This window comes from Pseudomonas sp. IT-P44 (assembly GCF_949768225.1).
GTDB classification, from domain to species: Bacteria; Pseudomonadota; Gammaproteobacteria; order Pseudomonadales; family Pseudomonadaceae; genus Aquipseudomonas; species Aquipseudomonas migulae.
The window spans coordinates 1-57,671 of sequence record NZ_CATKQM010000025.1 but is presented as its reverse complement, the minus strand read 5'-3'; the positions used below and the strand labels follow the sequence as shown (position 1 = coordinate 57,671).

At 59.7% G+C, this 57,671-nt stretch carries 48 protein-coding genes (1 of these 48 running past the window's edge); 24 read left to right on the top strand and 24 right to left on the bottom strand.

Annotated features, from left to right (window positions below):
* Positions 1-562, top strand: the 3' portion of a protein-coding gene (locus tag ACM6IO_RS15490) for a metallophosphoesterase family protein (protein WP_414911795.1). It extends 425 nt beyond the left edge of the window; 562 of the gene's 987 nt are visible here — the last part of the coding sequence; its start codon lies off the left edge, out of view; the stop codon is at positions 560-562.
* Positions 563-638: 76 nt separating this feature from the next.
* Here ACM6IO_RS15490 and ccoP (ACM6IO_RS15485) read toward each other — a convergent pair whose 3' ends face one another.
* From ccoP (ACM6IO_RS15485) to ccoN (ACM6IO_RS15450), 8 genes are all read right to left on the bottom strand, one after another.
* Entirely contained in the window at positions 639-1,622 is a 984-nt protein-coding gene (ccoP, locus tag ACM6IO_RS15485; protein ID WP_008028532.1) for a cytochrome-c oxidase, cbb3-type subunit III, read from the bottom strand.
* On the bottom strand, positions 1,619-1,804 hold the full coding sequence (locus ACM6IO_RS15480; RefSeq protein WP_003175465.1) for a CcoQ/FixQ family Cbb3-type cytochrome c oxidase assembly chaperone: 186 nt from the start codon (positions 1,802-1,804) through the stop codon (positions 1,619-1,621). Before ACM6IO_RS15480 ends, ccoP (ACM6IO_RS15485) begins: the two co-directional genes overlap by 4 nt.
* A 5-nt stretch (positions 1,805-1,809) precedes the next feature.
* A complete protein-coding gene (gene ccoO, locus ACM6IO_RS15475) occupies positions 1,810-2,418 on the bottom strand; it encodes a cytochrome-c oxidase, cbb3-type subunit II (protein WP_008028530.1) in 609 nt (202 codons plus the stop codon).
* A complete protein-coding gene (gene ccoN, locus ACM6IO_RS15470; protein WP_008028528.1) occupies positions 2,418-3,860 on the bottom strand; it encodes a cytochrome-c oxidase, cbb3-type subunit I in 1,443 nt (480 codons plus the stop codon). Before ccoN (ACM6IO_RS15470) ends, ccoO (ACM6IO_RS15475) begins: the two co-directional genes overlap by 1 nt.
* A 484-nt stretch (positions 3,861-4,344) precedes the next feature.
* Entirely contained in the window at positions 4,345-5,298 is a 954-nt protein-coding gene (ccoP, locus tag ACM6IO_RS15465) for a cytochrome-c oxidase, cbb3-type subunit III (protein ID WP_008037736.1), read from the bottom strand.
* Positions 5,295-5,504, bottom strand: a complete 210-nt coding sequence (locus ACM6IO_RS15460) for a cbb3-type cytochrome oxidase subunit 3 (RefSeq protein WP_008028524.1) — start codon at positions 5,502-5,504, stop codon at positions 5,295-5,297. The genes ccoP (ACM6IO_RS15465) and ACM6IO_RS15460 overlap by 4 nt, the downstream gene beginning before the upstream one ends.
* Positions 5,505-5,507: 3 nt before the next feature.
* Positions 5,508-6,116, bottom strand: coding sequence for a cytochrome-c oxidase, cbb3-type subunit II (gene ccoO / locus ACM6IO_RS15455; protein ID WP_008028522.1), 609 nt, complete (start codon positions 6,114-6,116; stop codon positions 5,508-5,510).
* 10 nt (positions 6,117-6,126) lie between these two features.
* On the bottom strand, positions 6,127-7,551 hold the full coding sequence (gene ccoN, locus ACM6IO_RS15450) for a cytochrome-c oxidase, cbb3-type subunit I (protein WP_008028521.1): 1,425 nt from the start codon (positions 7,549-7,551) through the stop codon (positions 6,127-6,129).
* Positions 7,552-7,644: 93 nt separating this feature from the next.
* Here ccoN (ACM6IO_RS15450) and ACM6IO_RS15445 point away from each other — a divergent pair, with 93 nt between their 5' ends.
* Positions 7,645-8,352: an alpha/beta family hydrolase gene (locus ACM6IO_RS15445; protein WP_414911794.1), complete on the top strand. Its 708-nt coding sequence runs from the start codon at positions 7,645-7,647 to the stop codon at positions 8,350-8,352.
* 134 nt (positions 8,353-8,486) lie between these two features.
* Here the strand turns inward: ACM6IO_RS15445 and ACM6IO_RS15440 are convergent, their stop codons facing one another.
* From ACM6IO_RS15440 to acnA, 4 genes are all read right to left on the bottom strand, one after another.
* Positions 8,487-8,960, bottom strand: a complete 474-nt coding sequence (locus ACM6IO_RS15440; protein WP_414911793.1) for a hypothetical protein — start codon at positions 8,958-8,960, stop codon at positions 8,487-8,489.
* A gap of 232 nt (positions 8,961-9,192) precedes the next feature.
* Positions 9,193-10,758 (bottom strand): methyl-accepting chemotaxis protein, encoded by a 1,566-nt coding sequence (locus ACM6IO_RS15435; RefSeq protein WP_008028517.1) that lies wholly within the window; start codon positions 10,756-10,758, stop codon positions 9,193-9,195.
* Between the two features lie 105 nt (positions 10,759-10,863).
* The gene (locus ACM6IO_RS15430) at positions 10,864-11,655 is read right to left on the bottom strand and encodes a lysostaphin resistance A-like protein (RefSeq protein WP_414911792.1); all 792 of its coding nucleotides are present in this window, start codon (positions 11,653-11,655) and stop codon (positions 10,864-10,866) included.
* Positions 11,656-11,884: 229 nt separating this feature from the next.
* A complete protein-coding gene (gene acnA / locus ACM6IO_RS15425; RefSeq protein ID WP_192226277.1) occupies positions 11,885-14,626 on the bottom strand; it encodes an aconitate hydratase AcnA in 2,742 nt (913 codons plus the stop codon).
* Positions 14,627-14,848: 222 nt separating this feature from the next.
* On the opposite strand from acnA, the gene rlmM reads away from it, so the two are divergent.
* Both rlmM and tusA read left to right on the top strand, forming a co-directional pair.
* A complete protein-coding gene (rlmM, locus tag ACM6IO_RS15420; protein ID WP_008028511.1) occupies positions 14,849-15,922 on the top strand; it encodes a 23S rRNA (cytidine(2498)-2'-O)-methyltransferase RlmM in 1,074 nt (357 codons plus the stop codon).
* 161 nt (positions 15,923-16,083) lie between these two features.
* Positions 16,084-16,335 (top strand): sulfurtransferase TusA, encoded by a 252-nt coding sequence (gene tusA / locus ACM6IO_RS15415; RefSeq protein WP_008037724.1) that lies wholly within the window; start codon positions 16,084-16,086, stop codon positions 16,333-16,335.
* A gap of 45 nt (positions 16,336-16,380) precedes the next feature.
* Here the strand turns inward: tusA and ACM6IO_RS15410 are convergent, their stop codons facing one another.
* Positions 16,381-17,790, bottom strand: a complete 1,410-nt coding sequence (locus ACM6IO_RS15410) for an MATE family efflux transporter (protein ID WP_008037723.1) — start codon at positions 17,788-17,790, stop codon at positions 16,381-16,383.
* Between the two features lie 272 nt (positions 17,791-18,062).
* On the opposite strand from ACM6IO_RS15410, the gene pdxB reads away from it, so the two are divergent.
* On the top strand, positions 18,063-19,205 hold the full coding sequence (pdxB, locus tag ACM6IO_RS15405) for a 4-phosphoerythronate dehydrogenase PdxB (protein ID WP_414911791.1): 1,143 nt from the start codon (positions 18,063-18,065) through the stop codon (positions 19,203-19,205).
* Between the two features lie 175 nt (positions 19,206-19,380).
* On the opposite strand, the gene ACM6IO_RS15400 is transcribed toward pdxB, so the two are convergent.
* Positions 19,381-19,560: a PA1571 family protein gene (locus tag ACM6IO_RS15400; protein ID WP_008037721.1), complete on the bottom strand. Its 180-nt coding sequence runs from the start codon at positions 19,558-19,560 to the stop codon at positions 19,381-19,383.
* 246 nt (positions 19,561-19,806) lie between these two features.
* Between ACM6IO_RS15400 and ACM6IO_RS15395 the strand changes: the two genes are divergently transcribed.
* Positions 19,807-21,582 carry an ABC transporter transmembrane domain-containing protein gene (locus tag ACM6IO_RS15395; RefSeq protein ID WP_412548034.1) on the top strand — a complete coding sequence of 592 codons (1,776 nt, stop codon included), beginning with the start codon at positions 19,807-19,809 and terminating at the stop codon, positions 21,580-21,582.
* Positions 21,583-21,649: 67 nt separating this feature from the next.
* Positions 21,650-22,684 carry a Fic family protein gene (locus ACM6IO_RS15390; RefSeq protein ID WP_414911790.1) on the top strand — a complete coding sequence of 345 codons (1,035 nt, stop codon included), beginning with the start codon at positions 21,650-21,652 and terminating at the stop codon, positions 22,682-22,684.
* 63 nt (positions 22,685-22,747) lie between these two features.
* Here ACM6IO_RS15390 and ACM6IO_RS15385 read toward each other — a convergent pair whose 3' ends face one another.
* Entirely contained in the window at positions 22,748-24,676 is a 1,929-nt protein-coding gene (locus ACM6IO_RS15385) for a transglycosylase SLT domain-containing protein (protein WP_192226285.1), read from the bottom strand.
* A gap of 213 nt (positions 24,677-24,889) precedes the next feature.
* Here ACM6IO_RS15385 and ACM6IO_RS15380 point away from each other — a divergent pair, with 213 nt between their 5' ends.
* Complete coding sequence (locus ACM6IO_RS15380; protein WP_414911789.1) at positions 24,890-26,809, top strand: ATP-binding cassette domain-containing protein; 1,920 nt, start codon at positions 24,890-24,892, stop codon at positions 26,807-26,809.
* Between the two features lie 166 nt (positions 26,810-26,975).
* On the opposite strand, the gene ACM6IO_RS15375 is transcribed toward ACM6IO_RS15380, so the two are convergent.
* Positions 26,976-27,416, bottom strand: coding sequence for a universal stress protein (locus tag ACM6IO_RS15375; protein WP_008028495.1), 441 nt, complete (start codon positions 27,414-27,416; stop codon positions 26,976-26,978).
* Positions 27,417-27,520: 104 nt separating this feature from the next.
* Between ACM6IO_RS15375 and ACM6IO_RS15370 the strand changes: the two genes are divergently transcribed.
* From ACM6IO_RS15370 to ACM6IO_RS15340, 7 genes are all read left to right on the top strand, one after another.
* A complete protein-coding gene (locus tag ACM6IO_RS15370; protein ID WP_008028493.1) occupies positions 27,521-27,958 on the top strand; it encodes a hypothetical protein in 438 nt (145 codons plus the stop codon).
* 602 nt (positions 27,959-28,560) lie between these two features.
* A complete protein-coding gene (gene fadB, locus ACM6IO_RS15365) occupies positions 28,561-30,708 on the top strand; it encodes a fatty acid oxidation complex subunit alpha FadB (protein WP_207285084.1) in 2,148 nt (715 codons plus the stop codon).
* 32 nt (positions 30,709-30,740) lie between these two features.
* Positions 30,741-31,916, top strand: coding sequence for an acetyl-CoA C-acyltransferase FadA (gene fadA, locus ACM6IO_RS15360; RefSeq protein ID WP_008028488.1), 1,176 nt, complete (start codon positions 30,741-30,743; stop codon positions 31,914-31,916).
* A gap of 98 nt (positions 31,917-32,014) precedes the next feature.
* Complete coding sequence (locus tag ACM6IO_RS15355; protein WP_008028485.1) at positions 32,015-32,251, top strand: DUF1653 domain-containing protein; 237 nt, start codon at positions 32,015-32,017, stop codon at positions 32,249-32,251.
* A 114-nt stretch (positions 32,252-32,365) separates the two neighbouring features.
* Positions 32,366-34,993: a type I DNA topoisomerase gene (topA, locus tag ACM6IO_RS15350; RefSeq protein ID WP_008037710.1), complete on the top strand. Its 2,628-nt coding sequence runs from the start codon at positions 32,366-32,368 to the stop codon at positions 34,991-34,993.
* Between the two features lie 141 nt (positions 34,994-35,134).
* On the top strand, positions 35,135-35,659 hold the full coding sequence (locus ACM6IO_RS15345; RefSeq protein ID WP_414911788.1) for a DUF6586 family protein: 525 nt from the start codon (positions 35,135-35,137) through the stop codon (positions 35,657-35,659).
* Between the two features lie 154 nt (positions 35,660-35,813).
* Positions 35,814-36,047, top strand: a complete 234-nt coding sequence (locus ACM6IO_RS15340) for a hypothetical protein (protein WP_008028479.1) — start codon at positions 35,814-35,816, stop codon at positions 36,045-36,047.
* A gap of 86 nt (positions 36,048-36,133) precedes the next feature.
* Here ACM6IO_RS15340 and sulA read toward each other — a convergent pair whose 3' ends face one another.
* The gene (sulA, locus tag ACM6IO_RS15335; RefSeq protein WP_008028477.1) at positions 36,134-36,607 is read right to left on the bottom strand and encodes an SOS-induced cell division inhibitor SulA; all 474 of its coding nucleotides are present in this window, start codon (positions 36,605-36,607) and stop codon (positions 36,134-36,136) included.
* 10 nt (positions 36,608-36,617) lie between these two features.
* Positions 36,618-37,226 carry a transcriptional repressor LexA gene (lexA, locus tag ACM6IO_RS15330; RefSeq protein WP_007944149.1) on the bottom strand — a complete coding sequence of 203 codons (609 nt, stop codon included), beginning with the start codon at positions 37,224-37,226 and terminating at the stop codon, positions 36,618-36,620.
* Between the two features lie 229 nt (positions 37,227-37,455).
* On the opposite strand from lexA, the gene ACM6IO_RS15325 reads away from it, so the two are divergent.
* From ACM6IO_RS15325 to ACM6IO_RS15315, 3 genes are all read left to right on the top strand, one after another.
* Positions 37,456-38,163, top strand: a complete 708-nt coding sequence (locus ACM6IO_RS15325) for a TetR/AcrR family transcriptional regulator (protein ID WP_008037709.1) — start codon at positions 37,456-37,458, stop codon at positions 38,161-38,163.
* A 158-nt stretch (positions 38,164-38,321) separates the two neighbouring features.
* Positions 38,322-39,332, top strand: a complete 1,011-nt coding sequence (gene nagZ, locus ACM6IO_RS15320; RefSeq protein WP_223413922.1) for a beta-N-acetylhexosaminidase — start codon at positions 38,322-38,324, stop codon at positions 39,330-39,332.
* A gap of 12 nt (positions 39,333-39,344) precedes the next feature.
* Positions 39,345-40,082, top strand: a complete 738-nt coding sequence (locus tag ACM6IO_RS15315; RefSeq protein ID WP_008028469.1) for an S-methyl-5'-thioinosine phosphorylase — start codon at positions 39,345-39,347, stop codon at positions 40,080-40,082.
* Positions 40,083-40,208: 126 nt separating this feature from the next.
* Here ACM6IO_RS15315 and ACM6IO_RS15310 read toward each other — a convergent pair whose 3' ends face one another.
* The 3 genes from ACM6IO_RS15310 to mfd are packed head-to-tail and all read right to left on the bottom strand — an operon-like array spanning position 40,209 to position 46,937.
* Complete coding sequence (locus tag ACM6IO_RS15310) at positions 40,209-42,899, bottom strand: SNF2-related protein (RefSeq protein ID WP_414911787.1); 2,691 nt, start codon at positions 42,897-42,899, stop codon at positions 40,209-40,211.
* Between the two features lie 11 nt (positions 42,900-42,910).
* Positions 42,911-43,477 carry a CsiV family protein gene (locus ACM6IO_RS15305; protein ID WP_008028464.1) on the bottom strand — a complete coding sequence of 189 codons (567 nt, stop codon included), beginning with the start codon at positions 43,475-43,477 and terminating at the stop codon, positions 42,911-42,913.
* Positions 43,478-43,487: 10 nt separating this feature from the next.
* Complete coding sequence (gene mfd / locus ACM6IO_RS15300; protein WP_192226295.1) at positions 43,488-46,937, bottom strand: transcription-repair coupling factor; 3,450 nt, start codon at positions 46,935-46,937, stop codon at positions 43,488-43,490.
* A 363-nt stretch (positions 46,938-47,300) separates the two neighbouring features.
* On the opposite strand from mfd, the gene ACM6IO_RS15295 reads away from it, so the two are divergent.
* Positions 47,301-48,764 carry a glyceraldehyde-3-phosphate dehydrogenase gene (locus tag ACM6IO_RS15295; protein ID WP_008028461.1) on the top strand — a complete coding sequence of 488 codons (1,464 nt, stop codon included), beginning with the start codon at positions 47,301-47,303 and terminating at the stop codon, positions 48,762-48,764.
* Positions 48,765-48,937: 173 nt separating this feature from the next.
* On the opposite strand, the gene ACM6IO_RS15290 is transcribed toward ACM6IO_RS15295, so the two are convergent.
* Positions 48,938-50,236, bottom strand: a complete 1,299-nt coding sequence (locus ACM6IO_RS15290; protein WP_223556248.1) for an MFS transporter — start codon at positions 50,234-50,236, stop codon at positions 48,938-48,940.
* A 118-nt stretch (positions 50,237-50,354) separates the two neighbouring features.
* Here ACM6IO_RS15290 and ACM6IO_RS15285 point away from each other — a divergent pair, with 118 nt between their 5' ends.
* On the top strand, positions 50,355-51,341 hold the full coding sequence (locus ACM6IO_RS15285) for an FAD:protein FMN transferase (protein WP_008037702.1): 987 nt from the start codon (positions 50,355-50,357) through the stop codon (positions 51,339-51,341).
* A 207-nt stretch (positions 51,342-51,548) separates the two neighbouring features.
* Positions 51,549-52,943 (top strand): Si-specific NAD(P)(+) transhydrogenase, encoded by a 1,395-nt coding sequence (sthA, locus tag ACM6IO_RS15280; RefSeq protein WP_008028455.1) that lies wholly within the window; start codon positions 51,549-51,551, stop codon positions 52,941-52,943.
* Between the two features lie 42 nt (positions 52,944-52,985).
* On the opposite strand, the gene ACM6IO_RS15275 is transcribed toward sthA, so the two are convergent.
* Together ACM6IO_RS15275 and ACM6IO_RS15270 are read right to left on the bottom strand one after the other, a co-directional pair.
* Entirely contained in the window at positions 52,986-53,708 is a 723-nt protein-coding gene (locus tag ACM6IO_RS15275; RefSeq protein ID WP_008028453.1) for a glycerophosphodiester phosphodiesterase, read from the bottom strand.
* Between the two features lie 14 nt (positions 53,709-53,722).
* Entirely contained in the window at positions 53,723-54,301 is a 579-nt protein-coding gene (locus tag ACM6IO_RS15270; RefSeq protein ID WP_414911786.1) for a PilZ domain-containing protein, read from the bottom strand.
* A gap of 94 nt (positions 54,302-54,395) precedes the next feature.
* On the opposite strand from ACM6IO_RS15270, the gene ACM6IO_RS15265 reads away from it, so the two are divergent.
* From ACM6IO_RS15265 to ACM6IO_RS15255, 3 genes are all read left to right on the top strand, one after another.
* On the top strand, positions 54,396-55,646 hold the full coding sequence (locus tag ACM6IO_RS15265) for a lipoprotein-releasing ABC transporter permease subunit (protein ID WP_008028449.1): 1,251 nt from the start codon (positions 54,396-54,398) through the stop codon (positions 55,644-55,646).
* 7 nt (positions 55,647-55,653) lie between these two features.
* Positions 55,654-56,337 (top strand): lipoprotein-releasing ABC transporter ATP-binding protein LolD, encoded by a 684-nt coding sequence (lolD, locus tag ACM6IO_RS15260; RefSeq protein WP_167362922.1) that lies wholly within the window; start codon positions 55,654-55,656, stop codon positions 56,335-56,337.
* A gap of 64 nt (positions 56,338-56,401) precedes the next feature.
* Positions 56,402-57,646: a lipoprotein-releasing ABC transporter permease subunit gene (locus ACM6IO_RS15255; RefSeq protein WP_008037700.1), complete on the top strand. Its 1,245-nt coding sequence runs from the start codon at positions 56,402-56,404 to the stop codon at positions 57,644-57,646.
* The last annotated feature ends 25 nt before the right edge of the window (positions 57,647-57,671 follow it).

Below are 57,671 nucleotides of genomic sequence, written 5' to 3'. Positions count from 1 at the left end.
TGAGGATCTGAAGGAACGCTATTGGGGAAAGGTCGGTAATATGGATCTGGCGGCGCGGGCTTCAGGGTCGAGCACCATTTATTACGGCAGCCTCGCGTACTCCAGGGATTATGGCGATGTGCACCTGGTGCAGTTACATAATGAGCCGACTTATTCGGTGACCTTCTCTTCAGGCACTATTTTCAGTTCGAAGGATTTTGAAATTACCCCGGCACTCGATTGGCTTGAGCGTGATCTTCAGCAGGCACGCGCACAGGGGAAAATCATTCTGCTGAACATGCATAAACCCAATGATTTTATGGGTGACTGGAGTCAGGAAAAGCGGTTCAGGGACATGATCGATAAGTATGAAGTGACTGCAATATTCGCCGGTCATCTCCATGGGAGTAGCGGCTCCATGTGGTACACGAGCAGTGTGCCCGGCTTCATCAGCGGCAGTGCATCCCAGCAGACCTATCTGATCGCCAGTTTTTCCGAGGATCGCAAAAGCCTGTACGTCTATGCGGTCGACAACAACCGGTGGCAAAAACGTGAGCTGATAGCGACAGTGCCGGTGATATGAATTCAGGCTCGTCGCCCATAAAAAAGGCCCCGCCAGATCACTGGCGGGGCCTTTTTTTTTGCATCAGGCGTTTGCCTTACTGGGCATCCGCCGCCGGAGCTTTCTCACCGTGAGACAAGCTGTAGACGTAAGCGGCCAGCAGGTGAACCTTGTCGTTGCCTTGCAGCTGTTCTTGCGCAGGCATCTGGCCCTGACGGCCGTAACGGATGGTCTGCTGCAGTTGAGCGAAGCTCGAACCGTAGATGAACGCGCCCGGGTGGGTCAGGTCAGGTGCGCCCATCGCTGGCGTCCCTTTGCCGGCCGGACCGTGGCACGCCACGCAGTTGGCGGCGAACAGTTTCTGCCCGGCAGCCGGGTCAGCCTTGGTGCCTTCCGGCAGCTTGCGGCCATCGAGGCTGGTCAGGACGAACGCAGCAACGTCCGCAACACCTTGCTCGCCGATCACTTCAGCCCACGCCGGCATGACCGCGTGGCGGCCGCCCATGATGGTGGCCTTGATGGTTTCCGCTTCGCCACCCCAGCGCCAGTCGGCGTCGGTCAGGTTCGGGAAGCCATAAGCGCCTTTGGCGTCGGAGCCGTGGCAAACCGAGCAGTTGGAGGCGAACAAACGGCCACCCATCTTCAGGGCTTGCGGGTCCTTGGCGACTTCTTCGATCGGCATGGAAGCGAATTTGGCGAAGATCGGACCGAACTTGGCGTCCGACTTGGCCATTTCCTTTTCCCACTCGTGAACGCCGGTCCAGCCGCTCTGGCCGTTGGCGAACGCGGTCTGCTTCTCGTTATCCAGGTAGTTGTAACCTGGAAGCAGGCCTTTCCAGTTGCCCAGGCCCGGGTACAGCACCAGGTAACCCAGGGCGAAAATGATGGTGCCCACGAACAGCATGAACCACCATTTCGGCAGCGGGTTGTCGTACTCCTCGATCCCGTCGAAGGAGTGGCCAACCGTTTCTTCGGTGGCTTCGCTGCGCTGGCCCTTGCGGGTGGACAGCAACAGCCAGGTCAGGGCGAAGATGGTGCCGAGACTGAGGACTGTGACGTACAGACTCCAGAACGTAGTCATTCTTTGTTACTCCTAGAAGCTTGCTCGACGTGCTTGATGGCTTCGGGATCATCCGCGAAAGGCAGCAAGGTCGCGTCTTCAAACTCCGACTTGCGCTTGGGGCTGAACACCCACAGCGCCAGACCGATGAAGGCCACCATCACAACAACGGTGCCCAGGCCACGAATCATCCCGATATCCATCTAAATCACCGTTTGCTTTTGATGATGGTGCCCAGGCCTTGCAGATAGGCCACCAGCGCGTCCATTTCGGTTTTGCCCTTCACAGCATCCTTGGCGCCGGCGATGTCTTCGTCGGTGTAAGGGACGCCGAGCGTGCGCAAGACTTCCATTTTCTTGGCGGTGTCTTTGCCGTCGAGCTTGTTTTCCACGAGGAACGGGTAGGCCGGCATTTTCGACTCGGGCACTACGTTGCGCGGGTTGTACAAATGCGCACGTTGCCAGTCATCGGAGTAACGACCGCCGACACGGGCCAGGTCCGGACCGGTACGCTTGGAACCCCACAGGAACGGGTGGTCCCAGACGCTTTCACCGGCAACCGAGTAGTGGCCGTAGCGTTCGGTTTCAGCACGGAACGGGCGGATCATCTGCGAGTGGCAGCTGACACAACCGTTGGCGATGTAGATGTCGCGGCCTTCCAGTTCAAGGGCGGTACGAGGCTTCATGCCTTCGACCGGCTTGTTGGTGACGTCCTGGAAAAACAGCGGAACGATCTGGGTCAGGCCGCCGATGCTGACGGCGATGACCATGAAGAAGGCCAGCAGGCCAATATTCTTCTCGACTGCTTCATGCTTCATCAGTGAGCTCCAACTACAGCAATCTGTTCGGCGGCTTCAGCTTCTGCCGGGTTCGAGGCACGTACGGTACGCCATACGTTGTAGGCCATGAGCAGCATGCCGGTGGCGAAGAATGCGCCGCCCAATGCGCGAACGATGAAGCCCGGGTGGCTGGCTTGCAGCGCTTCGACGAACGAGTAGGTGAGGGTGCCGTCGTCGTTGATTGCACGCCACATCAGACCCTGGGTGATGCCGTTGACCCACATCGAAGCGATGTACAGCACGGTACCGATGGTCGCGAGCCAGAAGTGTGCGTTGATCAGGCCGATGCTGTGCATCTGCGCGCGACCGAACAGTTTCGGGATCATGTGGTAGATCGCGCCGATCGAGATCATTGCTACCCAGCCAAGAGCGCCGGCGTGTACGTGGCCGATGGTCCAGTCGGTGTAGTGCGACAGCGAGTTGACGGTCTTGATCGCCATCATCGGACCTTCGAAGGTCGACATGCCGTAGAACGCCAGGGAGACCACGAGGAAGCGCAGGATCGGGTCGGTGCGCAGCTTATGCCAGGCGCCCGACAGGGTCATCATGCCGTTGATCATGCCGCCCCAGCTTGGTGCCAGCAGGATGATCGACATGGCCATGCCCAGCGACTGCGCCCAATCCGGCAGCGCGGTGTAGTGCAGGTGGTGCGGACCGGCCCAGATGTACAGGGTGATCAGCGCCCAGAAGTGCACGATGGACAGGCGATAGGAGTAGATCGGACGCTCGGCCTGCTTCGGAACGAAGTAGTACATCATCCCGAGGAAGCCGGTGGTCAGGAAGAAACCTACGGCGTTGTGGCCGTACCACCACTGGATCATCGCATCCGTCGCACCGGCGTAGGCCGAGTAGGACTTGAAGAAACTGACCGGCAGCGAGGCGTGGTTGACGATGTGCAGCATCGCCGTCACGACGATGAAGGCACCGTAGAACCAGTTGCCCACATAGATGTGCTTGGTCTTGCGCTTGGTGATGGTGCCGAAGAACACCAGACCGTAGGTGACCCAGACGATGGCCAGCAGAATAGCCAGGGGCCATTCCAGCTCAGCGTATTCCTTGGTGGTGGTGTAACCCAGCGGCAAGGTAACGATGGCGCCGACGATCACCGCTTGCCAACCCCAGAAGGTGAAGGCCGCGAGGCTGTCGGAAATCAGTCGCGTTTGGCAGGTTCGCTGCACGACGTAATAAGAAGTGGCAAACAGTGCACAACCACCAAAGGCGAAAATCACCAGGTTAGTGTGCAACGGGCGCAGGCGTCCAAAGCTCGTCCACGGCAGACCGAAGTTCAACTCCGGCCAGACCAGTTGCGAGGCGATGAAGACACCGAGCCCCATGCCAAGGATCCCCCAGACCACCGTCATGATGGCGAACTGGCGGACTACCTTATAGTTATAAGCAGTCGGACTGATTGCTGTGCTCATTCTAAGGTTCCACGGTTTGGGTGTTTTATTAGGAGTAAAAATCGGCCGCAAGTATGGAGAAAGCAGGGGGTCATTGCAACGCGCCATGACCTGGGTCAATGCTTTCAAAAGCTGATTCTGCGGCCTTTCCATGCGCCGCGTAAGGACAAAATCGCCCTCGGACAAAATGTCGCAGCGAACGAAAATGATGAGAGGGTCAGGTCAGTTGTAACGGGGTGTGTTCAAACGCAACGATCGAGTGACCGATGGCAATTGGCACGACAGCCGGTATCTACCAGCCTTTGCGGCTTGTCATCGAGCTGATTCGTCGAACACATCGGGTCGGGTCGACCTGGAACCGGCTCAAGCCAGTCCGCATCGGGGCAAGCTTAGACCCGAATCTGGTGAACCGAAAGGCGGACTAACGGAGGGGTGCGACAATGGGTCGCAAAGGGGCAGGGAACTGCCGCATCCCAGAAGAATGCGGCAGCAGAGCGGTCAAGAATTATTCGCTTTTGCCTTCGGCCTGCAAACGCTCTGTATTCAGACCGTGGGACAGGCTGTACACATAAGCGGCCAGCAGTTGCACTTTGTCGTTGCCGAGCAGTTCGTTCTGCGCCGGCATATGGCCCTGGCGGCCATGGCGGATCGTTTGTTGCAGTTGCGCCAGGCTTGTACCGTAGATAAAACCGGCCGGTTGCGTCAGGTTCGGCGCACCCATGGCTTCAGTGCCCTGGCCGTTTGCCCCATGACAGGCTACGCAGGTGGTGCTGAACGCTTGCTGTCCGGCTTGCAGGTCGGCGGTGTCGCCAGCCGGCAATGGCAGGCCGGCCAGTTCATGACGCACATACGCGGCAACGTTTTTCACGCCGGCTTCACCGAGGATTTCACCCCAGGCCGGCATCGCCGCCATGCGTCCACCCATGATCGTGGTCTTGATCATCTCGGCGTCGCCGCCCCAGCGCCAGTTGCTGTCGGCCAGGTTCGGGAAACCGAAAGCGCCCTTGGCATCCGAGCCGTGGCACACCGAGCAGTTCGAGGCGAACAGGCGACCGCCCATTTTCAGCGCTTGCGGGTCCTTGGCCACTTCTTCCACCGGCATGGCGGCGAATTTGGCGAAGATCGGTCCGAACTTCGCGTCGGCCTTGTTCATCTCCTTTTCCCATTCGTGAACGCCGGTCCAGCCGTTCTCGTAACCCGGCAGGATGCCTTTCCAGTTGCCCAGGCCCGGGTAAAGAATCAGGTAGCCCACGGCGAACACCAGCGTGCCGGCGAACAGCATGAACCACCATTGCGGCAGCGGATTGTCATACTCCTCGATGCCGTCGAAGCTGTGGCCCATGGTCTGGTCGACGCTGCCCTTGGTTTCGCCCTTGCGGGTGCCGATCAGCAGCCAGGTCAGGCCGATCAGGCTGCCGATGGTCAGTACGCAGATCCACGTACTCCAGAAAGTGGTCATGACCGGGTACTCCTTGCTTCAGGTTCTTGGGTGCTATCAGCTTGTGGCTCATCGGCGAACGGCAGCAAACGTGCTTCGGCGAACTCCGGATTGCGCTTGCTGTTGAACACCCACAACGTCAGGCCGACGAAGGCCACGAACACCACGACCGTGCCCAGGCCGCGAATCAATCCACTGCTCATTACGCTCATTATTTCAAAGGGCATGGCTCACCTCTTGCTCTTGATGGCAGTGCCGAGCACTTGCAGGTAGGCGACCAGTGCGTCCATTTCGGTCTTGCCCTTGAGCGATTCGACCGAGCCTGCGATGTCGGCATCGGTGTACGGCACGCCGAGGGTGCGCATCGCCTTGATCTTGGTTTCGGTGTGGCTGCTGTCGAGCTGATTGGCCACCAGCCATGGATAGGCCGGCATCTTCGATTCCGGCACCACGTTGCGCGGGTTGTACAAGTGCGCGCGGTGCCAGTCTTCGGAGTAGCGGCCGCCGACACGGGCCAAGTCCGGACCAGTACGCTTGGAACCCCACAGGAACGGGTGATCCCAGACGCTTTCCCCGGCCACCGAGTAGTGACCGTAGCGCTCGGTCTCGGCACGGAACGGCCGGATCATCTGCGAGTGGCAACCGACACAGCCTTCGCGGATGTAAATGTCGCGACCTTCCAGTTGCAGCGCGGTATAGGGCTTCATGCCTTCCACCGGTTTATTGGTCACGTCCTGGAAGAACAGCGGGACGATCTGCGTCAGACCGCCGATGCTCACGGCCAGGACCATCAGCAGCATCAGCAGGCCGACGTTTTTTTCGATTGTTTCGTGTTTCATCTCGGACTCCTCAGGCCATCTGCGCGGCAGCGGCGACTTCGGCAGGCTGCGAGGCCCGCACGGTGCGCCAGGTGTTGTAAGCCATCAGGAACATGCCGCTGAGGAAGATCGCACCGCCCACCAGTCGCACGATGAAGCCTGGGTGGCTGGCCACCAGGGTTTCGACGAAGGAGTAGGTCAGCGTGCCGTCTTCGTTGACTGCGCGCCACATCAGGCCCTGGGCGATGCCGTTGACCCACATCGAGGCGATGTACAGCACGGTGCCGATAGTGGCCAGCCAGAAGTGCGCGTTGATCAGGCCGATGCTGTGCATCTGCGGGCGACCGAAGATTTTCGGGATCATGTGGTACAGCGCGCCGATGGAAATCATCGCCACCCAGCCGAGTGCGCCGGCGTGTACGTGGCCGATGGTCCAGTCGGTGTAGTGGGAGAGGGCGTTCACGGTCTTGATCGCCATCATCGGTCCTTCGAAGGTCGACATGCCGTAGAACGCCAGGGAGACCACGAGGAAGCGCAGGATCGGGTCGCTGCGCAACTTATGCCAGGCGCCCGAGAGCGTCATCATGCCGTTGATCATGCCGCCCCAGCTTGGCGCCAGCAGAATCAGCGACATCACCATGCCCAGCGACTGCGCCCAGTCCGGCAGCGCGGTGTAGTGCAAGTGGTGCGGACCGGCCCAGATGTACAGGGTGATCAGCGCCCAGAAGTGCACGATCGACAGGCGATAGGAATACACCGGACGCTCGGCCTGTTTCGGCACGAAGTAGTACATCATCCCGAGGAAACCGGCGGTGAGGAAAAAGCCTACGGCGTTGTGGCCGTACCACCACTGCACCATGGCATCGGTCGCACCGGCGTACAGCGAGTAGGACTTGGTGAAACTCACCGGCAGCTCAAGGTTGTTGACGATGTGCAAAATCGCCACGGTGATGATGAAACCACCGAAGAACCAGTTGCCCACATAGATGTGCTTGGTCTTGCGCTTGGCCAGCGTGCCGAAAAACACGATGGCGTAGGCGACCCAGACGATGGTGATCAGGATGTCGATCGGCCATTCCAGCTCGGCGTATTCCTTGGAACTGGTGTAACCCAGCGGCAGGCTGATCGCCGCCAGCAGGATCACCAGTTGCCAGCCCCAGAAGCAGAACGCGGCGATTTTCGGTGCAAACAGTTGCGTCTGGCAGGTGCGTTGCACCGAATAGAACGAACTGGCGAACAGGGCGCAGCCGCCGAACGCGAAGATCACCGCGTTGGTGTGCAGCGGGCGCAAGCGGCCGAAACTGGTCCACGGCAAATTGAAGTTGAGTTCGGGCCAGACCAATTGAGCCGCGAGAAAAACCCCGAGCCCCATGCCGACGATGCCCCACACCACCGTCATAATGGCGAATTGGCGGACCACCTTGTAGTTGTAGGCGGTACTGATAGAAGTGTTCATGGTTCCCCATCCACGGTTCAGCCGAAAGGGCGTTCGCGCAAGGCAGACGCTCCCTTCGCCTGGAGTTATAGGCAGACTAAAAGCGAGGCAAGCATGGACAAAGAGCACAAGGCCAGTATTGACGGGGATCAATGGGCGCAGTGTGTGCGGGAGCATGGATGGCTGTGGAATGAAGCCGCTTCAACGGTTTCGGTTGAGCCTGTGACGCTGATTCTTGCGCATGGCGCCGGGGCACCGATGGACAGCGCCTGGATGAACGACATGGCCGCGCGCCTTGCTGCGCAGGGCGTCAACGTGTTGCGCTTCGAGTTCCCCTACATGGCGCAACGGCGTGTCGATGGCGGCAAGCGCCCCCCGAACCCGGCGCCGAAACTGCTGGAGTGCTGGCGTGAGGTGTATGCCGTGGTGCGACGCCATGTCACTGGCCGCCTGGCCATTGGCGGCAAGTCCATGGGCGGGCGGATGGCCAGTCTTTTGGCCGATGAGCTCGAAGCCGATGCGTTGGTGTGCCTCGGCTATCCGTTCTATGCCGTAGGCAAGCCGGAGAAGCCACGGGTCGAGCATCTGGCTGCGCTGAAGACCCGGACGCTGATTGTCCAGGGTGAGCGCGATGCGTTGGGGAATCGTGAGGCGGTAGAGGCTTATGCGTTGGCGCCGAGTATCGAGGTGTTCTGGCTGGTGGCGGGGGATCATGATTTGAAGCCGTTGAAGGTTTCGGGGTTTACGCATGAGCAGCATTTGGCGGCTGCGGTGGGGAGGGTGGCTGAGCTTCTTCAGCGAGGTCATTCCTTACAGAAATGACCTCATCGCGAGCAGGTGCTCCGAAGTTTTGCCTCGCACACACACACACATGTGCGCTCAACAAAAACGTGCGAGGAGCCTGATCACGAAGAGGTCATGAGAGCCATCGTTCTTGGATCGGCACTTTTGCCTTCCTACTTCATGTGTAATTGGTCGGCTCTTTTCAAATCGAATGTGCCTATCGGATTCATTCGATAGCCCTCTCTATCAAAATTTGCATTGAAATCGCCATGCACTGTCCCCTTGACTGGATCGAGCCTGATAGTAAGTTCCGCCTTGTCTGCCAGGATGGATGTGAAGTTAGGTGCGGGGGGAACTGAATGGAAATGGAATACGGTAAGCTGCTGCCCATCCCCAATCTTGTAGGTTTTCTCTAGCAGGTCTTCACCCTCATAAGGCACTAAGAATTGAAGCGCGAAGAACGTACCGTGATCAGTCGAGCCGGTAGAGCCGTAGAAAACCCAATTGTCGATACCAGTCCCGCCAAGAAACGCCCTAAATAAAGTAAATTCAGCGTAGATCGGTGCCCCTGTGAATCTCCAGTGAAAATCGTCACCAGCTGCCTGACTTTTATGGTCGACCGGGAAAAAAATAGGAAAAGCGCTCATCGAAAAATCCTTTTCTGTTTAAAGTCGAAGGAAGTAAATGCCGGCTGTAACGGCATTTAAATGCTACCCCACCGTACTGGCGTGTCTACTGTCATAACTGACAGTTGGGTGCGTACTTTTAGTTGGATTTCGCGCAGTGGCGGCCAAATGCGCGCTGTCGATTTTTGACTTTCATCAGGCAATAAAAAACCCGGAGGCTTTCACCGTCCGGGTTTTGTTTTTCCCGCATCAATCAGCGGTTAAACCGCTCCACCAACGAATACTGGGTATTCGCCGTTTTCGTCAGCTCTTCACTCAACAACGCCGAGTGCTGCGCCTGTTCCGACGTCTGGTCGGCCAGTTGCGAGATGTTGCTGATGTTGCGGCTGATTTCTTCGGCCACCGAGCTTTGCTCTTCGGTCGCGGCCGCAATCTGGGTGGTCATGTCGGTGATGTGTGCCACCGCTTCGCTGATGCCGACCAGTGCCTGATCCGCTTCGAGCACCCGTGCCACACCTTCTTCCGCCTGGCGATGCCCGGATTCCATGGTTTGCACGGCGGTGCTGGCGGTTTGCTGGAGCTTGGCGATCAGGGCGTGAATCTGCCCGGTGGATTCGCTGGTGCGCTGCGCCAATTGGCGAACTTCGTCGGCAACCACCGCAAAGCCGCGACCCATCTCGCCGGCACGCGCCGCTTCGATGGCGGCGTTCAGCGCCAGCAGGTTGGTCTGGTCGGCGATGCCTTTGATCACGTCGACCACGCCGCCGATTTCATCGCTGTCCTTGGCCAGTTGCGTCACGGTCAGGCCGGTTTCGCCGACCACCTCGGACAGGCGCTGAATGGCTTCGCGGGTTTCCCCGGCGATGTCACGGCCGCGCCCGGTCAGGCGATTGGCTTCTTGAGTCGCGTCCGCCGTGCGTTGCACGTGGCTGGCGACTTCCTGTGTGGTGGCGGCCATCTGGTTGACGGCGGTGGCCACTTGTTCGGTTTCGACGCGCTGACGTTCCAGGCCGGTGGAGCTGCTGTGAGCCAGGGTGTCGGACTGTTTCGCCTGGTCGCTCAGGTGCTCGGCGGTGTCCTGCAGACGGGTCAGGCAGGTTTTCAGGCGGGCTTCCTGGCTGAGGATCGACATCTCCAGACGCGCCTGGGCACCACGGCTGTCGGTGTACATCTGCGCGATCAGCGGGTCGGAGGTGGTCTGCTCGGCCAAGCGCAGCAAGCGCTTGAGGCCGCGCTGTTGCCAGCTCAACCCCAGCAGGCCCAATGGCACCGAAAGACCGGCGGCCAGGGCAAAACCCCATTGGGAGTTGAGCGTGGCACCGATCATGAAGCTCAGCTGGCTGACCAGAATGAACGGCAACCAGTCCTGCAGGACCGGCAGCCATTTATCGGTGGAAGGAATCGCTGACTTGCCCTGGTTGATGCGTTGGTAGAGCGCTTCGGCACGCTGGATCTGCTCGGCGGTGGGTTTGACCCGCACCGACTCGTAACCGATCACCTGGTTGCCATCGAACACCGGTGTGACGTAGGCGTTAACCCAGTAGTGGTCACCGGTCTTGCAGCGATTCTTGACAATGCCCATCCATGGCAAGCCTTGTTTCAATGTGCCCCACATGTGCGCGAACACCGCGGCCGGTACGTCGGGGTGACGAACCAGGTTATGCGGTGCACGGATCAGTTCCTCGCGGGAATACCCACTGATTTCGACGAAAGCGTCGTTGCAGTAGGTGATCACGCCCTTGGCATCGGTGGTGGAGATCAACCGTTGCTGAGCCGGGAAGGTCCGTTCGCGTTGTGTAATGGGCTGGTTGTTACGCATGGCTTTTTTCAATCCGCAAGGCTTTGAGAGGTTGTCGGCACCGTCAGGGATTTATTGAAGAATATTTTTCAATAATCAGCGGCGCGTCGCAAAACGACCGTTGCGTCAGTCCGCCAGCATCGGATAGGTGAACAGGCTGAAATGCAGCAGGTTCAAACCGAAATGCGTGGCAATGGCCGCACCTAACCCGCCGAAACGGTAGGCCAGACCATAGCCGACACCTGCCAGACTCGCCAGCAACACCCATTGCCAGCCAGCGCCCGCATGCACCAGGCCAAACAACAGCGAGGCGAGCAGCAGCGCCAGGTTTTCACCATAAGGCAGGTGTTTAAAGTGCCGGCTGAGGCCGCCCTGAAGGTAGCCGCGAAACAGCGCCTCTTCCACCAGCGTCACCAGCAACAGGTTGTTGAACAGCCACAGCCAGGCCTGATCAGGCCATTTGGGGGCCCAACTGATCACACCCAACAACAGCGCGCCACCCAATGCCAGCACGCTGCTCAGTGTCAGCCCCAGCAGCGCGGCGGGAATGGAAAGCCGCAGCGAATGCCGACCGACAATCCACGGGCAGACCAGCAACAGCCAGAAACCAATCAGCGGTTTGTCCAGATTCAGGTACAGCGCAAACGGTACGGCATCGTCGGTAATACGATGCGGATTGATGCCTCGACCGTTGTAGAAGCCGGGGAGCCAGTGCATCGCCAGTGCCAGCGCCATGAAAATAAACAGGCCGTGACCGAGGTAATGGCCGATCCGGACCTGTTGCTGACGCACGGCGAAACCGGCGATCAGTAGCAATGCGACCGAGATAAGCGCCAGCCAGCCGAGATGGCCGTAGGACAGCGCCATGGCATAACCGAGGGAGAGCAGGGCCAGGAAGGTCCATGGCAAAGCAAACATCTGAAGTCCTTGTGTTCGAAATTCTGCGGGTCGCCTCGGTCCACTGTAGGAGCAAGCTTGCTCGCGATGGCGGAGTGTCAGGCGGCACTGATATTGGATGTTACGGCCCCATCGCGAGCAGGCTCGCTCCCACAGTGGTCTTGTGTGGGGCTATAAAAGCGCGGCGATTATAGAGGCGTGTCCACAAACAAAAACACCGCCCGAAGGCGGTGTCTTTTTCTGCAAATACTTACGACGCAATCAACTGCCGCAACACGTAATGCAAAATTCCCCCAGACTTGAAGTACTCGACTTCATTCAGCGTATCGATCCGGCACAACACCTCGATCTTCTCGCGGCTGCCGTTTTCACGGGTGATGATCAGCGTCAGGTTCATTCGCGGCGTCAGCTCGACACCGCTCAGGCCCTGAATGTCCAGGGTCTCTTTGCCAGTCAGATTGAGGCTCTTGCGGTTCTGATCCAGCTTGAACTGCAGGGGCAGCACGCCCATGCCGACCAGATTGGAGCGGTGAATCCGCTCGAAGCTTTCAGCGATGACCGCTTTCACGCCCAACAGATTGGTGCCCTTGGCCGCCCAGTCGCGGCTCGAACCTGTGCCGTATTCTTGCCCGGCAATCACCACCAGCGGCGTGCCCGAGGCTTGGTAACGCATGGCCGCGTCGTAGATCGCCAGTTTTTCCCCGGTAGGAATGTAAATCGTATTGCCGCCTTCCTCGCCGCCGAGCATCTCGTTGCGAATGCGGATGTTGGCAAAGGTGCCGCGCATCATCACTTCATGGTTGCCGCGACGGGAGCCGTAGGAGTTGAAGTCCCGTGGCTCCACACCTTTCTCGCGCAGGTAATGGCCGGCGGGGCTCTCGGTCTTGATGTTGCCGGCGGGGGAGATGTGGTCGGTGGTCACCGAGTCGCCGAGCAGCGCAAGGACCCGTGCGCCCGCGACGTCCTTGACCACGGGCGGCGGTCCGCCGATGTCGTCGAAAAACGGTGGGTGCTGGATGTAAGTCGAATCTTCCTGCCAGACATAGGTCGCCGCTTGAGGCACTTCAATCGCCTGCCATTGCTCATCGCCGGCAAACACTTCGGCGTATTCCTTGTGGAACATCGCGGTGTTGACCTGATTCACCGCGTCGGCGATTTCTTGGGTGCTTGGCCAGATGTCCCGCAAGTAAACCGGGTTGCCGTCCTTGTCGTCACCCAATGGCTCACTGCTGATATCAATGCGCACCGTGCCGGCCAGCGCAAACGCGACGACCAGCGGCGGCGAGGCCAGCCAGTTGGTTTTCACCAGCGGATGCACGCGGCCTTCGAAGTTGCGGTTGCCCGACAGCACCGAAGCGACAGTCAGGTCGGCTTTCTGGATGGCTTTTTCGATCGGCTCCGGCAGCGGCCCGGAGTTGCCGATGCAGGTGGTGCAGCCATAACCGACCAGGTCGAAACCGAGTTGATCCAGGTATTGCGTCAGCCCGGCAGCCTTGTAGTAGTCGGTCACCACTTTGGAACCGGGAGCGAGCGAGCTTTTCACCCACGGTTTGCGCTTGAGGCCTTTTTCCACGGCTTTTTTTGCCACCAGTCCGGCGGCCATCATTACGCTCGGGTTGGAAGTGTTGGTGCAGGAGGTGATTGCGGCGATGACCACCGCGCCGTTTTTCAAGCGATAGGTTTGACCTTCATAGTCGTAGTCGGCTTCACCGGCCAAGTCGGCATTGCCCACCGCAACGCCACCGCCGCCTTCACTTTCGAGGCGACCTTCTTCCTTGCTGGCAGGTTTGAATTGCAGGTCGGTGAAGTCACTGAATGCTTGCGCAACATTCGGCAACGACACCCTGTCCTGTGGGCGTTTCGGCCCGGCGAGGCTGGCTTCGACGCTGCGCATGTCCAGCGCCAGGCTGTCGGTGAACACCGGCTCCTTGCCCGGCTGGCGCCACAGGCCTTGCGCCTTGCTGTAGGCCTCGACCAGTTTCACGGTTTCAAGTGGACGACCGGACAGGCGCAGATAATCCAGAGTGATGTCATCCACCGGGAAAAAGCCGCACGTAGCGCCGTATTCCGGGGCCATGTTGGCGATGGTCGCGCGGTCGGCCAGCGGCAGGTCGGCGAGACCGTCGCCGTAGAACTCGACGAATTTGCCGACCACACCTTTCTTGCGCAGCATCTGGGTCACGGTCAGCACCAGGTCGGTGGCGGTGATGCCTTCCTTCAATTTGCCGGTGAGTTTGAAGCCGATCACTTCCGGAATCAGCATCGACACCGGTTGGCCGAGCATCGCCGCTTCCGCTTCGATCCCGCCGACACCCCAGCCGAGCACGCCGAGGCCGTTGATCATGGTGGTGTGGGAATCGGTGCCGACCAGGGTGTCGGGGAACGCGTAGGTGCGGCCGTCTTCATCCTTGGTCCAGACCGTGCGGCCGAGGTATTCGAGGTTCACCTGATGGCAGATTCCGGTGCCCGGCGGCACCACGCTGAAGTTGTCGAAGGCGCTCTGGCCCCAGCGCAGAAAGGCGTAACGCTCGCCGTTGCGCTGCATTTCAATGTCGACGTTCTGTTCGAAGGCGCTGGCGCTGCCGAACTTGTCGACCATCACCGAGTGGTCGATCACCAGGTCCACCGGCGACAGTGGATTGATCCGCTGCGGGTCGCCTCCGGCCTTGGCCATGGCGGCGCGCATGGCGGCCAGGTCGACCACGGCGGGAACGCCGGTAAAGTCTTGCATCAAGACGCGGGCGGGGCGGTACTGGATTTCGCGGTCGGAGCGGCGCTCCTTGAGCCACGCGGCAATCGCTCGCAGGTCGGCGCCGGTGACGGTTTTTTCGTCTTCCCAGCGCAGCAGGTTTTCCAGCAGCACTTTCAACGACATCGGTAGCTTGTCGAGATCACCGAGGCTCTTGGCGGCATCGGGCAGACTGAAATAATGATAGGTCTTGTCGTCGACTTGCAGGGTTTTAAGGGTTTTCAGGCTATCGAGGGACGGCATTACGATCACTCCTTAAAGTCCGCACGGCTACGGACTGAGGGGACGGACAGAGCTTTCAACCTAGCCCCGTTTGAACGTTAAAGCTAATAACCGGACTCTATGGGCAAGTCCGAGGTTCCGAACTCGGCTATCATGCGCCGGTTTTCGTGACAGGCTTTGCTTCAACGCAAGTCTGGGCATCGCGCAGTGGCTGAATTCTTCGCCAACTGCCCAGGAGTAAGAATGAACACCCTCTTTATGCATTGCCGGCCGGGCTTCGAAGGCGAAGTCTGTTCCGAGATTTCCGAACACGCCGCACGGCTGAACGTGGCCGGTTATGCCAAGGCAAAAACCGCCAGCGCCTGCGCCGAATTCATCTGCACCGAAGAAGACGGCGCCGAGCGCCTGATGCGCGGTCAGCGTTTCGCCGATCTGATCTTCCCGCGCCAATGGGCGCGGGGGATTTTCATCGACCTGCCGGAAACCGACCGTATCAGCGTGATTCTTGCGCACATGGCCGACTTCCCGCTGTGCGGCAGCCTGTGGCTGGAAATGGTCGACACCAACGACGGCAAAGAGTTGTCGAACTTCTGCAAGAAATTCGAAGTGCACCTGCGCAAGGCGCTGATGGCGGCCGGCAAACTGGTGGAAGATGCGAACAAGCCGCGTTTGCTGCTGACGTTCAAGAGTGGTCGCGAAGTGTTCATGGGCCTGGCCGAGTCGAACAACTCGGCCATGTGGCCGATGGGCATTCCACGCCTGAAGTTTCCGCGCGAGGCGCCGAGCCGTTCGACGTTGAAGTTGGAAGAGGCGTGGCACCATTTCATCCCGCGCGATCAGTGGGACGAGCGTCTGCACAGCGACATGACCGGCGTCGACCTCGGTGCGGCGCCGGGTGGCTGGACCTGGCAACTGGTCAATCGTGGCATGCTGGTGACCGCCATCGACAACGGCCCGATGGCTGAAAGCCTGATGGACACTGGTCTGGTGCAGCATTTGATGGCCGACGGCTTCACCTTCAAGCCACGGCAGCCGGTGGACTGGATGGTCTGCGACATCGTCGAGAAACCGGCACGCAACGCGGCGATGCTGGAAGAGTGGATTGGCGAAGGGCATTGCCGCGAAGCGGTGGTCAACCTCAAGCTGCCGATGAAGCAGCGTTACGCTGAAGTGAAACGCTTGCTGGAGCGCATTGCCGACGGTTTCAAGGAGCGCGGGATTCGCGTCGAGATCGGCTGCAAGCAGCTGTATCACGACCGCGAAGAAGTGACGTGCCACCTGCGCCGCCTGGACGTGAAGAAACCAAAGTCCCGCTGATGTACACAAACCGTGTAGGAGCGAGGCTTGCCCGCGAAGAGGCCCTTAAGGACGCCAAAAGCTTCGCGGGCAAGCCTCGCTCCTACAGGTATGGCGTCATGCCACAGATGACCGAACACCCGGCAATGCGCGACAATGCCGGCCAGTTTCAGGAGTGAATCATGAGTGAAATGCTTGATACGCCGGTAGACGGCACCCTCGACGCCACCGGCCTCAACTGCCCGGAACCGGTGATGATGCTGCACCAGCACATCCGTGACCTGGCGCCCGGCGGCCTGCTCAAGGTGATCGCCACCGACCCGTCGACCCGTCGCGACATTCCCAAGTTCTGCGTGTTCCTCGACCACGAGCTGATCGCGCAGCACGAAGAGGCCGGCACTTACCTGTACTGGATTCGCAAGAAATCGGATTAATCGATTCGAAAAAAAGGCCTGCATTTGCAGGCCTTTTTTGTGCGGTCAACCCATCGAATGGCTCATGCGGATCCGCTTGCGTGCACTGCGCGTCAGGCGAATCGACAGCATCAGGGCGGCGCAGCTCAGGCCGACGATCAAACCCTGCCACAGCCCGCTCGGGCCACGGGGTTCGCCGAACCAGTCGGTCAGGCCGAGGGCGTAACCCACCGGCAAACCGATGCCCCAATAGGCGAACAGGGTGAGGATCATCGTCACCCGAGTGTCCTGAAAACCGCGCAGGGCGCCGGCCGCTGTCACCTGGATGGCGTCGGAAAACTGGAACAGCGCCGAGTACACAATCAGCATCGCCGCGATATGGATCACCGTCGGGTCTGCGGTGTAGATCGCAGCGATGTGCTCGCGCATCAGCAACATCATGCTCGCCGACAGGCAGGCGTAGGCCAGCGCGGTGCCCATGCCGACACCCGCCGCAAAACGCGCTTCGCGCGGCTCTTCACGTCCCAGTGCCTGACCGACGCGTACGGTCACGGCCATGCCCAGGGAGTAAGGGATCATGAACACCAGCGAGCTGACATTCAGGGCAATCTGATGCCCGGCCACCACCGTGGCGCCGAGGCTGCCGATCAGCAGGGCAATCACCGCGAAGATGCTCGATTCGGCAAACACCGCGATGCCGATCGGCAAGCCGATACTCAGCAGGCGTTTGATCACCGCCCATTGTGGCCAGTCGAAACGGCTGAACAACTGGCTCGACTGATATGCCGGCGCCCAGCGCTCCCAACCGGCCATGCCCAGCGCCATCACCCACATCACAATCGCCGTGGCCCAGCCACAACCGACGCCGCCCATGGCCGGCACACCGAAGTGGCCATAAATGAAGACATAGTTCAGCGGAATGTTCAGCGCGAGCCCGCACAAACCCAGGACCATCGCCGGGCGCGTGCGTCCCAGGCCGTCACTGAAACAGCGCAACACATGGTAGAGCGCGACGGCGGGCAGTCCGCTGGCGATACCGTGCAGGTATTGCATGCACGGGCCGATCAGCTCGGGATCGACCTTCATCAGGTGCAAAATCGGTTCGGCGCTGAACAGCATGCCAGTCGCCATCACGCCCACCACCAACGCCAGCCACAACGCCTGGCGCACGATCGGGCCGATTTCGCTGTGGGTGCCGGCACCAAAGCGCTGGGCAACTTTTGGCGTGGTGGCCAGCAGCGTACCGGTCATCAACAGAAACACAGGGACCCAGATCGAGTTGCCCAACGCCACCGCCGCCAGATCCCGTGGCCCGACGCGACCGGCCATGACCGCATCGACGAAGCCCATCGCCGTGGTGGCCAGCTGCGCGATCATGATCGGCAATGCCAGGCCGAGCAGGTTCTTCAGCTCGAGGCGAACCCGGGCGGGGCGGTTGAGGGAAATGGCGGCGGGGCGGTCAGTCACGGAATTCAAAGGCAAAACGTCCAAAAGGTTTTGATGCGCGAGGCGGCGCATTCTACGCGTTGACGCAACGGTCAGGAAAAGTCCTGTGTTACCCATTTGTAATCACACAAAAACCTGTAGGAGCGAGCCTGCTCGCGATGGACGTCAACGATGACGAGGGCTGCCTGAATCACCGCAGTGCTCGTGCGTTTTTCGCGAGCAGGCTCGCTCCTACAAATTGTGTGTGCTAGGCGTGAAGTGTCATCTGCGCCTACACTGCCGATCCGCCAAAGGAGCCTGCCATGCTGATTGTTGCCGACGAAAATATTCCGCTGCTCGATGCCTTCTTCGAAGGTTTCGGCGAAATCCGCCGGGTGCCGGGACGTTCAATCGACCGCGCCACCGTCGAGCAGGCCGATGTGCTACTGGTGCGCTCGGTGACCAACGTCAATCGCGGGTTGCTCGAAGGCAGCAAGGTGCGCTTCGTCGGCACCTGCACCATCGGCACCGATCACCTCGACCTCGATTACTTTCAGCAAGCCGGCATCACCTGGTCCAGCGCCCCCGGCTGCAATGCTCGTGGCGTGGTCGACTACGTGCTGGGCAGTTTGCTGACCCTCGCCGAAATCGAAGGCGCCGATCTCACCCGGCGCACGTACGGCGTGGTCGGTGCCGGCGAAGTGGGCGGGCGGTTGGTCAAGGTTCTGCAAGGGCTGGGCTGGAACGTGCTGGTCTGCGATCCGCCACGGCAAGCTGCTGAAGGGGGCGATTTCGTCAGCCTTGAGCAGATCATCGAACAGTGCGATGTCATCAGCCTGCACACACCGCTGAAAAAACACGGGGCCGGTTCGACCTGGCATTTGTTCGACCAGAACCGTTTGAACCAGCTCAAGCCCGGTGCCTGGCTGATCAATGCCAGCCGTGGCCCGGTGGTGGACAACGCCGCCCTGTGCGAGGTGCTGCTGCAACGCGAAGACCTGCAAGCGGTGCTGGATGTCTGGGAGGGCGAGCCTGAGGTCGATGTGGCACTGGCCGAGCTCTGCGTGCTGGCCACGCCGCACATTGCCGGTTACAGCCTCGACGGCAAGCAACGCGGGACGGCGCAGATCTACCAGGCCTACTGCGATTTTCTCGGGCAACCGGCGCAGGTCCGCTTGAGCGATTTGCTGCCGGCATCGTGGTTGTCGCAGGTGACCTTGAACGCTGAGAGCGATCCTGCCTGGGCGCTGGCGATGTTGTGCCGTGGCGTGTACGACCCGCGCCGCGACGACGCGGATTTCCGCCGTAGTCTTGTGGGCAGTGTGAGTGAGCAGCGCGCGGCGTTTGATGCGCTGCGCAAGAATTATCCATCGCGGCGCGAGATTGACGGGTTGCAGGTGCGGATTGAGGGGGATTCGCCTGAGTTGCTGAAGATTGTGGCGGCTTTGGGGGCATCGGCTGTCTGAAAACCGACTTGGCCCATTCGCGGGCAAGCCTCGCTCCTACAGGATCGGCGCCATTTTCGACATTACGCGGACCCTGTAGGAGCGAGGCTTGCCCGCGAATGGTCACACCACAATTCCGGATCAACACCCACAAAAAACCCGGCCATCGGGGCCGGGTCAAGAAGACGGGGCTATATCAATCTTGTTTGGCAGGCTTGACCAATCGCTTTTCCAGTTCGCGGCAAGCGTCCTGGATCATGCCCTCAGTGATCGGTACTTCGCGGCCTTTTTCGTCAATGATTGAGCAACCCAGAGACTGATCTGGCTGTGTGCGGATCACTTGAATCTTGTCATCGCTGCTATTTTGCAAGGACATGGCCTGTCTCCTCTTCAGGTGTGTGCTTACTGTAGAACCGTCAGGTGACCGGGCTATGACAACTCCCTGCGATCTTTCCAGAGCGGCAACACCAGTCCACCAGAAATACCCAGACGTTGCCACCCGGACTTTAGACCAATAGCGTCTAGGAACTGGTCATCGCGGTCATAATTAACCTGACTCATTGTGATTTACAGCGTTCAACCCCATTGAGCCGTCATGCTGGCCCTATCAATGCGTAACTGGATGAACCCGATGCTCTCTGCCCGTCACCGCCGCGCGATTCGCCTGACCAGCCTTTTTCTCGCGCCCTATCGTTGGCAGGCCTTCGGCGCCTTGCTCGCGCTGGTCGTCACGGCCGGCATTACCTTGTCCATGGGGCAGGGGATTCGCCTGCTTGTGGACCAGGGGTTCATGACCCAGTCCCCGCACCTGCTCAACCAGACGATTGGTTTGTTCATGTTGCTGGTGATAGGCCTGGCGATTGGCACCTTCGCGCGTTTCTACCTGGTGTCGTGGATCGGTGAGCGTGTGGTCGCCGACATCCGCCGTCAGGTGTTCAACCATCTGGTTTATCTGCATCCCGGGTTTTATGAAGACAACCGCAGCTCCGAAATCCAGTCGCGGTTGACCGCCGACACCACGCTGCTGCAATCAGTGATCGGCTCATCGCTGTCCCTGTTCCTGCGCAATCTGCTGATGGTGATCGGCGGGATTGTGTTGCTGTTTATCACCAATCCGAAACTCACCAGCATCGTCGTTGTGGCTTTGCCGCTGGTGATTGCGCCGATCCTGATTTTCGGTCGCCGGGTGCGCAGCCTGTCGCGCCTGAGTCAGGACCGGATTGCCGATATCGGCAGTTATGTTTCCGAAACCCTGGGCCAGATCAAAACCGTGCAGGCCTACAACCACCAGACCCAGGACGAACAGCGTTTTGCCGTGACTGTGGAAGAGGCGTTCAACACGGCGCGCAAACGGATTTTCCAGCGGGCCTGGCTGATCACCCTGGTGATCGTGCTGGTGCTGGGGGCAGTCGGCGTGATGCTCTGGGTGGGTGGCATGGACGTGATGGCCGGGCGGATTTCAGCGGGGGAACTGGCGGCGTTCGTCTTCTACAGCCTGATTGTCGGCAGTGCATTCGGCACGTTGAGTGAGGTCATTGGTGAGTTGCAGCGCGCCGCCGGCGCTGCCGAGCGGATTGCCGAATTGCTGCGCTCGGAAAACATCATCCAGCCACCGGCGGCCGGCCTGGTGACGTTGCCCGAGCGGGTGACGGGCAATCTCGTTCTGCAGGACGTGCGCTTTTCCTACCCGTCGCGCCCGGAAAGCTACGCCGTCGATGGCTTGAATCTGACCATCAAGGCGGGCGAAACCCTCGCGCTGGTCGGGCCGTCCGGTGCTGGCAAATCGACGGTGTACGACCTGCTGCTGCGTTTTTACGATCCCGCCGAAGGGCGCATCCTGCTCGACGGCGTGCCGCTGACCCAACTCGATCCATTGGACTTGCGCCGTTGCTTCGCCCTGGTTTCACAAAGCCCGGCGCTGTTCTTCGGCAGCATTGAAGAGAACATCCGCTACGGAAACCCGACAGCGACGCTGGAACAGGTTCAGGAAGCGGCGAAAATCGCCTACGCCCATGACTTTATCGAGGCCATGCCCCACGGTTATCAGACTCATTTGGGCGACGCAGGCCTCGGTTTGTCCGGCGGCCAGCGCCAACGCCTGGCCATCGCCCGAGCACTGCTGGTGGACGCACCCATCCTGCTGCTCGACGAAGCCACCAGCGCCCTCGACGCCCAAAGCGAACACCTGATCCAGCAAGCCCTGCCCAGCCTGATGAAAAACCGCACCACCCTGGTCATCGCTCATCGTCTGGCCACGGTTAAAAACGCCGACCGGATTGCGGTAATGGATCAGGGGAAACTGGTGGCGGTGGGCACGCACCAAGAGCTGATTGCGAGCAATGCGCTGTATGCGCGGTTGGCAGCGTTGCAGTTCAACGACGGGCATGAAGCGGCATGAATGAACGCTGCTGAATACTGCCGGGTTCGGGCATTATGTCGAGCTCAGTGCGAGCATGGATGAGGATATGAGCCGTTATCAACCACCGTTGACCCTGACCACTAAGATGCTCACGTTGATTGCAGAAATCAGTGAGCGGATCGGTCAACTTTCGGCTGTGGATGATCGACGGCAGACGCCTCAACTGCGGCGGGGTAATCGGATTCGCACGATTCAGGCTTCATTGGCGATCGAGAACAATACCCTGAGCATCGAGCAGGTGACTGCTGTTTTGGCAGGGCAGCGAGTGCTGGGATTGCCTCGGGAAATCCAGGAGGTGCGTAATGCCTTCACGGCTTACGAAGCCATGCCGGATTGGCAGCCGAGTAGTCGTGTTGATCTGCTTCGGGCGCATGAGTTACTGATGGGCGGTTTGATTGACGACTGTGGGCAGTTTCGCCGAGCCGGTGTGGGCATTTACCGTGGCGAGAAATTGGTTCACATGGCACCGCCACCGAGCCGCATTACGCATTTGATGGATGATTTGCTGGCGTGGCTCGGCGCTTCTGATTGGCATCCGTTGATTATCAGTTGTGTCTTCCACTATGAATTCGAGTTCATCCATCCCTTCGCCGACGGCAATGGACGTATGGGTCGTCTTTGGCAGACATTGATTCTCAGTCGGTGGCGCCCGGTGTTGGCTTATCTGCCGGTCGAAGCGGTGATTCGAGAGCAGCAGGATGCTTATTACGCGGCGTTATCGGCAGCCGACCAAATGGCCGAATCGACGCCTTTTGTCGAGTTCATGCTGCAAGCGTTGAGCCTTGCGCTTGATGAGGCGGTTAGAACCGAGCCGGTAACCGACCAAGTAGCCGACCAAGTAACCGACCAAGTAGCGAAACTGCTTCGTGCTCTTTGCGGAAGCGCTCCTGTGAAGGTTAACGATCTGATGGCCGAGCTCGGATTGGCTCACAAGGCGACATTTCGGGCCAACTACCTCAAGCCTGCATTGGTAGAAGGCTTGATTGAGATGACTGATCCTGATTCCCCCCGTAGCCCGGTGCAACGCTACCGCTTGACCGCGCAGGGCGAGCTTGTTGCTGCACGGTGCAGATCCAGGTAGATGCGCCATAAAAAATGCCCGCATTTCTCAATGCGGGCATTTTCGTTTTCGCCTCAGACAGGCTTATTGATCATCAAAATACCGCTCATGCCAATCCACCAACGGCTGTGGCGAGTTGAGCTTCTGGCCGTAGATCACCGAGTACGACAGCACGTTTTGCACGTACTGGCGGGTTTCGTCGAACGGAATGCTTTCCACCCAGACGTCGAAGCTCAGGTGATCCGCACCGCGCAGCCACTGACGCACGCGCCCCGGGCCGGCGTTGTAGGCGGCGGAGGCGAGGACGCGGTTGCCGTTGAACTGGCTGTGCACCTGACTGAGGTACGCGGCGCCGAGCTGGATGTTCTTGTCCGGATCGAACACCTGCTGTGGCGAGGCCAATGGGATGCTGAACTTGCGTGCGGTTTCCTTGGCGGTGCCCGGCATCAGTTGCATCAGGCCGCTGGCGCCTACGCCTGAGCGGGCGTCGGCCATGAACGCGCTTTCCTGGCGGGTAATGGCGAATACCCAGCTCGAATGCAGGCCGCGAACCTTGGCTTCACGCACGAGGGTTTCGCGGTGGGCCATCGGGAAGCGGATGTCCAGATCGTCCCAATACTGCGCCTGACTGATGGTGCGGATCGCCGGGAAATACCATTTCAGGTCGTAGGCCAGTTTGGCCTGGGCGACCATTTCGTCACGGTTGAAGTGACGGCTGACGTGATACCACTCGCGACGCCCATCGACGATCTGCCCGCGCGCATGGAATTCCAGGGCGCGACGCACGCCCGGCGTGTTGCGGACCTTGTTGATCAGCGCCTGGCTCAATACCAGCGGCTTGTTGTTCAGCGAGTAAGGCAGTTGCGAACGGTCGGCAGCGAGGAAACCGTAGAAGTCACGTTCACGAGCGAGGCCTTTATAAAGCGTCTGCGCCTCCGGGTTCTGCGGTTGCGCCAGTTCCAGGCTACGGGCCTGCCAGTAACGCCAGCGGTTGGTGGTCGCCAGGTCCTGGGGCAAACGGCGGGTCAACTGATAGGCATCGTCCCAGCGGGCCAGGCGCAGCAGCAGGCGCAAGCGCCACTCGGACACGGTGTTGTCACGCAATTCCGGGTCGTACTTGGTCATCACATCCAGCGCGCGACTGTCGAAACGGCGAGCGAGGGTCAGGCCGATTTCCCGGGCGATCGCGACTTTTTCGTCACGGGAGAAATGCATGCTGCTGGCGTAACCGTCGAGCAACGCCATGGCCTTGTCCGGGTCTTGCTTGGCCAGGCGGCGCAGGCCGAGGCTGACAATGTCGGACATCGGTTCGTCGGCCGGTGTGAAGCGCGACGGCTGGTTGAGCAGTTCGGGTTTCTGCGCCACGTCCACCAGCAAACGGCCGCGAGGGGCGAGGGTGGTCAGGCCGTTGACCAGGCTGTTGGCCAGCGGATAGTTGCGCGCCTGGGCGGCAAGCTTGGTACGTTCCCAGCGTTTCTGTTCAGTCAGTTGGCCTTCGGCAGCCCAGACTCCGAACAAGCCGTCGCACGCCGCAGGCAGGGATTTTCCGGTCAGCCAGAGCTTGTTGGCGTTGGCGTAGCCTTCGGATTTCAGGTTGTGCCCGATCTGGTACTGCGCGTTCAGGCAGTCCAGCTCGGTGAAATTCAGCTTGGGATCGTAGTACTTGACAAAAGTCGCCCATTCGCCGCGATCGGCCAGCCAGCGCAACCAGCGCAATTTCATCCAGTTGGCTTGCGGCAAGTCACCGTGTTCGGCGAGGAATTTTTCGATCTCGGCGTTGCTCGCCGTTTTCAGGCGTGCGGTCAGTTCGTCATAGGCCAGGTACGGCTCCAACGGGTAGTCGCTGAGCGCCTTGCTATAACGGAAGTACGGGCCGGTATCACCCTTGGCCAGGGCGCGCTTGGCTTCATCGTAATACTGGCGTTGGGTGGACAGGTCCACCGCCTGGGCAGTTTGAACGGCAGCGGCAGAGAGAAGAAAGCAGGATAAAAAACTGAAAAGGCGACTGCGCATGAGACGTCCGGGCAGAGAAATCATGACAAGTGCGAGGCATGCCCGCACTGAATAATCTGTAGCTTAGCCTTTTGCCAGCAACCGGCGAAAGCTTTGCGGGCCTGTCAGCATCAGTTCGCAACATTTGTCATGCAGAGTGCCCCGAAGGTGAAATTGCCGGCCTTCTGAAGCCTCAAGTCAGGTAGAATGCGCGCCCGGTTTTTGGAGAAGCTCATGACCCTGCTCAAATTCAGCGATGTGTCCCTTGCTTTCGGCGCTATGCCGTTGTTGGACAAGGTGTCCTGGCAGATCGCCCGTGGTGAGCGGGTGTGCATCATCGGCCGCAACGGCACTGGCAAGTCCAGCATGATGAAGCTCGTCAAGGGCGACCAGAAGCCTGACGACGGCTCCGTGTGGCGCGCACCCGGCCTCAAGATTGGCGAATTGCCGCAAGAATTGCCGGTAGCCGACGAGCGGACCGTGTTCGACGTAGTGGCTGAAGGCCTGGACGGTGTCGGTGCGCTGCTTGCCGAGTATCACCACCTGAGCCAGAACATCGTCACCGACGCCGACCTGGACAAGCTGATGCACGTCCAGCACGACCTTGAAGCCCGCGACGGCTGGCGTTTGCAAACCCTGGTCGACAGCACCCTCAGCCGCCTGCAACTGCCGGCCGACAAGACCCTCGCCGAATTGTCCGGTGGCTGGCGTCGTCGCGTCCTGCTGGCGCAAGCGCTGGTGTCCGAGCCCGATCTGCTGCTGCTCGACGAACCAACCAACCACCTGGACATCGGTGCGATTGCCTGGCTCGAAGAAGCGCTGAAGGATTTCCAGGGCGCCGTGCTGTTCATCACGCACGACCGTTCCTTCCTGCAAAACCTCGCGACCCGCATTCTTGAACTGGATCGCGGCGGCCTGATCGACTGGAATGGCGACTACGCCAGTTTCCTGGTGCACAAAGAAGCCGAACTGGCAGCAGAGGCCACCGCCAACGCGCTGTTCGACAAGAAACTGGCCCAGGAAGAAGTCTGGATCCGCCAGGGCATCAAGGCCCGTCGCACCCGTAATGAAGGCCGCGTCCGCGCCCTGAAAGCATTGCGCGTTGAACGTAGCGAGCGTCGTGAGCGCACCGGCAAGGCCAACATTCAGCTGGATACCGCTGACAAGTCCGGCAAGCAGGTGATGGTCCTCGAGAACGTGAGTTTCGCTCACCCGGGCGGTCCGTTCCTGATCAAGGATTTCTCGATGGTCCTGACGCGCGGCGACCGTATCGGCCTGCTCGGCGCCAACGGTACCGGCAAGACCACGCTGCTGAAGCTGATGCTCAGCGGTCTGCAACCGACCAGCGGCAAAGTGGAAGAGGGCACGCGCATCGACGTGGCGTACTTCGACCAGTTGCGCCACCAACTGGACCTGGAAAAGACCGTGATCGACAACGTGGCCGAAGGTCGCGACTTCATCGACATCGATGGTCAGAGCCGTCACGTGCTGAGTTACCTCGGCGACTTCCTGTTCAGCCCGCAGCGTGCCCGCACGCCGGTCAAGGCGCTGTCAGGTGGTGAACGTGCGCGTCTGTTGCTGGCGAAACTGTTCAGCAAGCCGGCCAACCTGCTGGTCCTCGACGAACCGACCAACGACCTCGACGTGGAAACACTCGAACTGCTGGAAGAGGTCCTGCTGACATTCAACGGCACCGTGCTGATGGTCAGCCACGACCGGGCATTCCTCGACAACGTTGTCACCAGCACGCTGGTCTTCGAAGGTGAAGGCAAGGTTCGCGAATACGTCGGTGGTTATCAGGACTGGCTGCGTCAGGGCGGTTCGCCGCGCCTGCTGGGCGTGACCGAGAGCAAGTCCGGCAAGGCTGACCTGACGTCGGCGGTCGTGACGGCTGAGCCTGCACCGGTTGCGGCAGCGGTCGAGGCGCCGGCGGCGAAGAAGAAACTCAGCTACAAGTTGCAGCGCGAGCTGGAAATGTTGCCGAGCCAGATCGAAGCCATGGAGCAGCAGATCGCCGTCGTTGAGGCCCAGATGGCCGATGCTGGCTTCTATCAGCGTCCTGCTGCCGAGACGGCCGCGGTGATCGCTCAGTTGGAGCAGTTGCAGGCAGAGCTCGACGTGATGGTCGAGCGTTGGGCCGAGCTGGATGCCTGATTGATCCTGCAATAAAAAAGCCCGGCGCTCAGTGATGAACGCCGGGCTTTTCGTATGCGATCCCTTGTAGGAGCCGGCTTGCTGGCGATCGCGGTTTGTCAGCTGGCATTGATGTCGACTGATGCGCCGTGATCGCCAGCAAGCCGGCTCCTACAAGGATCGGTTATCAGCTTTTGTTTTGCAGGCGCACGGCAAGTACGTCGCAAGGTGCGCCGTGCAGTACGTCATTGGCGGTGGAGCCCAGCAGCAATGCCAGGCCATGCCGGCCATGGCTGCCCACCACGATCAGGTCGCAGGTCTGCTCTTTGGCCAGGTGATGAATCTCCTGGCGTGGCTGGCCGTAGGTCAGGTGGCTGTACTCTTTGGAGAGTTCCGGGTACTTCACGATCAACCGGTCAAGACGTTCCTTGGCCTGATCGAACTGTTGCTGCTGCAACTGGGAAAGGTCCATCGGCACGTCGCCGCCAAAGGCCATGGCCATCGGTTCGACAATGTGCACCAGGGACAGTTTCGCGCCGTTGCTCACCGACAGTTCGCGAGCTCGGTGGATGACAGGGTCGCACTCTTCGGTCAGGTCTACAGCGACCAGAATGTGGTTGTAGGGCATGAGGTGCTCCTCCTGAGGATTGCAATATTGGTAAGTATGGCTGGTTTCAAGCGCAGTGTTTTCAAAGTGACTCAAAGCGCTCATCAAGAATCGGGAGTACAGATATGACGGTCTGGATAGTGGTGTCAATCCTGTTGGTGGTTCTCAGTCCGCTGGCGTGGTTGCGGCCGTCCCGTGGGCAGAGCGGCCGCATGGCCCTGCGCATGGAGGCGCGGCGTATCGGGCTGGCCATGCAGCTGGCGCCTCAGGAGTGGCCGCACTGGCTGAGCCAGGAACCGCCGAGCCCTTGCGCGCAGTACCATCGACCGCGTCGCGGCAATCAGCCTGCGTGCTGGAGTTACTGGCAAAAGTCGCCGGGCGTATGGGTGAATCAATGGCAGGAGGTCTGCGAGGATCCGGCGTTGTTGATTCATTTCGAAAAGTTGCCGGCCAACGTCTACAAGGTCGAAGCGGACAAGCAGATGATCACGTTGTACTGGGGCGAGAAGGGCGAAGCGACAGTTTTGCAACAAATCGATGCAACCCTCAAAGCCCTCGCCTGACTCTCGATCCCCTGTAGGAGCGAGCGGTGCGGCGATCCGACTTGCCCGCGAAGGCGTCCAACCTGACACACCGCTTTCGCGGGCAAGCCTCGCTCCTACGATTGTCCAGGCAATAAAAAGCCCGACATTCAACATCGGGCTGGAGTTGGCCAGGCAGGCCGGTAATTCGCTGTGCGCTGATCTTACGCCGGGCATTCGCCGACGCGTTCATATTTTTTCCTCAACCTCCCGCCCAGCGTAGCCCGTTAAACAAAGGCTGCCGTGAATTAGGGCGACTTTTCTAACTATTGATTCTATGAATGGCCTCACATGCAGCCGGGTGTTGCAGGTCTTCGTGTTACGGAAATGACCGGAAAGTCGCGTTTCAACCCGTGTTTTGGGCGATTGACAATTGTCGGAAATTCCGTGAAGGTGACGTACCCAAATCAAACGGGCGTATGAATTGAGCGTTTGTATTTCAGATCGCTCCTACAGAATCCCGACTATCGCGTTGGCGGGTGTGCCGGGTGGATTGGCGTAGCATCGACGATAAACGTCACTGCCAAGCCATTCGCCTGCTTCCGACGTGTACTGTTCAGCTTCCATATCGTGGAGATCAGTTGATGATTTACGAAGGTAAAGCCATCACGGTTAAGGCTCTTGAAAGTGGCATCGTCGAATTGAAATTCGACCTCAAGGGTGAGTCCGTCAACAAGTTCAACCGTCTAACCCTGAACGAGCTGCGTCAGGCCGTAGACACCATCAAGGCAGATGCTTCGATCAAGGGTGTGATCGTCAGCAGCGGCAAGGACGTGTTCATCGTCGGCGCCGACATCACCGAATTTGTCGAGAACTTCAAGCTGCCGGATGCAGAGCTTGTCGCTGGCAACCTCGAAGCCAACAAGATTTTCAGCGATTTCGAAGACCTCAACGTCCCGACTGTCGCCGCGATCAACGGCATCGCCCTGGGTGGCGGTCTGGAAATGTGCCTGGCGGCGGACTACCGCGTCATGTCCGTCACGGCCAAGATCGGTCTGCCGGAAGTCAAACTGGGCATCTACCCAGGTTTTGGCGGCACTGTACGCCTGCCGCGCCTGATCGGTGCCGACAACGCCATCGAGTGGATTGCCGCCGGTAAGGAAAACCGTGCTGAAGACGCGCTGAAAGTCGGCGCAGTCGATGCAGTGGTTGCCCCTGAGAAGTTGCAAGAAGCCGCTCTGGAACTGATCAAGCGCGCCATCTCCGGCGAGTTCGACTACAAAGCCAAGCGTCAGCCGAAGCTGGAAAAGCTGAAACTGAACGCCATCGAACAAATGATGGCTTTCGAAACCGCCAAAGGTTTCGTGGCCGGTCAGGCTGGCCCGAACTACCCGGCACCGGTCGAAGCGATCAAGACCATCCAGAAAGCCGCGAACTTCGGTCGCGACAAAGCGCTGGAAGTCGAAGCCGCCGGTTTCGTCAAACTGGCCAAGACCTCTGCCGCGCAGAGCTTGATCGGTCTGTTCCTGAACGACCAGGAACTGAAGAAAAAGGCCAAGGCCTACGACGAAATCGCCAAAGACGTGAAGCAGGCTGCCGTATTGGGCGCCGGCATCATGGGTGGCGGTATCGCTTATCAGTCGGCCTCCAAAGGCACGCCGATCCTGATGAAAGACATCAACGAGCACGGCATCGAGCAAGGCCTGGCTGAAGCCGCCAAGCTGCTGGTCGGTCGCGTTGATAAAGGTCGCATGACCGCGGCGAAAATGGCCGAAGTGCTCAACGGCATTCGTCCGACCCTGTCCTACGGCGACTTCGGTCACGTGGATCTGGTGGTTGAAGCGGTCGTCGAGAACCCTAAGGTCAAGCAGGCTGTGCTGGCTGAAGTGGAAGACAAGGTCAAAGAGGACACCATCCTCGCGTCCAACACCTCGACCATTTCCATCACCTTGCTGGCCAAAGCCCTCAAGCGTCCGGAAAACTTCGTCGGCATGCACTTCTTCAACCCGGTGCACATGATGCCGCTGGTTGAAGTGATTCGTGGCGAGAAGTCCAGCGAGCTGGCCGTTGCCACTACCGTTGCCTACGCCAAGAAAATGGGCAAGAACCCGATCGTCGTCAACGACTGCCCGGGCTTCCTGGTCAACCGCGTCCTGTTCCCGTACTTCGGCGGCTTCGCCAAACTGGTCAGCGCCGGTGTGGACTTCGTCCGTATCGACAAGGTCATGGAAAAATTCGGCTGGCCGATGGGCCCGGCGTACCTGATGGACGTGGTCGGCATCGACACCGGCCACCACGGTCGCGACGTAATGGCTGAAGGCTTCCCGGACCGCATGAAAGACGACCGCCGTTCGGCTGTCGACGTGCTCTACGAAGCCAAGCGCCTGGGCCAGAAGAATGGCAAGGGCTTCTACGCCTACGAGACCGACAAGAAGGGCAAGCAGAAGAAAGTCGCCGACCCGTCGGTACTGGAAGTGCTCAAGCCAATCGTCTTTGAACAGCGCGAAGTGACTGACGAAGACATCATCAACTGGATGATGATCCCGCTGTGCCTGGAAACCGTGCGTTGCCTGGAAGACGGCATCGTCGAAACCGCTGCCGAAGCCGACATGGGTCTGGTCTACGGTATTGGTTTCCCTCCATTCCGTGGCGGTGCGCTGCGCTACATCGATTCGATCGGTGTTGCCGAGTTCGTTGCCCTGGCTGACCAGTACGCTGATTTGGGCGCGCTGTACCACCCGACCGCAAAACTGCGTGAAATGGCCAAAACCGGCCAACGGTTCTTCGGTTAAGCGTCCCAACTTTTGAGCGAGAGTGAAATTTTATGAGCTTGAATCCAAGAGACGTCGTGATTGTCGACTTCGGTCGTACTCCGATGGGCCGCTCCAAGGGCGGCATGCACCGCAACACCCGTGCTGAAGATATGTCGGCACACCTGATCAGCAAATTGCTGGAACGCAACGTCAAGGTCGACCCGAACGAAGTCGAAGACGTGATCTGGGGCTGTGTGAACCAGACCCTGGAGCAGGGCTGGAACATCGCTCGCATGGCGTCGCTGATGACTCAGATCCCGCACACCGCTGCCGGCCAGACCGTCAGCCGCCTGTGCGGCTCGTCGATGAGCGCTCTGCACACTGCTGCGCAAGCGATCATGACCGGCAACGGTGACGTATTCGTCGTCGGCGGCGTCGAGCATATGGGCCACGTGAGCATGATGCACGGTGTCGATCCGAACCCGCACATGTCGCTGTACGCGGCGAAAGCCTCGGGCATGATGGGCCTGACCGCTGAAATGCTGGGCAAAATGCACGGCATCACTCGCGAACAGCAGGACGCTTTCGGCGTGCGCTCCCACCAGCTCGCCCACAAGGCGACTGTGGAAGGCAAGTTCAAAGACGAAATCATCCCGATGCAGGGCTACGACGAGAACGGTTTCCTGAAACTGTTCGACTACGACGAAACCATTCGTCCGGAAACTACCCTGGAAAGCCTGGCTGCGTTGAAGCCAGCGTTTAACCCGAAGGGTGGCACCGTGACAGCCGGTACTTCGTCGCAAATCACCGATGGTGCTTCGTGCATGATCGTGATGTCGGCGCAGCGTGCACAGGATCTGGGTATCCAGCCTCTGGCGGTGATTCGTTCGATGGCAGTGGCAGGTGTGGATCCGGCAATCATGGGCTATGGTCCAGTACCGGCAACACAGAAAGCACTGAAGCGCGCGGGCCTTGGCATCAACGATATCGACTTCTTCGAGCTCAACGAAGCTTTCGCCGCACAGGCCCTGCCAGTGCTGAAAGATCTGAAAGTGCTCGACAAGATGAACGAGAAGGTTAACCTGCACGGCGGCGCGATCGCCCTGGGTCACCCGTTCGGTTGCTCCGGTGCGCGTATCTCCGGCACTTTGCTGAACGTGATGAAGCAAAATGGCGGCACCTTCGGGGTAGCCACCATGTGCATTGGTCTCGGCCAAGGCATCTCCACCGTCTTCGAACGCGTTTAAGCGTTCCGTTGACGGAAGCCGGGGCCAAGTGCCCCGGTTTTTGTTTTTCCGGATTTATTTTGTTTTTATTTTGAAAAAATTTGAGTGAGGGCCAAACCATGCCGATACAACCTGGGCTCTACCAACATTACAAAGGTCCGCAGTACCGCGTATTCAGTATTGCGCGGCATTCGGAAACGGAAGAAGAAGTGGTCTTCTACCAAGCCCTGTATGGCGATTACGGCTTTTGGGTGCGCCCCTTGAGCATGTTCCTGGAGTCGGTCGAGGTTGACGGTGAACAGGTGCCACGCTTTGCTTTGGTGCAAGCCGAACCGAGCCTTTTTACCAAGCCATAAGCTGAGAGCGCGCAGAACCCTGCGCTTGACCTCACCTTGTAGCCACTATATATAGCGGTGCCGCGTCAGGCGCCAACCGCCTTTCACTTCTAGAATTCAGGAATTTTCTGATCCATGGGCAAATCGCTGGTCATTGTGGAATCCCCGGCTAAGGCCAAGACCATCAACAAGTATCTGGGTAACCAATACGTGGTGAAGTCGAGTATCGGCCATATCCGAGACCTGCCCACCAGCGGTTCGGCTAGCGCCAGCAAAGAGCCAGCCGCCAAGCGTGGCAAGGCCGCTGCGGGTGAAGGTCCGGTGCTCTCGCCTAAAGAGAAAGCGCGCAAGCAGCTGGTCTCGCGCATGGGTGTCGATCCCGATCATGGCTGGAAAGCCAAGTACGAGATCCTCCCGGGCAAGGAAAAGGTTATCGAAGAGCTGCGCCGGCTCGCCAAGGATGCTGACACCATCTATCTCGCAACCGACTTGGATCGCGAGGGGGAAGCCATTGCCTGGCACCTGCGCGAAGCCATCGGTGGTGATGACAGCCGCTACAAGCGCGTGGTGTTCAACGAAATCACCAAGAAAGCGATTCAGGAAGCCTTCTCCAAACCAGGCGAGCTGGACATCGATCGTGTCAACGCCCAGCAGGCGCGTCGTTTCCTCGACCGCGTGGTGGGTTACATGGTTTCGCCGCTACTGTGGGCCAAGATCGCCCGTGGCCTGTCCGCCGGTCGCGTGCAATCGGTTGCCGTGAAGCTGGTGGTGGAGCGTGAGCGTGAAATCCGCGCGTTCATCCCGGAAGAGTACTGGGAAGTCCACGCTGACCTTGGCACCGCCAAGGGCGCTACCGTGCGTTTCGACGTCGCTCGCGAGAAGGGCGAAGCGTTCAAGCCGCTGAACGAAGCCCAGGCCATGGCTGCGCTGGAGAAGCTCAAGGCTTCCAGCTACAGCATCGTCAAGCGCGAAGACAAACCGACCAGCAGCAAGCCGTCGGCACCGTTCATCACGTCCACCCTGCAGCAGGCTGCGAGCAACCGCCTGGGCTTCGGCGTGAAGAAAACCATGATGATGGCCCAGCGCTTGTACGAAGCCGGCTACATCACTTATATGCGTACCGACTCCACCAACCTCTCGGCCGATGCCGTGACGATGGCGCGTACGTATATTGAAGGCGAATTCGGCAAGAAGTACCTGCCGGAAACCCCGAACGTCTACAGCAGCAAGGAAGGCGCACAAGAGGCTCACGAAGCGATTCGTCCGTCTGACGCCAACACCGAGCCAAGCAAGCTGTCGGGCATGGAGCGTGATGCAGAGCGGCTTTACGAGCTGATCTGGCGCCAGTTCCTCGCCTGCCAGATGCTGCCGGCGCAATACCTGTCGACCACGGTCACTGTCGGTGCCGGCGATTTCGAGCTGCGCGCCAAGGGCCGTATCCTGAAGTTCGACGGTTACACCCGCGTCATGCCGCAAATTGCCAAGCCTGGCGATGACGACGTACTGCCGGACATGGCCCAGGGCGACGCGATGAAGCTGATCAAGCTTGATCCGACCCAGCACTTCACCAAGCCGCCGGCGCGTTACTCGGAAGCGAGCCTGGTGAAAGAAATGGAAAAACGCGGTATCGGTCGTCCTTCGACCTACGCGGCGATCATTTCGACCATCCAGGACCGCGGCTATGTAGCGCTGCACAACCGTCGTTTCTACTCGGAAAAGATGGGTGACATCGTCACCGAGCGCCTGTCCGAGAGCTTCTCCAATCTCATGGACTACGGCTTCACCGCCGGTATGGAAGAGAATCTCGATGATGTGGCCCAGGGCGAGCGAGACTGGAAAAACGTGCTGGACGAGTTCTACGGCGACTTCAAGAAGAAGCTCGAAGTGGCCGAAAGCCCGGAAAGCGGCATGCGTGCCAACCAGCCGGTGATGACCGACATTCCGTGCCTGACCTGTGGCCGTCCGATGCAGATCCGTACCGCATCGACCGGCGTGTTCCTCGGTTGCTCGGGTTACAGCCTGCCGCCGAAAGAGCGCTGCAAGGCCACCGTCAACCTGGTGCCGGGTGATGAAATCGCCGCGGACGACGAGGGTGAATCGGAATCGCTGGTGCTGCGTGGCAAGCATCGTTGCCCGATCTGCAGCACGGCGATGGACGCTTACCTGCTCGACGAGAAGCGCAAGCTGCACATCTGCGGCAACAACCCGGATTGCGACGGCTACGAAATCGAAGAGGGCACTTACCGCATCAAGGGCTACGAAGGTCCGAGCCTGGAATGCGACAAGTGTGGCAGCGAGATGCAGCTCAAGACTGGCCGTTTCGGCAAGTTCTTCGGTTGCACCAACGCAACGTGCAAGAACACCCGCAAACTGCTGAAAAGCGGTGATGCGGCGCCGCCGAAAATGGATCCGGTGAAGATGCCTGAGCTGAAATGCGAAAAGGTCAACGACACCTACATCCTGCGTGACGGGGCTTCCGGCCTGTTCCTGGCCGCCAGCCAGTTCCCGAAAAACCGCGAGACCCGTGCGCCGCTGGTCATGGAGATCATCCCGCACAAGGATGAGATCGATCCGAAGTACCACTTCCTCTGTGAAGCGCCGAAAAAGGACCCGGACGGTCTCCCTGCCGTGATCCGTTACAGCCGCAAGACCAAAGAGCAGTACGTGCAGACGGAAGTCGACGGTAAGCCGACTGGCTGGAAAGCGTATTACGACGGCGGCAAATGGACGGTTGAAGACAAGCGCCCAGCAGCCAAAGCTTAAACAGCGCTGTAATTAAAAGGCCGCATGACAACCCTCGGGTTTTCATGCGGCCTTTTTGTTTGGGGCTTGCGGTGTGCTTGGGTGATCCACGACACTGTCTGACCTGCGTGAAGCAATTATTTCGTTGTGGAGGCTGCCGTCATGGCCCACGAACTCTATACCCGTACCAATCAGAAGATTTATTTCGCCGGCCTGTCGCTGGAAGCGCTTGCCAGGGCTGAAGAGGGGCGGGCGATGAACTCCCTGGCGCTGATTCAGGCCGGGCGCGAATCGGCGTTGTTTCACTTGTACGGTGCGTTGCTGGGGCTGTGCCATGAAATTGCCGGTTTCTATCGCTTGCCTCAGGCCAATGCGCCTCGGGCGGAGATGTTGCTGACTCGGGAAGTACTGGAAGCCATTGCCATTCCCGAAATGGCCGAGATGGTCGAGTTGGCGCAAAACCCGGAAACCTGGCTGGCCAAGCTGCTGTCGGCTCATGCTGCGTTGTTCCAGCCGCCGCGTGCACCGCACAAACCCAAGGGCGACGTAACGCAGCCGCTGATCCTGGCCGTTAATCTGGATGAAGAAGATTCGCCGGAAGAGCTGAGTCGGGAGGAGTTGGAGAGCTGGCGTCAGAACCTGAAAGGCCTGGCGATTCGTTTTCGCGAAGGGTTGAACGAGTGCTGAAGGATTGAGTGTTTAACGGAGGGTCCGACGGGCTGTCCGTTTCAGGGATGAGTGCTGTGAGAAATGTCTCTTCGTAATGGCATCTGGTCAAGATCCTGAGCGAAGCCTGTCCGATGCCTATATAATCGCCGCCTTTCGTGGAGAACAGACCTTTATGCCAACGTCCTTTCTAGAAATTGTCGAGTTACCAGACGGCCGAATCGAGCTGCGCAGGGCTGAGGACGAGGGTTCTCTGGTTACTTTGGATTTCTCTGAGGATGCCAAAGCGTTCCTGCAGGGCCAACACGTGGAAGTCGCCAAGGCGATGTTGAGCGTCGGCGTTCAGATGGCTGGCCGCTTGGTTGAAGGTGATTTCAATACGGATGAGAGCTCACGGGTCCTTCATTGATCCCGTTCGTCGCTTTTTCCTGATACCGCTACAGACCGGCTTCTCTATCCTTGGAGAAGCCCCGCGCAGTTCAATGCGTGCTTCGTTTAACCCAGTCGAATGTTCAGGCTTTGTGCGTCCCCGGTCCGGGCGGCGCTGATCAACTGTTGCCGTGAAGTGGTGCTCAGTGGATTGAGCCAGCTGACGACCGTGTGGCTGCGACCCAGGCGCAACGCTTCGCAGGTCAGCTGTTGTGCACTCTGGGTGCCACGCGGTTGCAGCAACAGAATGCGTTCACGATTCAGGCCGGCGTCTCGAAGCCAGGTTTGTGTCAGGCTGGCCGGCGGGGCGATCAATGTCAGCCAGCGCGCGTCCTGATCCTCGCTCAGTTCCCTGAGGATCGGTGCCAGAAGGCTCAGGCAGTTCCCGGCCGCACCACGCAATGACAGCTCACTGAAAACTTCAGGTTCGGCGCTCCAGGGCGACTCGACCACATCCTTCAGAATCGGTGCCATCGGCTGCACCATGAACGCCTCGAACAACGGCAGTTGGGCTTGCTGTGATGTGTGTGGGAACTGCATAAAGCCTCCTTTAGCGGCGAATGACGCCGACACTCAAGCCTTCGATCACCAGTTCCTGATCTTTCAGGTTCACTTCGATAGGGGCGAATTCAGGGTTTTCTGCAATCAACCAGACTTTGCTGCCATCACGCTTGAAGCGTTTGACCGTTACTTCGTCGCCGATCCGCGCCACCACGATCTGGCCGTTGCGGGCCTCACGGGTGGTATGGACAGCCAGCAGGTCGCCGTCGAAAATGCCCACGTCCTTCATGCTCATGCCATGAACGCGCAGTAAATAGTCAGCGCGAGGATGGAAAAAGGCAGGGTTGATGTTGCAGGATTCTTCGATGTGCTGCTGGGCAAGGATCGGTGCACCGGCAGCCACTCGGCCAATGATGGGCAGGGTGGATTCGTCGGCCTTGGCTTCGAAACCAGGGATGCGGATGCCGCGGGATGCGCCCGGCGTCATCTCGATCGCACCCTTGCGAGCCAGCGCCTTGAGGTGTTCTTCCGCTGCGTTGGGCGACTTGAAACCCAGTTCCTGAGCGATTTCCGCGCGGGTCGGCGGGTAGCCGTTGTCTTCCAGGCAGCGTTTGATGAAGGCCAGAATCTCGGCTTGGCGTGGCGTCAGCTTTAGCATATTGATCGCTCTGTCTTTTTATACAGTGACTGGGATTATATACAGTGAAAGCGACTTGGCAATGCCCCTTTTTTTACCGGCCGCCAGACGGTCGATCAGCCGGCTGATTAAAGCGTCGTCGTTGTATGGTTAAATAGCTGACCGGCCATTCCCAAAACGAACCGCCAGACTTGACAAGGCCTGGACTGAAACGTATGTTTCAAACAAGTGTTTGTCAGGCGGAGTAGCCATGGCCCAGTCGGAAACCGTTGAACGCATTCTTGATGCTGCCGAGCAGTTGTTCGCGGAAAAAGGTTTCGCAGAAACCTCGTTGCGTCTGATCACCAGCAAGGCCGGTGTCAATCTGGCGGCGGTGAACTATCACTTCGGGTCGAAGAAGGCGCTGATTCAAGCCGTCTTCTCGCGCTTTCTCGGGCCGTTCTGTTTAAGCCTTGATAAAGAGCTGGAGCGGCGTCAGGCCAAGCCCGAGAACAAGCCGACACTTGAAGAACTGCTCGAAATCCTCGTCGAGCAAGCCCTGGTGGTACAGCCACGCAGCGGCAACGATCTCTCGATTTTCATGCGTTTGCTGGGACTGGCGTTCAGTCAGAGCCAGGGTCACCTGCGTCGTTATCTGGAAGACATGTACGGCAAGGTATTCCGTCGCTACATGATGCTGGTCAACGAAGCCGCGCCACGCATTCCGCCGATCGAGCTGTTCTGGCGCGTGCACTTCATGTTGGGTGCTGCGGCGTTCAGCATGTCCGGTATCAAGGCCTTGCGCGCGATTGCCGAGACCGATTTCGGCGTCAATACCTCCATTGAGCAAGTGATGCGCCTGATGGTGCCGTTCCTGGCCGCCGGCATGCGCGCCGAAACCGGCGTGACCGACTCGGCCATGGCCACTGCGCAATTGCGTCCGCGCAGCAAATCGACACAGGTTGCCGCCAAGGTTTAACCGCGCACGGGTGGGCGCGGCAGCTGACATCCGCTAAGCTAGCCGCCCATGCCGACTCTCGTTCTGAACCCGCTCCCCATAGATATCGCCGACCTGCCGGGCAAAGTCCGCAGCGGCGAACGCGTGCGAGCCGGGTTTATCGTTATCAAGGAATCTCTATGACTGCTGGCCTGCAAGGCTCGTTGATGGTGGACGTCGCCGGTACCTGGCTGACGGCTGAAGATCGCCAATTGTTACGCCAACCGGAAGTGGGCGGCCTGATCATTTTTGCCCGCAACATCGAACACCCGCGTCAGGTGCGCGAACTGAGCGCCGCCATCCGCGCCGTTCGACCCGATCTGCTGCTGGCAGTGGATCAGGAGGGCGGGCGGGTGCAGCGCCTGCGTCAGGGCTTCGTGCGACTGCCGGCCATGCGCGCCATTGCCGACAACCTGAACGCCGAATACCTGGCCGAGCAGTGCGGCTGGATCATGGCGACCGAAGTGTTGGCCGTCGGCCTCGACCTGAGCTTTGCCCCGGTTCTGGACCTGGATTACCAGCGCAGCGCCGTGGTCGGTACCCGTTCGTTCGAAGGTGACCCGGAACGCGCCGCGCTGCTGGCAGGTGCATTTATCCGTGGCATGAACAGCGCCGGCATGGCCGCCACCGGTAAGCACTTCCCTGGCCACGGCTGGGCGGAGGCCGATTCCCACGTCGCGATCCCGAATGACGAGCGCAGCCTCGACGAGATCCGCGCCAACGACCTGGTGCCGTTTGCCAAATTGAGCAAGCAACTGGCCGCCGTCATGCCGGCCCATGTCATTTATCCACAAGTCGATTCCCAGCCGGCCGGCTTCTCCCGCCGCTGGTTGCAGGACATCCTGCGCGGCGAGTTGCAGTTCGACGGTGTGATCTTCAGCGATGACCTGTCGATGGCCGGCGCTCACGTGGTCGGTGATGCTGCCAGCCGTATCGAAGCCGCGCTGAGCGCTGGTTGCGACATGGGCCTGGTGTGCAACGACCGCGCCGCTGCGGAGCTCGCGCTGAGTGCCGCCCAGCGTCTGAAGGTCAAGCCGTCCGAGCGCATTGCGCGGATGCGCGGCCAGTCGTATGCCAGCACTGAATACCGTCAAGACCCGCGCTGGCTGACGGCCATTGGTGCGCTCAAAGACGCTCAACTGATTGAATAAGGACTTTACGTTATGACGGTTTACGCGATTATCGGTGGCACCGGCCTGACTCAACTGGAAGGCCTGAGCATCCGTCAGTCACTGGCGGTGGACACCCCTTACGGCACGCCTTCGGCCGAGGTGCAGATCGGTGAGTACGCCGGCAAGGAAGTGCTGTTCCTCGCGCGTCATGGTCACCCGCACCGTTTCCCGCCGCATCAGGTGAACTACCGCGCCAACCTCTGGGCGCTAAAGCAGGCTGGTGCCGAAGCGATTCTTGCGGTCAACGCTGTCGGCGGAATTCATGCTGCGATGGGCACCGGGCATTTCTGCGTGCCGCATCAACTGATCGATTACACCAGCGGTCGCGAACACACCTATTTTGCCGATGACCTGGAACAGGTCACCCACATCGACTTCAGCTATCCCTACAGCGAACCGCTGCGCGAGCAATTGATCGCGGCATTGGCGGCTGAAGGCGTTGGCTACAGCAGTCATGGCGTGTATGCCTGCACGCAGGGGCCACGCCTGGAAACGGTGGCGGAAATTGCGCGTCTGGAGCGCGACGGTTGCGACATCGTCGGCATGACCGGCATGCCGGAAGCGGCATTGGCGCGTGAGCTGGAGCTGGATTACGCGTGCCTGGCGTTGGTGGTGAACCCGGCGGCGGGCAAGTCGACAGCTGTGATTACCATGGCCGAGATCGAGCAGGCGTTGCATGACGGAATGGGTAAGGTGAAGTCGACATTGGCGCGGGTGTTGAAGGGCTGAGATAGCCTTTAGGCCGAGTCGCTCCCTTCGCGGGCAAGTCGGGTCGCCGCACCGCTCGCTCCTACAGGTATCGAGTTATCCCTTGTAGGAGCTGGCTTGCCAGCGATAGCGATTCAACTGCCACCGCTACTTATCGATCTTCTCCGGCAGCGGCGCAAACAACGCCTCAATATCATCACTCTGCAACTTCCAGTCCCCAGCCTTGCGCCCATCCAGCACGCCTGCCGCCAAGTCGGATTTTTCCTTCTGCAGGTGCTGAATTTTCTCTTCCACCGTGCCCCGGGCAATCATCTTGTAAACGAACACCGGTTTCTCCTGGCCGATGCGATACGCGCGGTCAGTCGCCTGGTTTTCCGTCGCCGGGTTCCACCACGGGTCGTAGTGAATCACCGTGTCCGCTTCCGTCAGGTTCAAGCCAACACCGCCTGCCTTCAAGCTGATCAGAAAGATCTGACGTTTGCCGCTCTGGAAGTCTTTCACCGGGGAGCGTCGGTCGCGAGTCTGCCCGGTCAGCAACGCATACTCCACGCCGCGCTTCTTCAGTTCGACCTCGATTAACGCCAGCATCGAAGTGAACTGCGAAAACAGCAGAATCCGTCGGCCTTCCTCGAACAACTCCTCAAGCATTTCCATCAGGCTGTCGAGCTTGCCCGAGGTGCTTCCGCGCGTCGGCAGGGCTGCGTCGTTGACCAGACGCAAGTCGCAGCAGACCTGACGCAGCTTCAGCAACGCCTCAAGGATGATGATCTGGCTGCGTGCCACGCCTTTGCGGGTGATTTCGTCGCGGACTTTCTTGTCCATCGCCAAGCGCATGGTTTCGTACACATCGCGCTGGGCTTCGTTGAGTTCGACCCAATGGATGATTTCAGTTTTCGGCGGCAACTCCGTCGCTACCTGCTCTTTTGTCCTGCGCAGCAGGAACGGTTTGATCCTGCCGTTGAGGTGTTGAAGTCGTACTTCGCTGGCGCGCTTTTCAATCGGCACGCGGTAATCGCGGTTGAAGCTTTTCACGTCGCCGAGCCAGCCGGGCAGCAGGAAGTGAAACAGCGACCACAGCTCACCCAGGTGGTTTTCCAGTGGCGTACCGCTCAGGCACAAACGCTGGCGTGCATTCAGCTCGCGTGCGGCGTGGGCGGCTTTGCTGTTGGGGTTCTTGATGTATTGCGCTTCGTCCAGCACCAATACGTGCAGTGGCTGTGCGGCCAGGCGTTCGACGTCCTTGGGCAGCAGCGCATAGGTGGTGAGGATCAGGTCGTAATCGGCCAGACTGTCAAAATGCTTTTTACGACTGGCGCCGTACAGTGCCAGCACTTTCAGTTGCGGCGTGAAGTGCGCCGCTTCGTCGAGCCAGTTGGGAATCAGGCTGGTGGGCATCACCACCATGCACGGACGATCGAGGCGCCCGGCGTTTTTCTCACTGAGAACATGCGCCAGGGTTTGTAGGGTTTTGCCCAGGCCCATGTCATCCGCGAGAATCCCGCCAACCTCCAGTTGCCGCAGCGACTGCATCCAGCTCAAGCCTTCCAGCTGATAGGGGCGCAAGGTCGCGTTCAAGCCTTCCGGTGCTGTCGCGGTGTAGTCCTTGATGTCCCGCAGACGCTGGGCAAAGCTGCGCATCTGTTCGCCACCTTCCCAGAGCAGCGGCAGGTCTTCCAGCGGATTCAGGCGCGTCGCGTCGGCCTTGCTCAGGCGCAGCGTGGTTTCGCCGGGCTCTTGCAGATAGAACTCGCCGAGGGTCGCCAGCACCGGTTTCAATCGGCCAAAGGGCAGGGCGACTTGCAACGGCCCATGCTCGGAGTTCGGGCGATGGGGGATGTTCACCAAAATCAATTCATCGTCGCGACGCCGTGCGAGGCGTTCCGGGTTGAGGATCTCGGTGTGGGAGCGCATCAGGTTCAACAGGATGGGCAGCAGACTCAACCGCTCACCATTGACGATGATCCCCAGTTCCAGATCAAACCAGTCGCGCTCCGGCGCCTGTTCGACGGTGGCGTACCAGTCGTCCACGGCGGTCAGGTCGAAACCGAAATCCTCGTCGATCTGCAACTCCCAGCCTTGGGTGCGCAGCTTCGGCAACTCATTGAGCGTGAAGGTCAGCCAGGCACTGTCATTGACCATTTCATAGAGTTCGCCGGCACTTTCCGGCAAGGCTTTACTTTGCCGGGTGGCGATCTTGAAGCCAAGGATTCGTAACTGTTCCCTGTAGGCCTGTTCGACTTCCGGGTGGCGTTTTATCCGTAATGTCTGCGCCTCCTGACGTATCAGGATGTCGGCGTTTTTCTGCCCGCAAACGTATTCATCCAGATAGCTGAAGGACAACGCCGCGCGATGCTGGATGTAACGCTGCATCTTGCCGTTGCGCGGCTCGAAGGCGCTGAACTCAATGCTCGCCAGCCACAGGCGCGGCACCGGTTGCACGTTGTCCGCCAGCACTTGTGGCGGTGCTTTCGGGCTGCGGTTTTCCAGTACGGCCTGGAGTTTTTCCAGCAATTCGGCGTCTTGAGCAGCGGCGGGGTAGGCGAGGGTTTCCTGCACCTTCAACAGCACGGCTGCGCAATGTTTGCAGTTGCTGCGGACCGGGCATGTACACGTGGCATCGACCATCAGCAGGGTGCTTTTGGCTGACTCGCGCAGGCGAATGGTCTGACGGTATACGTTACCGCCAGAACCTTCGCACGCGGCAGTAATGGTTGCGTCGCCGACTTCCACGATCCTGACGCGGTTCTCCAGCGCATAGCGGCGGCCGCGCTCCAGGCTTTGTTCCTTGAATCGACTGACCCATGAAGGTGCCAGGGGTTTGCTCAGGGTCGCGGGCATAGGGACTTCAATCAGTCCGGAATTTGTTCGGGGACTGGCCGAGGCGCAGGGGCGGTGAGCGAGGTGATCTTGATCAGCAGGCCGAGGTGACCGTTGTCGAGGAAGTTCAACTGGCCGTTCTTGGTGTGGCTTTCTTGTTTGAGGCGTTCGCTGGCGGTCACCATGCCGTTGGCGTCGATCTGGTTGACCCAGAAGTCGGCGTCAACGTCGGTGAAGCGCCCCAGTTTCAGGTTCAGCGTGCCCTCGATCGGGAACTGGCCAAACTGTTCCTTGCCGTCGCTGACCGCAACTTTGCTGGCTTCTTCGCCGAGATTTTGCTGCCAGGCCTTGTGCAGCAACACCGTGTATTCATTGCTGGCGGTGAGTTTTTCCACTTCGCCATTCAGGCTCGGCGTACGCAGGCTCTCGGGGCGGATTTGCTGGGCGCCGGCGGCCCAGTCTTCCGGCGCGGCGCGGCTGACGATGGCGGGCACGGCGTTTTGCCGGACCAGAATCATTTCGATCTGATACAGGTCATCGGCAAACGCCGTTGGGGCGACCAGGGTGGTCAGCAAAGTCAGTAAACGAAACAGGCGCATGCGGCGTCCTTCAAGCAGTTTTCGGAATGAGGCATTCAAGCAATGCCTCTACAGTATTAAAGCGCTCTTCCGGGCGCTCCATCGGGACCATGAATTTAAACATCGTGGCCCCTTCGAATTTGTAGCGTTTAGGCTGGCCCTGAATGAGTTTGATCAGGGTCAGTGGATCGACCGGTGTCTGCGCCGCGAACTCGATCCGGCCGCCTTGCGGGCCGCCGTCGACTTTCTTGATGCCCAGCACTTCGGCTTGCAGCTTCAGCCCCGTGATGCGCATCAGGTTCTTGGTCGGCTCCGGCAGCAGGCCGAAACGGTCGATCATCTCCACTTGCAGGTCCTTGAGACCATCCTCATCGGTGGCCGAGGCAATGCGTTTGTAGAGAATTAGCCGCGCGTGGACATCCGGCAGATAGTCTTCGGGAATCAGCGCCGGAACACGCAAATTGACTTCCGGGCCACCGCCCAACGGCTGATCGAGATTCGGTTGTTCGCCCTTGCGGATCGACTTCACCGCACGCTCGAGCATCTCCATGTACAGGGTGAAGCCGACCGCCTGGATCTGCCCGCTCTGGCCGTCGCCCAGCAGTTCGCCGGCGCCACGGATTTCCAGGTCGTTGGTGGCGAGCACGAAGCCCGCACCGAGGTCCTGGGTATTGGCGATCGCTTCCAGGCGCTTTTCTGCGTCCGGGGTGATTTGCTGGCGCGGCGGTGTCAGCAGATAAGCATAGGCCTGGTGGTGACTGCGACCGACGCGGCCACGCAACTGGTGCAACTGCGCCAGGCCGAATTTGTCGGCGCGCTCGATGATGATGGTGTTGGCGCTCGGCACGTCGATGCCGGTCTCGATGATGGTCGAGGCGATCAGCACGTTGAAGCGCTTGTGGTAGAAGTCGCTCATCACCTGTTCGAGTTCGCGCTCGCGCATCTGCCCGTGGCCGATGCCGATCCGCGCTTCCGGCACCAGCTCGGCGAGGTCGGCGGCGCATTTCTCGATGGTCTTCACGTCGTTGTGCAGGTAGTAGACCTGGCCGCCACGCAGCAGCTCCCGCAGCAACGCCTCTTTGACCGTGCTCTTGTTCTGCTCCATGACGAACGTCCGCACCGACAGGCGACGGGCCGGCGGCGTGGCGATGATCGACAGGTCACGCATGCCGGACACTGCCATGTTCAGCGTGCGCGGAATCGGCGTGGCGGTTAGCGTGAGGATGTCGACTTCGCTGCGCAGTGCCTTGAGCTGTTCTTTCTGACGGACACCGAAACGGTGTTCTTCGTCGATGATCACCAGTCCGAGGTTTTTGATTTTTACGTCGTCTTGCAGCAGCTTGTGCGTGCCGATGACGATGTCGATCTTGCCTTCGGCAAGGTCGGCGACGGCGGCATTCACTTCCTTGGTCGACTTGAAGCGGCTCATCACTTCCACAGTCACCGGCCAGTCGGCAAAGCGGTCGCGGAAACTGTTGTAGTGCTGTTGGGCGAGCAGGGTGGTCGGCACCAGGATCGCCACCTGACGACCACCGTGCACCGCAATGAACGCTGCGCGCATCGCCACTTCGGTCTTGCCGAAACCGACATCGCCGCAGACCAGGCGGTCCATCGGTTTTGGCGCGAGCATGTCGGCGCGCACGGCTTCGATGGTGGTTTGCTGGTCCGGGGTTTCTTCGAACGGGAACCCGGCGCTGAAAGTTGCGTAATCGGCTTTCGGATCTTCGAAGGCATAACCTTCGCGAGCAGCGCGGCGGGCATAGATGTCGAGCAATTCCGCCGCCACATCGCGCACCTGTTCGGCGGCTTTGCGTTTGGCTTTCTGCCAGGTTTCCGAGCCGAGACGGTGCAATGGGGCCAGGGCATCGTCGCTGCCGGTGTAGCGGGCGATCAGGTGCAGGTTGGCCACCGGCACGTACAGTTTGGCGCCTTCTGCGTATTGCAGGGTCAGGAACTCGGCGGCTTGATCGTCGATTTCCAGCGTCGCCAGGCCCAGGTAGCGGCCAACGCCGTGATCGATGTGCACCACCGGCGCGCCTTCGCGCAGTTCGGTGAGGTTTTTGATCACGGCGTCGTTGTTGGCGTCGGCGCGTTTTTCACGGCGACGACGCTGCATCACGCGCTGACCGAACAACGGACTTTCGGCGACCAGTGCCAGGGCCGGATCGTCGAGCACCAGGCCTTCGTCGAGCGGTGCGATGGTGATCGCCAGGCGCTCCTTGCTCGCGACAAAGTCGGGCCAGCTGTCGACGGTTTTCGGTCGCAGCTTCAGGCGTTCCAGCAGTTCCAGCAGCACTTCACGGCGGCCCGCAGATTCGGCGGTGAACAGCACGCGACCAGGGAACTCGTCGAGGAAACCGGCCAGCGCGGCCAGCGGTTGAGTGGCTTTGGCTTCGATGGCCAGGTTCGGCAGTTCTCGGGCCGGGAAGCGCTCGCGGCCGACACCGGTTTCAACGTCCTGTTGACTGGCGACGACGCGCGGCCAGTTCTTCAGGCGTGCGAAGCAGTCCTCCACCGGCAGGAACAATTCGGCTGGCGGTAATAAAGGACGGGACGGATCGACGCGGCGCTCTTCATAACGATTGCGCACGTCGTTCCAGAAATTTTCCGCCGCCTGCTCGATGCCCGGCAGGGAAAACACCTGGGTGTCCTGTGGCAGGTAATCGAACAGGGTCGAGGTTTCGTCGAAGAACAGCGGCAAGTAGTACTCGATACCCGCCGGTGTAATCCCACTGCTTAAGTCCTGAAAGATCGGGCAACGGCGGAAATCGACATCGAAGCGCTCACGGAAGCGTGCCTTGAAACGGGTGACCGCATCTTTCTGCAGCGGGAATTCCCGTGCAGGCAGCAAGCGGACGGTGTCGACTTTATCGATGGAGCGCTGGTTTTCCGGATCGAAGGTACGCAGCGTCTCGATTTCGTCATCGAACAGGTCAATCCGGAAGGGCAGTTTGCTGCCCATCGGGAACAGATCGATCAGCGAGCCGCGGACGGTGAATTCGCCGTGCTCGTACACCGTGTCGACGTAGCGATAACCGCTGGCCTCAAGCCGGGTGCGCATTTGTTCGACGTCGAGCTTCTGGCCAACGTCCAGTACCAGGCTGCTGCCGAGCAGGAATTTGGTCGGCGCCAGGCGGTGCAGGGCCGTGGTGATCGGCACCACCAGCACGCCATGGCTCAACTCCGGCAATCTATATAGAGCAGCGATGCGCTGGGAAATGATGTCCTGGTGTGGCGAAAACAGATCGTAGGGCAGGGTTTCCCAGTCCGGGAAATGCAGCACCGGCAAATCCGGGGCGAAGAAACCCAGCTCCTGCTCCAGCCGCTCGGCACTTTGGCTGTCGGCGGTCAGTAGCAGGGTAAAGCGCTTGGCAGCGCTGGCAGCCTCGGCAATGGCCAGGCTCAGGGCTGCACCGGGCAGGTTGCCCCAGTGCTGTTTACCTGCCGCGGCAGGGAGAAGCGGTAGACGCAGAACGGGCACGGAAGGTTGAGCTCCAAGCGTTGCGACAAAGTCGGTAATTGTAGCGGCCCCGGGTGCCGCCTGTCAGTTGCTGACTGTGTCTATTACGCAGGTTTGGCGAAATGTAGTGGTAAAGACAAAAAACGCCGGTTTTTTGCTGAAAATTACTGATTATGTAGTGGCAAAATGACCGAGTGTTACGGAGGGTTACGGACAAGACAGCGATCTCTCCAAAAAATTGACTTCGCTGAAAGCCGCGGTTTTACTGGGCTTCGGCGGTGCTTAATTTTTTTGAAGAAGAAATTGTTACGGATCGCACGACAGGCGCGCATTGCTACGAGAGACACTCGGCGGCATAATGTAGCCCCTTTTTTCTGCCCCTACATGTGGAAGGTTCCCGTGACTCAGAAGCCCGACCAGTGTCTTGGTGAATGGATCGACCGTGAAGCACTCGCAGAAGCGATGATTCCGCTTATCGGTCAGCTCTACCGCAATAACAACGTGGTGAGCTCGATCTATGGCCGCAGCCTGATCAACCAGTCTGTCATCGCGATTCTCAAAGCTCACCGCTTTGCTCGCCATCGTTCTTCCGACGATAGCGAACTCTCCGTCCACGAAACATTCCCTCTGCTGAAAGCCATGAGCGAGCTCAAGCTCGGCGCTGCTTCGGTAGATTTGGGCAAGTTGGCGTACAAATTCCGCGTCGAAGGCAATGGCCGTACTGCCGAGCAGTTCGTCCGTGAAGAAATGGCTGAAGTGGTTGGCCAGCAAAACGCCTCCGCTCGCAAAGGCACCGACGTTGTGCTGTACGGCTTCGGTCGTATCGGCCGTCTGCTGGCGCGCATCCTGATCGAAAAAACCGGTGGCGGCGACGGCCTGCGTCTGCGTGCCATCGTGGTGCGCAAGGGCGCCGAGAACGACCTGACCAAGCGCGCCAGCCTGCTGCGCCGCGATTCGGTACATGGTTCGTTCAACGGCACCATCACCATCGATGAAGAAAACAACACCATCACCGCCAACGGCAACCTGATTCAGGTTATCTACGCGAAGAACCCGACTGAAGTGGATTACACCCAGTACGGCATCAAAGACGCGCTGCTGGTGGACAACACCGGTGTATGGCGTGACGCCGATGGCCTGGGTCAGCACTTGGCCTGCCCGGGTATCGACCGCGTTGTTCTGACCGCGCCTGGCAAAGGCAAGCTGAAGAACATCGTTCACGGCATCAACCACGGTGAAATCACCGCTGACGACAAGATCGTTTCGGCTGCTTCCTGCACCACCAACGCCATCGTGCCGGTGCTGAAGGCTGTCAACGACAAGTTCGGCATCGTCAACGGTCACGTTGAAACGGTTCACTCGTACACCAACGACCAGAACCTGATCGACAACTTCCACAAGGGCGATCGCCGTGGCCGTAGCGCCGCGTTGAACATGGTGATCACCGAGACCGGTGCTGCCACCGCTGCTGCCAAGGCATTGCCTGAGCTGGCCGGCAAGCTGACCGGTAACGCGATCCGTGTTCCGACGCCAAACGTGTCGATGGCCATTCTCAACCTGAACCTTGAGAAAGCCGCCACCCGTGAAGAGATGAACGAGTACCTGCGCTACATGGCGCTGCACTCCGATCTGCACAAGCAAATCGACTTCGTCAATTCGCAGGAAGTGGTTTCCACCGACTTCGTTGGCTCGCGCCACGCAGGCGTTGTGGACGCTGAAGCAACCATCACCCAAGACAACCGCGTTGTTCTGTACGTTTGGTACGACAACGAATTCGGTTACAGCTGCCAGGTGGTTCGCGTGATGGAAGACATGGCCGGTGTAAACCCGCCAGCATTCCCGCGCTAAGCCTTAGCTGCATATGAAAACGCCCCGACTTTGGTCGGGGCGTTTTTGTTTGTGGGGGCTTTTGAGCCGTGTCGCCAGGTCGGGCCTCATCGCTAGCAGGCTAGCTCCCACAGGGGGCTTGTGAGCGACACAGACCCAATGTAGGAGCGAGGCTTGCCCGCGAAGGCGGTCTGTCAGACGCCGCCAACCACCGCCGCCTGCGCCGTCCGCAACTCATGCCGGTTACCACGGAACAACACCAGCGTCGCAATCAACCCCAGCACTGCCGCGCCGCTGAGCCAGATCCCCGGCGCAGCCTTGTTATCCAGCACATGAATCAGGTACGTACAGGCTGCCGGCGTAAACCCGCCGAAGGTTGCCGTCGCCAGGCTGTAGGCCAACGAGAAGCCGGTCGTACGAACTTCCACCGGCATGATCTCGGTCAGCGCCACGACCATGGCGCCGTTGTACGAGCCATACAGGAACGACAACCACAACTCGACGATCAGCAAATGGCTGAAGCTCGGGTTCGCCACCAGCCACGACAGGGCTGGGTAAGCGGTGAGAATCGCCAGAATGGTCGCCGCGAGAAGCAGGGGTTTTCGCCCGATCCTGTCGGACACAGCGCCCATCACCGGCAGCCAGAAAAAGTTCGACAGGCCGATACAGACCGTCACCAGCAACGCATCCAGATCCGACAGGTGCAGTTCGGCCTTGCCGAAGGTCGGGGTGTAGGCGGTGATCAGGTAGAACGACACCGTGGTCATCACCACCAACGCCATGCCGGCGATGACAATGCCAAAGTTCTGACCGATCGAGTGGACGATTTCCCGCAGGGTAGGGCGGTGTTTTCGTGCCTGGAACTCAGGCGTTTCTTCCAGCGAACGGCGAATCACGAAGATCACCGGCACGATCATGCAGCCGATCAGGAACGGCACGCGCCACCCCCATTCACCCATTTCTTCCGGGCTGAGCCAGTGGTTCAAACCCACCCCCAGCAGGCCGGCAAACACCACCGCCGCTTGCTGACTGGCAGACTGCCAACTGACGAAGAACCCTTTGCGCCCCGGTGTGGAAATCTCCGCGAGATAAACCGACACACCGCCCAGTTCCACGCCGGCAGAGAAGCCTTGCAGCAATCGGCCGAACAGCACGATCAGCGGCGCGGCCACGCCCAGCGTGGCGTAACCCGGCACGCAGGCAATCAGCACCGTGCCGGCCGCCATCATCGCGAGGGTGATGATCAAGCCTTTGCGGCGGCCATGACGGTCGATGTAGGCGCCGAGGAAAATCGCCCCCAACGGGCGCATCAGGAAGCCGGCACCGAAGGTGGCCAGCGACAGCATCAGGGAAGCGAAAGCGCTGTCGGCGGGGAAGAAGGTTTTGGCGATGGCTGTGGCGTAAAAGCCGTAGACCATGAAGTCGAACATCTCGAGAAAGTTGCCGCTGACAACGCGAAAAATCGCTTTGCCTTTGCCGGTCGTGGAGGACATGTCTGGATACTCACTTTTTAAATCTTGTAAGAAAGCGTTTCGCGTGTGTCCCATAATGGCTGGCGTGCTTTTACTGGGAGATGAAGATTTGTTAACTGGACGTTGGAAGGTGGTTGTGATGCTGGCTGGTGTTTTGGCTGGCTGCGGCAATGGCGATTCCATGGAAAGCGTCGGCGGCCCGACTATGGGCAGCACTTATTCAATCAAATACGTGCGCCATGCCAATCTGCCCGCGCCCGCACAGGTGCGCAGCGAGGTGGAGAAGATCCTCGCCGAGGTCGACAAGCAAATGTCTACCTATCGCAGCGATTCGGACATCGAACGCTTCAACGATCTGCCCGCCAATCGCTGTCAGAAAATGCCCGCGTCCATCCTCAAATTGATCCGCGTTGGTGAGCAACTGTCAGAGCAAAGCGAAGGATCCTACGACCTGACCGTGGAGCCACTGCTCAATCTCTGGGGATTCGGCCCCCGGGCGCGTGAAGAAAAAGTGCCCAATGCCCAAGCGCTTGCCGAGGTGCGGCAGCGAGTCGGTTATCAGCATCTGCGCATCGAAGGCGAACAGTTGTGCAAGGACGCCGCCGTCGAAGTCGACTTCAATAGCATCGCCGCCGGCTACGCCGTCGATACGATTGCCGCAAAACTCGACGCGATGGGCATTCACAACTACCTCGCCGAAGCCACTGGAGAGCTCAAGGCTGCCGGCAAGAAACTTGATGGCTCGCCGTGGCGCATCGCGCTTGAACAACCCCGAGACGATCAACAAGTTGCAGAACGCATCATCGCGGTCGACGGCTACGGCGTGTCCACTTCAGGCGACTATCGCAACTATTTTCTGCAGGACGGTCGGCGTTATTCCCACACCTTCGATGCTCACACCGGTACGCCGGTCTCACACACCCTGGCGTCAGTCACGGTCATTCATCCTTCAGCGTTGATGGCCGATGGCCTATCGACGCTGTTGCTGATTCTCGGTCCTGAACGGGGTTGGGACTATGCCGAAACCCACAACATAGGTGCATTCTTTGTGATTCGTGCCGATACAGGTTTCGTCATACGTACCAATCAGGCTTTTGAGCGTCTCAGTGGCGGCAAAACCGAATGATTACGGTGATTCGCGCATTGAAAACTGGCGTTGTAGTGCAGGCAAAAGTAGCCTACGACGCGACCAAGGGTTAATGTGCGCGGCGTTGACGCTTCTATAGACTGTGTCCGGGTTCTGCACTGGCCCCAAATTGTTCCTTCACGCCGCAGATCGGCGTGATTTAGCCGCAGGTGCCGAGAGCGCCGCGGCCTGTTCTGAGGAGTATGCATGGCTGTCTACAACTACGACGTGGTGGTGCTGGGTTCCGGCCCGGCGGGAGAAGGCGCGGCAATGAACGCCGCCAAAGCAGGGCGCAAGGTGGCGATGGTCGATAGTCGTCGCCAGGTTGGCGGCAACTGCACCCACCTGGGCACCATCCCGTCCAAGGCACTGCGTCACTCCGTCCGGCAGATCATGCAGTTCAACACCAACCCGATGTTCCGGGCCATTGGTGAGCCGCGCTGGTTCTCGTTCCCGGACGTGCTGAAAAGCGCCGAGAAAGTTATTTCCAAACAAGTCGCTTCGCGCACCGGCTACTACGCCCGTAACCGCGTCGACGTGTTCTTCGGCACCGGCAGCTTCGCCGACGAGCAAACCATCGAAGTGGTCTGCGCCAACGGTGTAGTTGAAAAACTGGTGGCCAAGCACATCATCATCGCCACCGGCTCGCGTCCTTATCGCCCGGCGGACATCGATTTCCATCACCCGCGTATCTACGATAGCGACACCATCCTCAGCCTCGGCCACACCCCGCGCAAACTCATCGTTTACGGCGCCGGCGTGATCGGTTGCGAATACGCGTCGATCTTCAGTGGTCTGGGCGTACTGGTTGAGCTGGTGGACAACCGCGGTCAGTTGTTGAGCTTCCTCGACTCGGAAATCTCCCAGGCGCTGAGCTACCACTTCAGCAACAACAACATCACGGTTCGCCACAACGAAGACTACGACCGCGTCGAAGGCGTGGACAACGGCGTGATCCTGCACCTCAAGTCCGGCAAGAAGATCAAGGCCGACGCCTTGCTCTGGTGCAACGGTCGTACCGGCAACACCGATCAGTTGGGTCTGGAAAACATCGGCGTCAAGGTCAACAGCCGTGGCCAGATCGAAGTCGACGAAGCCTACCGCACCTGCGTACCGAACATTTACGGCGCCGGTGACGTGATCGGCTGGCCGAGCCTGGCCAGTGCCGCACACGACCAGGGCCGTTCGGCCGCTGGCAGCATCGTCGACAATGGCAGCTGGCGCTTCGTCAACGACGTACCAACCGGCATCTACACCATTCCGGAGATCAGCTCGATCGGCAAGAACGAGCAGGAGCTGACTCAGGCCAAAGTGCCGTACGAAGTGGGCAAGGCGTTCTTCAAGGGCATGGCGCGTGCGCAGATCGCCGGCGAGCCTCAGGGCATGCTGAAGATCCTGTTCCACCGCGAAACGCTGGAAGTGCTGGGCGTGCACTGCTTCGGTTATCAGGCGTCGGAGATCGTGCACATCGGTCAGGCGATCATGAACCAGCCGGGCGAGCTGAATACGCTGAAGTACTTCGTCAACACCACGTTCAACTACCCGACCATGGCCGAAGCCTATCGGGTAGCGGCGTACGATGGCCTCAACCGGCTTTTTTGAGCGGCTCCGGCCGGTGGCCTGAGCCGGCCGGGGAGACCGATTTCAGCAATTCTCGAGCGTGGCGGTGGCCAAACCGGGAAAGTCTGTAATCAGGCTGTCAACGCCGAAGTCGGCGAGTCTGCGCATCAGCGCGGGCTCGTTGACTGTCCACACCGACACATGCAACCCCTGTCGCTGTGCCTTCTCCAGGCGCTCCGGCGTGCACAGGGTCCAGTTCAGCGCCAGAATCTCACAGCCATAGCTTGCCGCGACCTTCAACGGGTCGAGCCAGGCGTACTCGGCTACCAATCCGCGAGACACGTCCGGCACCAGGTCCAGCGCGGCTTTCAGTACTTCGCGCGAGCTTGAAGTGATGGTCACCTTGTCGAGCAGGCCATGACGTACAGCCATTTCACGAATCGCCAGGACGGTGGTCGCGGCGCGGGTGCGTGAAGCGCTTTTGACTTCCAGCTGCCAGTGTTCGAAATCGCATTTCTCGAACAGCTCTTCCAGCGTAGGAATAGGGCACGGCTTGATCCAGCCCGGTCCGCCCTTGCGCGCATCGTAGGTCACCAGCTCGGCGGCCGTGTGCTCGACCACCTTGCCGCGTCGGTCGGTGGTGCGCTTGAGCGTCGGGTCGTGGATGACCATCAGCTCGCCGTCCATGGACAGGTGCAGGTCCAGTTCGCAACGGCGCACGCCGTGCTTGAGGCATTGCTGAAAGCTGTTCAGCGTGTTTTCCGGTGCTTCGCCCTTGGCGCCGCGATGGCCGTAGATGAGGGTCACGGTTCTTCCTTAAATTAATTGCCTGATTCGTTTTCGCGGGCCAGGCGTCGTTCCTGGGCCTGCTTTTGCAGAATGTAGCGGGCCAGCAGTTGGCGCTGGGCATCGGTCGGGCGTTCGAACTCGGTGCCGATGTCGAAGCCGCCGCCCTTGCGGTCGCAATGGGTGACGCGCGCCCGAAGCAACAGGCCGAGGGCTTGTGGCATCAACACCAGTTTCACCGACAAGTGAGTGCCTTCAGCGATAGCGGTCGGATACTGGAAGTCGATGCCGCCTTCCGAGATGATCACCGGCTGCGGCTCGCCGATCTGCCCAAGCACGGTGATGGCGATCACCTGGCTGAGCAGATCGATGCGTTTGTTCTGGGATTTCAGGAACGCCGCGAGGGTGCGGTCGCGTTCACTGATCTGGCGCAGCAGGTGTTGCGACTCGAATTCGCTCAGGTGCAATTCGCTGAGCAGGTTGAAGAGTGGGGAAGCATCCTGCAACACTTCCTGGCCTGCGGCTTCGGGAGCGGACAGGGGCCGAATTTCCAGTGCGATCGTGTCCTCGATACGGTAGTATTCGCGGCGATCTTCTTCATCTAATGTCGACATGGCGAACCCATGGTAGCGGCGGTGGTCTGAGTGTAAAGCTGGTTATCGACCCCCGCCACAAGGACGTTCCTTTTCCCTCCGAACAAGCCCCGACATGTTCAGACCTCTCTTCGTATTTATTGGCACGCGTTATACCCGTGCAAAGCGTCGCAATCATTTTGTGTCGTTCATTTCCCTGACTTCGATCATCGGTCTTGCCCTCGGCGTGATCGTGATGATCGTCGTGCTGTCGGTCATGAACGGCTTCGATCATGAGATGCGCACGCGCGTGTTGGGCATGGTGCCCCACGCGACCATCGAGTCCGGTGAGCCGATCAGCGACTGGCAAGGCCTCGCCGCCAAGGTCAAGCAGAACCCGCAAGTGACGGCCGTGGCGCCGTTTACCCAGATGCAGGGGTTGCTGACCAACAACGGCAAGGTCTCCAAGGTGCTGCTCAATGCCATCGACCCGGCGCTGGAACGTCAGGTGTCGATCATTGACAAGTTCATGCTGCAGGGCAAACTCGACGACCTCGCGCCCGGCAGTTTCGGCATCGTCATCGGCGACAAGGCGGCCGCCAAGCTCGGCGCGGCCATCGGCGACAAGCTGACCTTTGTGGCGCCGGAAGTCACCGTGACCCCGGCCGGCATGTTTCCGCGCATGAAACGCTTTACCGTGGTCGGCATCTTCCATGTTGGCGCCGGTGAAATCGACGGTTACCTGGGCGTCACCAATCTGCAGGATCTGGCGAAGCTGCACCGCTGGAAACCGGATCAGGTGCAGGGCATCCGCCTGAAGTTCGACGACCTGTTCCAGGCGCCACGCACCGCGTGGAACATCGCCCAGCAGCTCGGTGAAGACCATTTCTACGCCCGCGACTGGACCCGCACCCACGGCAATCTGTATCAGGCTATCCGCATGGAAAAAGCCATGATCGGTCTGCTGTTGCTGCTGATCGTTGCCGTGGCCGCGTTCAACATCATTTCCACGCTGGTGATGGTGGTGAACGACAAGAAGGGCGACATCGCCATTCTGCGTACCCTCGGCGCCACGCCGGGTTCGATCATGGCGATCTTCATGGTGCAGGGCACGGTCATCGGTGTGGTCGGTACGCTGATCGGCGCCGTAGTCGGGATCTTCGCCGCGCTGAACGTCAGCGCCGCGATCTCGGTGCTCGAAGGCCTGATCGGACACAAGTTCCTCAACGCCGACGTGTACTTCATCGATTACCTGCCGTCGCAAGTGCAGAGCCAGGATGTATTGATGGTCTGCGCCGCCGCGTTGGTCCTGAGTTTCCTCGCCACCCTGTATCCAGCCTGGCGTGCCGCGCGCACCCAGCCTGCGGAGGCGCTACGTTATGAGTGAGTCGGGCATGAGTGATAAAGCAATCTTGAGCTGCCGCAACCTGGGCAAATCCTACGAGGAAGGCCCGGAATCGGTAGAAGTGTTGGCCGGTCTGCAACTGGAGCTGCATCCGGGTGAGCGCGTGGCGATTGTCGGCACCTCGGGTTCAGGCAAAAGTACTTTGCTCAACCTGCTGGGCGGTCTCGATACGCCGACCAAGGGCAGCGTCTGGCTCGACGGCGAAGAGCTGTCGGCACTCAGCGAGAAGAATCGCGGCCTGTTGCGCAATCGGTCGCTGGGTTTCGTTTACCAGTTCCACCATTTGCTGCCGGAATTCACCGCGCTGGAAAACGTCTGCATGCCGCTGCTGATCGGCAAGACCGCGATCCCGGAAGCGCGTCAGCGTGCGACGGCGTTGCTGGAGCGGGTAGGGCTGGGCCATCGCCTGGAGCACAAACCGGCGGAATTGTCCGGTGGCGAACGTCAACGCGTGGCCATCGCCCGCGCGCTGGTGAACAAGCCAGGGCTGGTGATGCTCGACGAGCCGACCGGCAACCTCGACTCCCACACCGCCCAGGGCATTCAGGATTTGATGCTGGAACTCAGCACCTCGATGCGCACGGCGTTCCTGGTGGTGACTCACGACATGAACCTGGCTCGCCAGATGGATCGCGTCCTGCACTTGCAGGAAGGTTGCCTGACGCCTATCTGATTGGCCGAAACCCGATGTCTGAAAAGACATCGGGTCTTTTTGTTTTTATACGGTGCCCCAGCGAATGTTCAGACCGTTATCGATCTTTATCGGCACGCGCTATACCCGCGCCAAGCGCCGCAATCGCTTTGTTTCGTTCATCTCGATGACCTCGATGATCGGCCTCGCCCTCGGTGTGCTGGCGATGATCGTGGTGTTGTCGGTCATGAACGGCTTCCAGCGCGAAATGAGCTCGCGCATCCTCGGCATGGTGCCTCACGCGACCATCGTCGGCGTGAACCCGATCGACGATTGGCAGCCGGTGGCCGACGCCGCGATGAAAAACCCGGAAGTGACCGCCGCCGTGCCGTTCACCGAGATGGAAGGCATGCTTTCCTATAAAGGCACGATGCAGCCGATTCAGGTCAGTGGTGTCGATCCGGCGCTGGAAGGCAAGGTCTCGATCGTTGCCCAGCACATCGTCCAGGGGCGTCTCGATGCCTTGAAACCGGGCGAGTTCGGTGTGGTGATCGGTGAGATCACGGCACGACGTTTCCGCTTGAATGTCGGCGACAAGATCACCCTGATCGTGCCGGAAGTCAGCACTGCACCGGGCGGGATCACCCCGCGCATGCAGCGGCTTAACGTGGTGGGCGTGTTCAAGGTCGGCGCAGAACTGGACGGCTCCATGGCGCTGATCCACGTTGCAGATGCCGCGCAGATGCAGCATTGGGAACCGAATCAGGTGCAGAGCGTGCGTCTGGCGGTGAAGGATTTGTACGCGGCGCCGAAGGTCTCCAGCGATATCGCTGGCGGCTTGGGCACGGCGTACAAGGCTGACGACTGGACTCACACCCAGGGCAGCCTGTTCAGCGCGATGAAGATGGAAAAAACCATGATCGGCCTGCTGTTGCTGATGATCGTTGCAGTGGCAGCGTTCAACATCATCGCGACCTTGATCATGGTGGTGAACGACAAGGGCGCGGACATCGCGATCCTGCGTACCATCGGTGCCACGCCACGGCAGATCATGGCGATCTTCATGGTCCAGGGCACGGTGATCGGCGTGGTCGGCACCTTGATCGGTGGCGTGCTCGGCGTGATTGCCGCGCTGAACGTCAGTGAGTTGGTGGGCTGGGTGGAGCGGGTCAGTGGGCAGCACATCTTCAGTTCCGATGTGTATTTCGTCAGCAACCTGCCTTCGGAGTTGCAGGGCGGGGATGTGCTGTTGATTTGCTCGGCCGGGTTTGTGTTGAGCTTCCTCGCCACGGTTTACCCGGCGTGGCGGGCGGCGAAGATCGAGCCGGCTCACGCGTTGCGGTATTCGTAAGCCGTTACACCGCTTTCGCGGGCAA

Coding starts and splice junctions, on each gene's coding strand:
- rlmM (WP_008028511.1), top strand. CDS start 14,849: ATGAACACCCTCTTTATGCATTGCCGGCCGGGCTTCGAAGGCGAAGTC.
- acnA (WP_192226277.1), bottom strand. CDS start 14,626: ATGCCGTCCCTCGATAGCCTGAAAACCCTTAAAACCCTGCAAGTCGAC.
- pdxB (WP_414911791.1), top strand. CDS start 18,063: ATGCTGATTGTTGCCGACGAAAATATTCCGCTGCTCGATGCCTTCTTC.
- ACM6IO_RS15315 (WP_008028469.1), top strand. CDS start 39,345: ATGACGGTTTACGCGATTATCGGTGGCACCGGCCTGACTCAACTGGAA.
- ACM6IO_RS15390 (WP_414911790.1), top strand. CDS start 21,650: ATGAGCCGTTATCAACCACCGTTGACCCTGACCACTAAGATGCTCACG.
- ACM6IO_RS15290 (WP_223556248.1), bottom strand. CDS start 50,236: ATGTCCTCCACGACCGGCAAAGGCAAAGCGATTTTTCGCGTTGTCAGC.
- ccoO (WP_008028530.1), bottom strand. CDS start 2,418: ATGAAGCATGAAGCAGTCGAGAAGAATATTGGCCTGCTGGCCTTCTTC.
- ACM6IO_RS15255 (WP_008037700.1), top strand. CDS start 56,402: ATGTTCAGACCGTTATCGATCTTTATCGGCACGCGCTATACCCGCGCC.
- sulA (WP_008028477.1), bottom strand. CDS start 36,607: ATGCAGTTCCCACACACATCACAGCAAGCCCAACTGCCGTTGTTCGAG.
- ACM6IO_RS15480 (WP_003175465.1), bottom strand. CDS start 1,804: ATGGATATCGGGATGATTCGTGGCCTGGGCACCGTTGTTGTGATGGTG.
- ACM6IO_RS15380 (WP_414911789.1), top strand. CDS start 24,890: ATGACCCTGCTCAAATTCAGCGATGTGTCCCTTGCTTTCGGCGCTATG.
- ACM6IO_RS15375 (WP_008028495.1), bottom strand. CDS start 27,416: ATGCCCTACAACCACATTCTGGTCGCTGTAGACCTGACCGAAGAGTGC.
- ccoN (WP_008028521.1), bottom strand. CDS start 7,551: ATGAACACTTCTATCAGTACCGCCTACAACTACAAGGTGGTCCGCCAA.
- tusA (WP_008037724.1), top strand. CDS start 16,084: ATGAGTGAAATGCTTGATACGCCGGTAGACGGCACCCTCGACGCCACC.
- ACM6IO_RS15440 (WP_414911793.1), bottom strand. CDS start 8,960: ATGAGCGCTTTTCCTATTTTTTTCCCGGTCGACCATAAAAGTCAGGCA.
- nagZ (WP_223413922.1), top strand. CDS start 38,322: ATGACTGCTGGCCTGCAAGGCTCGTTGATGGTGGACGTCGCCGGTACC.
- lexA (WP_007944149.1), bottom strand. CDS start 37,226: ATGCTAAAGCTGACGCCACGCCAAGCCGAGATTCTGGCCTTCATCAAA.
- topA (WP_008037710.1), top strand. CDS start 32,366: ATGGGCAAATCGCTGGTCATTGTGGAATCCCCGGCTAAGGCCAAGACC.
- ACM6IO_RS15305 (WP_008028464.1), bottom strand. CDS start 43,477: ATGCGCCTGTTTCGTTTACTGACTTTGCTGACCACCCTGGTCGCCCCA.
- ACM6IO_RS15355 (WP_008028485.1), top strand. CDS start 32,015: ATGCCGATACAACCTGGGCTCTACCAACATTACAAAGGTCCGCAGTAC.
- ACM6IO_RS15460 (WP_008028524.1), bottom strand. CDS start 5,504: ATGCCCTTTGAAATAATGAGCGTAATGAGCAGTGGATTGATTCGCGGC.
- ACM6IO_RS15445 (WP_414911794.1), top strand. CDS start 7,645: ATGGACAAAGAGCACAAGGCCAGTATTGACGGGGATCAATGGGCGCAG.
- ACM6IO_RS15270 (WP_414911786.1), bottom strand. CDS start 54,301: ATGTCGACATTAGATGAAGAAGATCGCCGCGAATACTACCGTATCGAG.
- sthA (WP_008028455.1), top strand. CDS start 51,549: ATGGCTGTCTACAACTACGACGTGGTGGTGCTGGGTTCCGGCCCGGCG.
- ACM6IO_RS15385 (WP_192226285.1), bottom strand. CDS start 24,676: ATGCGCAGTCGCCTTTTCAGTTTTTTATCCTGCTTTCTTCTCTCTGCC.
- ACM6IO_RS15395 (WP_412548034.1), top strand. CDS start 19,807: ATGAACCCGATGCTCTCTGCCCGTCACCGCCGCGCGATTCGCCTGACC.
- ccoN (WP_008028528.1), bottom strand. CDS start 3,860: ATGAGCACAGCAATCAGTCCGACTGCTTATAACTATAAGGTAGTCCGC.
- lolD (WP_167362922.1), top strand. CDS start 55,654: ATGAGTGATAAAGCAATCTTGAGCTGCCGCAACCTGGGCAAATCCTAC.
- ACM6IO_RS15430 (WP_414911792.1), bottom strand. CDS start 11,655: ATGTTTGCTTTGCCATGGACCTTCCTGGCCCTGCTCTCCCTCGGTTAT.
- ACM6IO_RS15435 (WP_008028517.1), bottom strand. CDS start 10,758: ATGCGTAACAACCAGCCCATTACACAACGCGAACGGACCTTCCCGGCT.
- ACM6IO_RS15310 (WP_414911787.1), bottom strand. CDS start 42,899: ATGCCCGCGACCCTGAGCAAACCCCTGGCACCTTCATGGGTCAGTCGA.
- ACM6IO_RS15370 (WP_008028493.1), top strand. CDS start 27,521: ATGACGGTCTGGATAGTGGTGTCAATCCTGTTGGTGGTTCTCAGTCCG.
- ACM6IO_RS15325 (WP_008037709.1), top strand. CDS start 37,456: ATGGCCCAGTCGGAAACCGTTGAACGCATTCTTGATGCTGCCGAGCAG.
- ACM6IO_RS15285 (WP_008037702.1), top strand. CDS start 50,355: ATGCTGGCTGGTGTTTTGGCTGGCTGCGGCAATGGCGATTCCATGGAA.
- ACM6IO_RS15345 (WP_414911788.1), top strand. CDS start 35,135: ATGGCCCACGAACTCTATACCCGTACCAATCAGAAGATTTATTTCGCC.
- ccoO (WP_008028522.1), bottom strand. CDS start 6,116: ATGAAACACGAAACAATCGAAAAAAACGTCGGCCTGCTGATGCTGCTG.
- ccoP (WP_008037736.1), bottom strand. CDS start 5,298: ATGACCACTTTCTGGAGTACGTGGATCTGCGTACTGACCATCGGCAGC.
- ACM6IO_RS15400 (WP_008037721.1), bottom strand. CDS start 19,560: ATGTCCTTGCAAAATAGCAGCGATGACAAGATTCAAGTGATCCGCACA.
- ACM6IO_RS15265 (WP_008028449.1), top strand. CDS start 54,396: ATGTTCAGACCTCTCTTCGTATTTATTGGCACGCGTTATACCCGTGCA.
- ACM6IO_RS15340 (WP_008028479.1), top strand. CDS start 35,814: ATGCCAACGTCCTTTCTAGAAATTGTCGAGTTACCAGACGGCCGAATC.
- ACM6IO_RS15295 (WP_008028461.1), top strand. CDS start 47,301: ATGTGGAAGGTTCCCGTGACTCAGAAGCCCGACCAGTGTCTTGGTGAA.
- ccoP (WP_008028532.1), bottom strand. CDS start 1,622: ATGACTACGTTCTGGAGTCTGTACGTCACAGTCCTCAGTCTCGGCACC.
- fadA (WP_008028488.1), top strand. CDS start 30,741: ATGAGCTTGAATCCAAGAGACGTCGTGATTGTCGACTTCGGTCGTACT.
- fadB (WP_207285084.1), top strand. CDS start 28,561: ATGATTTACGAAGGTAAAGCCATCACGGTTAAGGCTCTTGAAAGTGGC.